Below are 53520 nucleotides of genomic sequence, written 5' to 3' on the forward strand. Positions count from 1 at the left end.
TACATTTTCGTTGTATTTAAATTAATCTCAAAAAAATCATATTAAGTTTAAGCAATGAGTATTATACGTATAACATTAGCCTTGCATAGTTTTGTGCCTAAATTCGGCTTCCTATTACAACAGGTAGTACTTACTCTGCGATCGCAACGCCAACATTCGCGGCTTTGAGTCTGCCATTGGCTTGATTCAGTTGTCGCTCAAAATTCATTTGGACTAGCTGATTGTGAAACGAACTAACCACAATAGTTTGAACGGATTAACTCGTAAAAATCACATGATGACGTAAATGTAAGGCTTTGCAGCCAAACTTAAGGTGTGCTTAATTCTTATTCATTTGAGTAAATATCTAGTTGCTAGATGAGCGGTAGAGCGTAGAAACGCTCATCTAAGCGGATGCCAGGAGGCGGATTTGAACCGCCGACACGAGGATTTTCAGTCCTCTGCTCTACCAACTGAGCTATCCCGGCAGGCGTGTTTTTTGCGCTTAACTAATGTAGCAAATTGATATTGGCTTTGCAAGTAGATTTTTGAATTAAGCAGCTTTGAATTTTAACTTTGTCCAACCAAAGACAGCGACAAACACTAAAAATTGGATAAGAACGATGCTCGGACCTGAGGCAAAATTCAAAATACCCGACACAAGCATGCCCACAATGCTGCTACTAGCACCAATTAGCACAGACATTACTAAAAAACGAATAAAGCGATCGCTTGCAAGTTTAGCCGTAGCCGCAGGAATGACAAGAAAAGCATTGACTAGTAAAACGCCAACTGCTTTAATCGCGATCGCCACCGCAAAAGACAGCAGCACAACAAAGGCATAGCGATAAAATTGCACTGGGATACCCTGTACTTGGGCAACAGCAGGGTTAAGAGTCAACAAAATTTGTTGTCGTAGTGTCAGTAAAAGAAAAATGCTACTACCAACGAGTACTAGCAGTGTCAAAACCAAGTCAATCGCGTTAATTGCCAGAATATCTCCAAATAAAACTGACATTAAGTTACCTCGGTAGCCTTGGATTAAGCTGCTAAGAATGACACCAATTGCCAAAGCACCAGATAAAACAATACTCAAAATGCTATCGCTTGCTAAGTCGGTTTGGTCGATTAAGTACAGGACAACCAAGCCAAACACTAACGTAAAAGGCAGTAACATCCAAGTAGGGTTTAGCTGTAGCAACACGCCTAGAGTCACACCAACTAACGCTGCATGACCTACTGCATGACTAAAAAAAGATAGCTGTCGCAAAGTGACAAAGCTACCAAGTAAACCACCAAGGATTCCCATTAACATCGCACCCGCGATCGCGCGCTGCATAAACGGAAATTGTAGTAAATTCCATAAATCATTACTTGCAATAACCGCTAATTGTTCTACGGTGTTCATCTTGTCAGAAAACGAATTTATTTTGTTTGCGCACTCCTCAAACTAGGATCGCATAGACCGAGCGGTTTCCAGACAAATCAATGGTAGGAAGTTTCTCCCATACAGATTGCAAAGTTGACAACCCGCCAAAAATAGAGGCTATAAAATAGCGATAGCCAATCTAGCATAGGATGATATCAGCTAAAAAAGTTCAGCGAGTAGCTCAAGTTATACTTGGAGTGTCTAGGTAAAATACTTAATAGATTGTCAAATGTCATCAATCAATACTGCCGATTCAGTATTAACGAATTCTACCCAGGATGAAAGGCTTAAGTGTCATCCACCACATCCTGTTGATGTCGATAGCGTAAACTGTCTGCAACATCGAGTTCTCAATACTGAAAAAGCGCAGCGCATGGCAGAGTTTTTTAGCTTGCTAGGCGATCCTAACAGGTTGCGAATTTTGTCACTTTTAGCCGCACAAGAACTTTGCGTATGCGACTTGGCAGCGGCTTTAGACATGAGCGAATCAGCGGTTTCGCATCAATTACGTACGCTTAGAACAATGCGCTTAGTTAGCTACCGCAAGCAAGGGCGCAATGTTTTTTATAATCTTCAAGATAGCCATGTGCTGAATCTCTATCAATCCGTTACTGAACATCTCGATGAGATAGCAGACTAGTCTTTTTGCTGCTTCAACCCTCTACGAAAAACTAACTGCATTAATCCAGGAAATAGCCCGTAAGCAGCTTTGGAAACATTCGCCGAACCGACGAATATTTCTTCACGCTGATGTTTCACTGCTTCCCACACAGCTTCGGCAACATCTTCTGGTTTTTCAATGATGGGAGTACTTAGAACTTGGTTAAGCTGGTCAAGGCGTCTTTGTGCGTCTTTTTGATCTTTACCACGAAGGATTGCACGTTCTAAAAAGTTGCTTTTGATAATGCTTGGATAAATTCCACCTACATGAATTCCTTTTGGCTTGAGTTCTGAGTGCAACGCTTCTGTTAAACCCGTAACTGCATATTTACTTGTTGTGTATGGCACAAGGTAGGGAATAGGAACTTTACCACCAATCGAACTTATATTAATGATTGTGCCAGTTCCTTGCGCGAGAAAGTGCGGTAGCAATGCATGAATCGTATGAATATATCCCCACAAGTTGGTATCAAGCGTTTGATGCCAATCTTCTAATGAGAACTCTTCTACAGGACCAGAAATGTAAATTCCTGCGTTATTAACAAGTACGTTAATTGTACCGTAATGATCTAGGGCTTTACTCACTAGGGCTTTGACTTGTTCTGGATCGCGGACATCGGTGGGAATTGCGATCGCCTGGCGACCAAGACTTTGAATTTCTGCCGCTACGGCTTGTAATGGTTCTAGTTGTCTGGCTGCTATGACTAAATCGTAACCTTTGCGAGCAAACAATAGCGCTGTTGCCTTGCCAATACCTTGCGAAGCACCCGTAATTAAAACTGTAGTCGCCATGATTGTGCCATCTTGATGCTGTACTCACAAGATCTATTAGCTGGCTCTGGTTTTCACTGTACCTCTCTCTGTTGGCAGAAATATCTATCTTTCGCTACGCCAAAGATAAAGTGTTTTTTAGGAAAACAGAGGGCTAAAAATCATCATAAGTAAACTTAGGACTTCAAACCCTCTTGGTAAAAAGAGAAGTTAGTTTCTAGAACATAAAAGCTTTCTATCTGCTACCCTCTAGCTTTGTTCAGGAGTTGAAATGACGGCGATCGCCTACTTAATTATCTTCTTTTAAATACTTATAAAATCTATAAGAATTAATCATAGGACTACCATACTGTCAGTAATTAACCTGAGTCTCTTACCACATTGATATCTATACACTGGTATAGAAAGGCTTGACAAATACATTGATTTGGTATAAAAAGAAACATTTCTATAGCTTAAACACTAAAAGAGGTTAGCTCTTTTTTATGACTAAAGAAAGACTGCGAGGCTGTGTTTGATGCTATGATAAGAAATGTAAAGTTAAGTAAAAAAGGAAGCTTTCAGGATAGATAAGTCGAAGTAGTGTAATTCTTGATTCTAAGGAAAGTAGGCGATAAAGCTTCTGATTTTTGCTGTAAAACATATTGCTTGTCAGAATAAGTACCTCGTAGTAAAAGCTATGTGTAACACAACTTTTAGCTTAAAATTTAGGCTGTAAAGTTTTATTCTTTGATATCTTGAGTGATTGGTAATTGACTAAAAAAGTCGGCAAAAAGTATCAAAATGTTCAAAATCTTTGCGATGCTCTTTGTAGTCATAAGAATTGACAAAATTGAGCACGTACTACTTTCTTGAAATTCAGCAGGCTGCCATCAAAATTTAAAACTAGCGTAGTCAATACAAGAGTTACTAGCAGCAAATAAACGGGAGTCTTTTGTCCTGAGTATACTTTGCTGCCTAATAACACGATGGACAAACAAAAAAAGTATTAGTCTTGATAATATGAGTCAATTTATAGCTACATTACAAAAGAACTCACAACAGAAAAGTACAAGCGTAAATACATATCAATGTTTATTAATGGCTATCTTAGTTATTTTCTGTTGGGCAGTAAGTTTAGCTTATCTCCTTTCTATAGATATTTCAAATACGCCCAGCGTCAATTTTCTACCTGCTATACTTTTGCAAACATTCTTGTATACAGGTTTGTTTATTACGGCACATGATGCTATGCATGGAGTCGTTTTTCCAAAGAATGCTAGAGTTAATAACTTCATTGGTTCAGTAGCAGTAGGACTATACGCACTTTTCTCATATAAAAAACTCCTAAAAACGCACTGGCAGCATCATCAAAACCCCGCTACTGATTTAGACCCAGACTTTCATAATGGTAAGCAAGTAAACTTTTTCAGCTGGTATTTCCACTTTATGAAAAAGTACTGGAGTTGGTGGAGGTTAGCAGGGTTAATTGCTATGTTTTATTTGGGAAGTTATGTATTACATTTACCTGAAAAGAATTTGACTTTATTTTGGATTGTTCCTTCTATTTTAAGTTCAGTACAGCTATTTTATTTTGGGACTTTCTTACCGCATCGAGAGCCAGTAGGTGGATATACAAATGTTCATAAAGCACAGAGTAATCCGTTGCCTATTTTTTGGTCATTCATTACTTGTTATCATTTCGGTTATCATCGAGAACATCATGAATATCCCAATGTTCCTTGGTGGAAACTACCAGAAATATACAAAAAAAGCCAAAGCTTATAAGTGCAATAGTTATTATCCCGCTTCAATTGCTATTTATAATTAATTTGCTAGGACGTAACTCAATTTACAATTGTGACAAAACCGAAGATCCGTGTTGCTTTGACAATTGCTGGTTCCGATAGTGGTGGTGGCGCAGGAATTCAAGCAGATTTACGCACGTTTGCTTTTCATTGTGTTCATGGTACGAGTGCGATTACTTGCGTAACGGCACAAAACACACTAGGAGTGACGCGTGTTGACGCGCTACCAGCAGCGGCTGTGATTGCACAAATACAAGCCGTTGTTGAAGATATTGGAATTCAAGCTGCGAAAACAGGGATGTTGTTAAATCAAGAGATTATCACAGCCGTTGCCCAGCAAGTAAGGAAATTAGAAATTCAGAATTTGGTTGTCGATCCGGTGATGGTATCGCGTACAGGCGCGCAGTTAATTGACGATGCAGCAGTTGTCAGTTTGCGAGAAAGTTTAATTCCGTTAGCAACTGTTGTCACGCCAAACAAGTACGAAGCACAGTTGTTGAGTGGTTTAGAAATTCATAACATCGATGATATGCGGGCGGCGGCGGGGCAAATTTATCAACTCGGTGCTAAAGCAGTTCTGGTTAAAGGCGGCGGAATGGCAGGTAATCTGCGCGGTGTGGATGTGTGGTTTGATGGACAACACTGGGAAACTTTAACGACGATGCAGGTAGATACCGATAATACGCATGGTACGGGTTGCACTTTAGCAGCAGCGATCGCGGCTCATTTAGCGCTGGGAGATAATACTTTGACTGCTGTCCGCCGTGCGAAAGAGTATGTGACTACTGCGCTGCAATATGCTTTAGATATTGGTAATGGACAAGGACCTGTAGGACACTTTTTCCCGTTGTTAGCCGTAGATGGCTATAGTAGAGGTCAGAATTAAAAGCTAGTTGAATTTAGCGGTTCTGATCTTCCATCATGTTCTAACTCTATTGACCATTGCTATAAAAGACGATAAAGCTTATTTTTTACTTTTTTCTAAGTAGCTACAAAAGTAAGGCAAGATCGACTATTCTTGTGCATAACCTTACAGAATGGCTGAGTCTGATCGCTAACTAATACAGACCAGGCTAGCCTGATGAAGTTCTGTTCTTTATGCCAAGGCATCGATGCGATCGAGTACAACCCCTCCCCCTAATTCCACCTCTGGAAGACAATACTCACCCTCGGTACCGCTTTCGGTATACAAGGAACTTGTTGCACAACTGCAAGCGACAGAAGCCAAAATCAACTTGCTGAGTGCGGAAAACTATGCATTAGCCAAACAAAATCAGCAACTTCGACAGGAAATCGAAACAGCGGTCCAGTCGGTTATCCGGCTGCAACAAATCGTTGATGGTACGCCACCTTATAGCCCTAATTATCATGTTACTCGACCTGCTTCGTCTTCGCGGTCAACGCAGCGCCGCAAAAAAACAGTCAAGCCGATGACTGTACCACCAAAGCAAACAAGTACGGTTGGGCGCTTACAGACAGAACAAGAAGATGGGAAATATCGCCGTCGCATGTCTCCAACCGCTTCAGAAGTCAATGGTTGGGGTTTGGCGATCGCAATCTTAGTCATTATCGTCTCGGCGTTTGGTGCAGGCTATCTTATTGTGGGACCACTGCGGTCTAATCGTTGAATAAGGAAATCTTTTACTAAAAAGCCACGTGCTACTCGTTTAATGTATTATTTGTTACTAAATACTGAGATCATTGAATGGTATTTAAAAGTTCATGTTTTACTCACCAGTACAAACACTGCACCCTGTCATACTTTTTATGGAAAATAACGAATTGACTGAATGTAACATCATCCTATAATTGACTTTGTTTTAGAACTGATGTGGTGATAGCGTTTATTTGAATGCTAAGCGAACTTAAATAAGGAGTGAAGAAAATTGAAAAAAGTTGAAGCAATTATCCGTCCTTTCAAACTCGATGAAGTCAAAATCGCGCTAGTTAACGCTGGTATCGTTGGGATGACAGTTTCTGAAGTTCGCGGCTTTGGACGGCAAAAAGGACAAACAGAACGTTATCGTGGCTCGGAATACACGGTAGAATTCTTGCAAAAACTTAAAGTTGAAATCGTTGTTGAGGATAGTCAAGTTGATATGGTGGTAGACAAAGTAATTGCTGCCGCCCGTACAGGGGAAATTGGAGATGGTAAAATCTTTATTTCACCTGTAGAGCAAGTGATTCGGATTCGTACCGGAGAAAAGAATCTAGAAGCAGTGTAATAAAAAACTAAAAGTGAGGGGTAAGGAGCGAGTGGCTAGTTATGAGTTTTGAGTGATGCGTTTTGAGTTGAATATAAAACACTATTCTTCCTCTGCTCACGCCAGTTTGCTCAACGGGGCGAACTCCCGCACGCAACTGGCTCCCCCTGCACCCTTTGCTTTCTATACCGCTCGCTCAACGCGAAGTTGTGTGAGTTGGGGAAGTAGTGCTTTAAAGGCTTGACCGCGATGGCTGACTTGCTGTTTGACTTCAGGAGGCATTTCAGCAAAAGTCATGTTGTGGCTTGGTACATAGAAAATTGGATCGTAGCCGAAGCCGCCGCTACCGCGAGGGGTAAAGAGGATTTCACCGCGACAAATTCCTTGCGTTTGCAGCGCAATTTCACCATTAGGACGCGCGATCGCGATCGCACAAACAAACTTTGCTTGGCGATTTGCTGCTTTTGCTAGTTCGTTTAAGACGCGTTGAATGCGGTCAGCGTCAGTTTGACCATACCGCGCAGAATACACGCCAGGAGCGCCATTAAGAGCATCGACGGCTAAACCCGAATCATCGGCGATCGCCCACTGACCAGTTGCTTTTGCTACCGTAGATGCTTTGAGACAAGCATTCTCAACAAAAGTACTCCCTGTCTCCTCAACTTCCAACGATTCTGGCTTGAGAATCAGTTCCCACCCCAAATCTTCAAGATAAGCTTGCATCTCGCGTAGCTTACCTGGATTACCTGTAGCAACTACGAGTAAGTTTGGCTGTTGACTAACAGATAACGCATTCATCAGTAGAGCCTCACAATCAAAGCTAGAACCCTAATATTAAAGTTGGAACTTGGGGTTCCATGGAAGCAGTGGACAGTACAAATCATTCTGCCCACTGCTTTGCCCAAGCCAAAGTCCGATGGACTTGTTGCATTGTGGGGGCTTCGCAGTATAGGCGTAAAACGGGTTCAGTACCACTAAAACGAATCATTAGCCAACTGTTATCGGCTAACCGGAATTTGTAGCCATCGATGCTGAGACAGTCTTGAACGCGTTCGCCCGCGATTTCGCTTAGAGATTGATTTTGGAGTTGCGCTAATAGCCGCGATCGCACTTCCATGCTAGCAAGTGGCAAATCAATGCGATCGTAGGCAGAAGTAAAATCAGTTTTTGCTTGCAGTTGACGATATAAATCGCTTAAATCTGTTTGCGATGTTGCAATCGCTTCGAGGACGTATAGTGCAGATAGTAAAGCATCGCGTTCGGGAATATGCGTTCCATAACCGATTCCGCCCGATTCCTCACCGCCTAGTAACACCTGAGTTTCTAACATCCGATCGGCAATGTATTTATAACCAATCGGTGTTTCATAAACGGATAGCTGGTGTAACGCAGCAACTTTGGGAATTAAATCAGAACCACTCACCGTTTTCACGATTTCGCCAGTCAAACCGCGCTCAACCGCTAAATGTTCGATGAGTATCGGAATTAAAACTTGCGAACTCAAAAAATTGCCTTGTCCATCGACCGCAGCAATGCGATCGGCATCGCCATCAAAGACTAATCCTACCGCTAAAGCTTCTACCGCGTTTCTTTGGTGCGATCGCATCAGGCGAAATAGGCGCGATAAGTAGCGCGGTAACGGTTCTGGCGCACCGCCACCAAAGAGAGGATCGCGATCACTATTAATTTCCTCTATGGGTACTCCCAAGATCTGCGACAACCCGCCAGAAGCAGCACCGTGCATTGCATCTGCAAATACACTCAGCTTTCCTTGCGTAATACAAGCGCGAATTTTTTCGATGTCTACTTTCGCGCGTAATGTTTCGCAGTAGTTTTGCCAAGGGTTAAAGTGCGATATTTTACCAGTTGTCTGGGTTGGTAATGGTTCACTCAGCAATGCTTCAATTTCTCGCGTAACTTCCGGCGGAACCGATCCACCAAAAGCACCTTTAACTTTTAATCCTAGATAGCTACCAGGATTGTGACTCGCTGTAATGACTAATGCGCCTAATGCATTATGCTGCTTTGCTGCTAAGCTAAACGCTGGGGTAGGAGCGTAAGTTTCTGATAGCAAGACATCAAAACCAGCTTCGGTGACGGCTTTTGCGGCTTTTTGCGCAAACACTTCTGCCATAAAGCGACGGTCATAACCAACAATAACCGTATTGCTACCTGTATCGCCATACGTTTGCGATAAGACTTTTGCAGCGATCGGCGCAACTAGCGAGAGATTATCAAAGGTAAACTCCTCACCAATAATTCCTCGCCAACCGTCTGTACCAAACTTGATTGCATTCCCAGCAACTGGCATCGAGTGTATCCTATTGTATTTGCACTATTTACTTGAATCGAATCTAACATTGAAAGTTTAGCATTAATGAAAATCACACCTTACTTTTGTTAGGTAATCTACTAGAGGTCACACGTCAGAGTAGGTAACTAGCTTGGCGACTAAAGTCGCAGCTTAAAAACTAAGCCCACCTGCGTCGTGGGCTAATGAAAAGTATGTTGTATAGAAATCTGTGAAGACAGGTTTTGTTTATGTAGCTGCGGTTTTAACCGTTCAGCTATTTATAATTGCGATTGAAAGAATAATACAACTCTGCCTACGATGCGCTGCCAAGTAGGACGCCTGTGCCACTGAGTTTGGTTAATCTGTTCGCTTCTTGCAAATCCTTTAAGAAAGAATTGCTCGATATTTTGCACGAGTTGCTCATCAGCAGAAGATATCTCAAGTTCGTCGTTGTGGAAGAAACTGCGCGGATCGAAATTTGCGCTTCCGCTACTCACCCAGTAATTATCTAAAAGTAAGGCTTTGGCGTGCATCATACTCGGTTGGTATTCGTAAATTTTCACGCCTGCTTTGAGTAAACTGCCGTAAAGTTGGCACGAGGCGTAGTAAACAAATTTTTTGTCACACTGACTACCATTTGTCAGAATGCGGACATCGATTCCATTATTTTTTGCACTGACAAGTTCTGTTTGCAAGTTTTCGTCGGGTATGAAGTAGGGGCTAGCAATCCACATTCGTTGTTTTGCAGCCGAGATACTCACTTGAAATAATGCTCTCACCGATGAGGCGCGATACGAAGGATCGTCACCAGCGGTGACTAAGACAATTGCATCATCGTTTGGTAGCGGATTAAAAATTTGAGGATCTAAATCAGCAGTACCGCGTACATAAGTCCAGTGCTGCATAAATATTCCTTCGAGGGCTGCGACGACTTCACCTTCCCAGCGCATCTCAAAATCGTACCAAGGACCTGTATCTTGAATATTATCGAGTCCATCCCAATAGTCAGAAATTCCTGCGCCGCCAATTAAGCCTACTTTACCGTCAATGAGGAGTAGTTTGCGGTGCGTACGCGCAAAGTAATCTACCGGAGCTTTCCAGTTAAAATCGTTGTAGAAATGAATATTAATTCCGGCGGCGCGTAATCGTTGCCAATAGCGTTGTGACAGTTTTTTTGCACCGTATTGATCGACAACAATTTCAACTTCAACACCCGCTTGCGCGCGTTCAATCAGTGCATCAGCTAAGTCATTGACGCGTCGCCCTGGAGTCATGAAAAAGGTTTCAAAATGAATCGCGTGCTGGGCGCTACGAATAGCCGCAAGTCTCGCTGCATTGATCGCTTCAGATTCTACCCAAAAACCTGTTAAGCGTCCGCTGGTTGTCACAGAGTTTGATAGGCTAGCAAGTGCTAAAGGAAAACGCGGATCGCGCGGCGCGGGAACGTTTTTGATTTTGTACTCGATGCGATCGCGAAACGTTCCTCGAAAGTACAAAATAAAAACAACGACACCTGCTATTACTGACGCTGCTACGCCTAACCAACGTAACGCTGTATAAAATTGGCTCATCTCTACATTTGTATTCCTCGCTAGCAGCGTTTGCAATTCACTAGAAGGAAAAATTCCTCAATGCTGCTACTAGTTACTGGTACAAATTAATACTATACCGTAGCAACACTGAGGAATATAAATATATAATGCAAGTTGTCAGATGCACTAACACTAGAACATGAACGCTAGTGTCATGGCGATCGCCTAAACGATTTGTGTTAAAAAGTTCAACTTCTGTTCGGTATCGAGCGATCGCAGTGAACTTAACAACTCAGACACTTGCGCCGAAGGGCTATAATCACTTGGTATTCCGACAACACCATGACCAAGCTTTTGGGCTAGCTGATACCAAAATGCTAACTTCGACTCGGTTTTCAGCGAACCATACTCGCTTGTTGGAACAGTATTTCCCCCAGAAACGAGTTCGGTTAATGCCTTGCTAGGATTAGGATCGAGCGTTGTTTCATTTTGATCATTGCGGCTTGCAGGTAAGAGATCGCGCAGCGCATCAACTTGTCTTTCTGGCGACAGTTCCTGAATTTTTGCAACTAACCCAGATACTTCTGATGCATTTCCTACTTCAGCGGGAACTGCGCTAGCCACATCTTGATATATTAAAGCCATCGCAGCTAGGCGATCGTCGATATCTAATTGTTTGAAAGCTTTTACAGATTGATTGATAACATCCATGTTCGCAGAAGTCATAGCACCCTCTTCAATTTCGATTATTGTCTTAGCTGACTTTCGAGAACAGGAAAAACAGATGACAACGCAGTTAGATAATGACCCAATTCCGATTGCAGGTATGAGATTGAGAATACGTTTACACTTGTGAAGTTAGAAAGCGAAAATACTCAACTTTCTAACTACTTCGCTATAACGTTTCTATTGCATTTCCGAGTTATCTAGAAATACTAGAATGACAAATTCAACTTCTCACTCAAAAAAAGCAAATTGCATCTATACTTCTGCTCCACCTGCGGGTTCTGCACCCATCGGTGAGACATAATCGCGTAAGGTTGTAATTTGTTGCTCGAATTCCAGTCCTTTTATTTGTTCTAGAACTTGTTTTGCTTCAGAAGAAAGCTCGTAGTTAGGAGGCATGGGGATAATTGTACCGCTATCCATTCCTTGCGCTAAGCGATACCAAACTAATAATTTAGTCGTATCGCTCATAGAGCCGTACATCCGCGTATATTCAGTATCAGCTTTGTTAATCAAATCGCGCTGAAACTGTAATTGTTCTTCTTGCGATTTTTCTTTAATTTGATTGAAAAGTCCTTCCGCAATATCAGGAGAAACAGTACTCGCTTGAGGTGCAGCAGGTGTAATCGAATCACCCATTTCTTTATAAATAAACCAGAACAAAGCCAGTTGTTCGTCTACACCTAAGCTTTGAAAAGCTTTGACGACTTGCGTAATCGTCTCATCGTTAGTTGTTGGCATAAATACCTCGACTCAAATTGCTCAAATAAACTACAGCTAGATTCTTTCGCTATAACATTAGTCAGTATGGTAAGAACATTGAAAGATACTCAGAATCATGACTCCGACTGTGGGTAATACACTGCATTGCCTCTCTGACCTCTGCTAGCAATCTAGAAAACTAACCTAAACGAACGGTATCAAAAGACGCGATTTCAATGAACCCCACTGAAGACAGATGTATATCAACTTTATGCTCAGCAAATTGAAGTATTAGATTAGGAGGAATTGAATGTGAACCGATGCTTAGAAGACAAGGTTGCGATCGTGACTGGAGCAGGTACGGGAATTGGTGAAGCGATCGCCCACAAATTTGCGAAAGAAGGTGCAAAAGTTGTTGTCAACGGCTTACCCGACGATCCGATCCAAGATGTTGTAGACGCAATTAAAAAATATGGTGGTGATGCAGTTCCCTACGCAGGTGATGTTTCGCAAGAATTTCATGCGCAAAACTGTGTCCAGACCGCAATCACTGCATACGGACAACTGGATATTCTGATTAATAACGCCGGAGTTTTTCTCGCAACGGCGGAAACGCAAGATTATCCAGTTGAAGTTTTTGATGACACGATGCGGATGAATATCCGTTCCGCATTTTTAATGACTAAGTATGCCCTACCACACTTGCAAAAGTCGCGTGGTAACATCGTCTCAGCTGGCTCAGAAGCAGGGTTTAATGGGATTGCGCAAAACACGCCGTATGGGGGTACAAAAGGCTGGATGCACTCTTTTATGAAGGGTGTTGCGGTTGAGCAAGCAAAGTACTGTATCCGCGCTAACTGCGTTTGTCCTGGGGCGATTGATACCGCGTGGACGCGCAAAGAAAAAGGTCCAATGGATAGCAAAATGGAGAAAATGCTAATTCAGGGTACGCCGATGGCGCGACGCGGTACACCGGAAGAAGTTGCGAATGTGTATGCCTTTATTGCTTCTTCGGAAGCTAGCTATGTTACGGGTGCGTTGTGGTTAGTTGACGGCGGCGTTACTGTAGCTAAAGGCGCTGTTGGTTCTGATACTCCAATGTGGTTTCGTTCGGAACCGCAAGGTGAATTACGCTTGGAACACGCACAAGAAGGATTAGATAATAAAGATACGCAAACAATTAAATAGCAATTCGCTTATCGGGTAGAGCATAATTTCTACCCGACTAAAATTCACTCCGCGTGTTCTTCATAGTCCTCGGAGGATTGCGGATCTAATTCCCAACGGCGATCGTCACGAATGTTCAACACTTCGGTGGTATGGACGTACTCTTCTTCTGCCATATCTATACCTACAGCAGCACCGATTTCATCGACAACGTTCTGATCGGGAGTTGCCGCGGTTCCGCCTACGGCTTCTTCGCCCGCAACATCAGCTTGATCCCACGCCGCATCTAAGTCACCGCCTGACAATTCTGGACTGACATCAGTGTAGTCACTCATACGCCGCCCTGCTGCTGTACCTGAATCAACTCCAGGTGGTGTATGTACTCCGGTACCGTACGATGGATTTGTGTCTTCTAAGTCTTCATCATTAATAAAATCTTTGTCTGGAGTTGCTTTATTTGCTTTTTCAGCCATAGCCTTATATCCTCATAAACTGCAAGAAAATTTGATAAAACTTGTTGCTAATCGTCTATATTTCCACCATAACCTTTTTGATTGCAAGGCAAGCTATTTCTTAGGGGATATCCCTTATGAGAGAAGAAATATATCCCTTTGGAGTGACGAGAAGCTAAGGGCAGGCTACATAACCTAGAAAAAGGAATTGATGTAAAGCTGCGTTGTTACAAATACAGCAATCTCAAACACACTAGCGTCAACCTACTTGCGATCGCCAATACTGTATGAGAAATGGCAGGTATATTGTTAAAGCATTTTCTCAATGCATCATTCAAATCAAGCAACAGTAGTCTTCCTTATCTGCGCACAAGTGTGTTTACAACGACGACAAGTTATCTACAGCAAAACAAATTGCACCAATTTATCAGTAACTTAGCAATCTCATTTGAATATTGAATCAACACACCACAATTTAGGAGGTAAAATGACAATTTCTAGCAATTCTCGAAATCGCAAAAAGGTCGCTATTCTCATTGAAAATGGCGTTGAAGATGTCGAATTTCAAATTCCATACAACGCTTTGAAGCAAGCAGGATTTGATGTCACAATTCTTGGCTCGCGGACGAATGAAACGTACAAAGGTAAGCAAGGAAAGCTCGCTAAAGAAGCCGACGGAACTACCACAGAAGCGATGGCTTCTGAATTTGATGCGGTAATTGTTCCTGGGGGTATGGCTCCGGATAGAATGCGCCGCAACCCAAATACTGTACGCTTTGTGCAAGAAGCAATGGAACAAGGCAAAATCGTTGCTGCGGTTTGTCATGGACCACAGGTTTTGATTGAAGGTGACTTACTCAAAGGTAAGACCGCAACCGGCTTTGTTGCAGTGCGTAAAGACATGATCAACGCGGGTGCAAATTATGTCGATGAGCCGTTAGTCGTTGATGGTAATTTAATTACTTCGCGTCAACCTGGAGATTTGCCAATTTTTACAACCGCGATTTTGAGCCGTTTAGGCTATGGCGGGAAAGAAGCTGCGCTTCCTGACGAATCTGATAGAAATGCAGAATGGTGGAAACTCGCTGATGCGTGGGGTGGTTCAACCAAAGGCGAAATTGTCCAAGCTTTAAATACAGCGTTGGCGGGTGAGCGTTATGCGCAAGAGGCGCTAGAGCAATATGCACAAAAAGAATCGGATAGCGAAGTGCGATCGCTCTTTCAACAAATGATGCAAAGTAAGTTGCAGCACATCCAAAAACTAGAAGCCCGTTTAGCCGCTTTGGGCGAAAAACCATCATTAACCGCAAATATTGCCGATAAATACGCTAAAGTCAAAGCTGCGCTTCGCGGTAGTGACGATATCTATCAAATGCGCTGTGCCTTGGGTGATTTGCAAACAGGTATCAACGATATTTCTACGTTGATGGTCAGTACAAGCGACCCTGTAACGACTGACCTATTACGCGATATTGCTCAAGATATGATGCAGCAAGAGCAACAGCTAGTCAAACTTTATCGCGCGCGCGTAGGTAGTGCAGTGAAACCAGGTAAACCGACAACTGGTCCTGCGATCGCTGCTCAGTAGTCTCAGTAGTAAGTAAGGAGAAAGGTTTTACTTTCTCCTTTTCTCAAATTTTTAATCTGAAAGTTTGTACATACAAGTCTCAATCTATTTAGTTGTTATGGAATTAACACCACAAGATAAATCAAGCGAACAATCGCCAGAATCTATCGAAGCAGGTGAAAAAGAACGCTGGGCGTCGTTGATTGGTGGCGGGGCGATGGTATTAATGGGCTTAAGACAGCGATCGCTACGCGGCGTGTTGATGGCAGTTGCAGGCGGTGGCTTACTATACCAAGGAGCAAAAAAACAAAGTACGCTCAAGCAAGCTCAAGAAGCGATCGGCTTGAATCAACCGATTAAAGTTGAAAAAACGGTAACGATTAATAAACCAGCAGTGGAACTGTATAACTATTGGCGCGATTTTGAAAGACTACCGACATTCATGAAGCATCTTGAATCGGTGACAGTACTCGACGAGAAGCGATCGCACTGGGTAGCCAAAGCTCCCCTTGATACTAAAGTCGAATGGGATGCCGAAATTATCCAAGAGCAAGAAAACGAATTAATCGCATGGGCTTCGACCGAAGACGCAGATATTGAAAATTCTGGTTTTGTTCGTTTCAAACCCGCCCCAGGGAATCGCGGTACGGAAGTTAAAGTCGTGATGGAATACAACCCACCAGGAGGGGCGATCGCATCAGCGCTTGCTAAACTTTTTGGCGAAGAACCCGATCAGCAAATTGGTGACGATTTGCGTCGCTTCAAGCAACTTATGGAAGCGGGAGAAATCGCGACAACCGAGGGTCAGCCTTCGGGTAGGGATTAAGAAGGAAGGGGTAAGGAGCGAGGGAAGCAGGAAATCGTGCATCTCGCTGCAAAAATTTAAAATCTAAAATCTTCAATTGAGATGAAAGCTGTCTGCTGGCAAAGTGCTAACAATGTGCGGGTGGATAATGTTCCAGATCCGAAAATACTCAACCCGCGCGATGCGATTGTAAAGATCACATCTACCGCAATTTGCGGTTCTGATCTCCATATATATGGTGGTTATATCCCCACAGTGCAAAAAGGTGACATTATCGGTCACGAGTTCATGGGGGAAGTGGTCGAAGTTGGTAAGGGTGTTCGCAATTTACAAGTAGGCGATCGCGTTGTTGTTCCTTCAACAATCGGTTGCGGTCGTTGCTACTACTGCGAACGCGATATGTGGTCGCTGTGCGATAACTCTAACCCCAACGGCTGGATGGAAGAAAAGCTATTCGGTAATATCACTTCAGCAATTTATGGTTACTCGCACCTCTTAGGCGGTTATGCTGGGGCGCAAGCTGAATACATCCGCGTACCGTTTGCAGATGTTGGCGTTTTGAAAGTTCCCAAAGAATTACCCGACGAAAAGCTACTCTTTATTTCTGATGCGATTCCTACAGGGTATATGGGTGCAGAGTTATGCGATATCCAACCTGGTGATACCGTAGCAGTTTGGGGTTGCGGTGCTGTCGGACAATTTGCGATGATCAGTGCCTATATGATGGGTGCAGAACGCGTAATTGCGATTGACCGCTTTCCGGAACGCTTGGAAATGGCAAGAAAATACGCCAAAGCCGAAACGATTAATTACGAAGAAATCGATCCAGGCGAAGCCCTTAAAGAAATGACCGGCGGACGCGGACCAGATTGTTGTATCGATGCGGTTGGGTTAGAAGCCCACGGTGTAGGTATCGAAGACTTCTACGACCAAACCAAGCAAAAACTCAAGTTAGAAACTGACCGCCCACACGTCTTACGCCAAATGATGGTAGCGTGTCGTAAAGGTGGTACGCTCTCGATTATGGGTGTCTATGGTGGATTTGTAGACAAAATGCCCTTTGGTGCAGCGTTCAACAAAGGCTTGACGTTTAGGATGGGACAAATGCATGGACAGAAATATATGCGTTTGTTGTTGCAACTCATATTAGATGGCAAACTCGATCCGTCGTTTATCGTCACGCATGAGTTACCCCTAGACCAAGCACCTCACGCATACGAGATTTTCCAGCAAAAGCAAGATAATTGCATCAAAGTTGTGCTCAAACCGTAAAACGGAGAGAAATTAAGGGTAATAAACCAAAAACTTACCTATTACCGATTACCTATTCCCAATTACCAAATCAAAATCAAGATGAAAGCTGTTTGCTGGTATGGCGCTAACGATGTGCGGGTCGAGACAGTGCCAGATCCCAAAATTCTCAATCCCCGCGATGCGATTATTAAAATTACATCAACCGCAATTTGTGGGTCAGATTTACATATCTACGATGGCTACATTCCCACGATGCAAAAAGGTGACATCCTCGGTCACGAATTTATGGGAGAAGTTGTCGATATTGGTAGCGCGGTCAAAAATGTAAAAATCGGTGATCGCGTCGTTGTTCCTTTCACAATTTCCTGTGGTAACTGCTTTTTCTGTCAGCGCGATTTGTGGTCTTTGTGCGACAACTCTAACCCCAACGCTTGGATGACCGAAGTGCAAATGGGCTATTCGCCAGCAGGTTTATTTGGCTATTCGCACTTGTTTGGCGGCTACGCTGGCGGTCAAGCCGAATACGCGCGCGTTCCTTTTGCTGATGTGGGTTTGTTGAAAGTTCCTGATGGTCTAACTGACGATCAAGTATTATTCCTAACTGATATTTTCCCCACAGGTTACATGGCGGCGGAGAATTGTCATATTAAACCTGGCGATATCGTCGCCGTTTGGGGCTGTGGACCTGTCGGACAGTTTGCGATTAAAAGTGCTTATATGTTAGGTGCAGAACGTGTCATCGCGATTGATCGCATTCCTGAACGCCTACAAATGGCAAAAGAAATCTGTAAAGCCGAAGTCATTAACTACGAAGAAATCGACCCAGGTGAAGCCCTCAAAGAAATGACTGGTGGTCGCGGTCCTGATGCTTGTCTCGATGCTGTAGGTATGGAAGCGCACGGAACCGGACCAATGGCGCTTTACGACCAGGTTAAGCAAGCGGTACGTTTAGAAACTGATCGCCCAACCGCACTACGGCAAGTAATATTATCGTGTAGCAAAGGCGGTCACGTCTCACTCGCTGGTGTTTATGGTGGTTTCCTCGATAAAATCCCAATGGGTGCAGCGATGAACAAAGGTTTGACTTTCAAGATGGGACAAACCCACGTCCACCGTTATTTGAAACCTTTGTTAGAACGAATTCAAAACGGTGAAATTGACCCTTCGTTTGTGATCACGCATCGACTGAAATTAGAAGATGCACCCCACGGATACGAGATTTTCAAGCACAAAAAAGACAATTGCATCAAAGTTGTACTCAAGCCATAACACGGGAGAAAAGCTAACATGAGTGATACTACAGTTATCAAAGTTAGTTCAAGTCACTCGCCCCACGGCGAAATGGGTCAAAAATATCTTGCTTCGGGTAAAACCGTTTCCATGCGGCTTTGGGAAAACGAGCAACCAGGCGAACCAAAACCAGAAGCAGCGCGTGAGTATGAAACTGTTGGTTATGTCATTCAAGGACGGGCTGAATTACACCTTGAAGGTCAAAAACTGTTGCTGGAACCAGGCGATTCTTGGGTTGTCCCTAAAGGTGCTTCTCACACATACAATATCCTTGAATCTTTTACCGCCGTTGAAGCCACTAGTCCACCTGCCCAAGTACATGGGCGCGATGAATCTTAAAGCTGTAACAATATTTGAAGGATTTGTTGAGCCGTTGCTACAAAAGTAGCGGCTTTTTTTATAAGTACTTAAATGAAAGTCATATCGTGTTGGTTAGACAATTTAGCTTTACATAGCAATCCTATTTGAGTTGTAAGATTTTTTTGAAACGTAGACGCGCAGCGGCTTACCGAAGGCTACCTCTCCAGACGCAGAGAGCGCAGAGGAAAGAGATAAGGAGAGGTTTTCACAAATGATTTAGGACTGCTATATTTATTGATTTAACTTTCTCATAATATTTATTAACTAATTCTTAATTTTTTGGCTACCTATACTTTAATAGTTATTAATAAAAGATTCTGAAAGTCTCTTGAACTGGAAATTAATGGATAAAAGCTGAAAATTTTATATACCTTTTTCAGATTTAACAAGAGTCTAGTTGCTCAAATACTCAGCAATTAGCGAAATATATTTTCATTCAGTATTCTAGGTTACTTCACTATTTAAAAACTGTAGTTATACCTATATAAATTGGATATTATTTGTCTTTCCAATGGCTGATGTAATAAAGCTTTTTAAATAGATACTTAAAGATAGTACAAAGATATCAATTGTCTAGATTAGATGCCGCACCTAGAGGCATCTTTATTGATGTCTTATGTGGCTACCAAAAATTTTATTAGGGAGAATTAGATGTTTCTTCATCAAAAGCGGTTACAATACTTCACTCCACCAGATAAGCCAGACCCCTTATTTGCAAAAAAGATGCAAGAACTCGTGGGCGGTGCTTTTGGCGAAATGACAGTGATGATGCAGTACTTGTTTCAAGGCTGGAACTGCCGAGGACCTGCGAAGTACCGCGATATGCTACTCGATATTGGAACTGAGGAAATCGGTCATGTCGAGATGGTAGCGACAATGATCGCATATCTCCTAGATAAAGCACCACTGAAAGTTCAAGAAGAAGGCGCTAAAGACGGCATTGTGGGTGCGGTGATGGGCGGCAATAATGTCCGAGACGAAATTATGGCAGCCGCGATGAACCCCCAGCATGGAATTGTATCCGGCTTAGGTGCAATGCCAGCAGATAGCGTTGGTTTTCCTTGGAATGGTCGGTTTATTATTGCGAGTGGTAACTTACTCGCAGACTTCCGCTCTAACCTCCACGCTGGACGTTGCTGAATAAGTAATGATTTAAGCAGCAAGAGGAATAGTTTTGAATTTCAAGTAGTGCAGTAGCAGACGAACAGAGAGTTCGAGCATTTGGACGGATTTGGAGTAGCACAATGTCTTACGATGTAATCGAGCTAGATAATTTCGCAGTCGGCCGTTTTCATTTTCAACCCGCGTCATGTACGTCTGACTAACTAAATGAGCAGCTGAATTGATGAAACTGCGATAGACCTTATATCCATCGGTGACATACCAAAAACTCTCCCACTTCTGCACCTGCTGCCACAATACCTCAAAGGTTTCGGCACTTCGGTCTCCAATTACCCAAGCTAATATACCTGGTTGCCAATGATTGACTGCACTCCATAGTCAGTATTTGTTCTGTTTACTGCCGACGAAAGTTTGCAATTCGTCTAATTCCGTAATTTCAGGAATTTCCTCTACCTGTGGGGCATTAGGTAAGATGGTAGCAGTTTCTCGAATCCAATGCATTACTGTAGTGTGGTGAATTTCCGTTACCCGTTCGATCTGTCTTAACCCCATCCCATTCAAGTACATTTTTAAGCACAGTTGCTTCACCGCATCTGGATATTTCCAACCCCTGTAAGATTCCAAAAACTGGCGACCACAGGTCTTACACCGATAACACTGCGAACCTCGACGATGACCGTTTTTCTGTACAGATCTGCTGTTGCAATTTGGACAATTCATACTTCCATTTTACAATATTTATCATTCGATATTCAGCAACGTCCCACGCTGAGTCTCAAGGTTTGATGCAGGCTGTACGGTTGTATGAGATGACCGACGACCCAGGCGTGAAAGATACTCTCAGCTTCATGATCGCCCGCGACACGATGCACCAAAACCAATGGTTAGCAGCGATCGAAGATCTACAAAGTGAAGGACTAGAGGGACCAATCGCTCCCAGTGTCGCGTATGAATATGGCAAAAATGAGTATGCCTATCAGTTCTGGAATCACTCAGAAGGTACGCAAAGCGCTGAAGGACGTTGGGCTAAAGGTCCTGCACCCGATGGAAAAGGTGAATTTGAGTACGTCGCAAATCCGCAACCAATGGGACCCGAACCAGAACCACCACAACCCGATCCCCGTCTACACGGCACAAGTAAAACTAGCCAAGTTCCTGGTACAGCGGGTCAAGCCTAATTAATACTTGCTGCACAGAAGTGCCATAACTATTGCAATCACAGAAGGGAGGTGAGGAAAAACGCTCTTGTCTCCCTTTTTCTAATTGATAGCAGTGTACTAGTTGAATAAACTAGACAATTGCTATAGGTTCATTGCTGGGCAATTTTACGAATTTGATATGACTCTTCCCAGAGTTTTTCCACACCTTCCGTCGCGATTCCTTTGACGTAGTTGATTTTTATTTCTTCTAAAAGATCGATGACGAGCGATTGAAGTTCTTGAACATTTTGTTGTTTTTGCAGTTCTACTTGCAAAGCTTGAATAAAGTTTTCTACTAATTGATTTGATAGTTGCAACACAACGGGATCTTGCAAAAAAGTACTCATTGTGCTGTATGCACTGTGAGAGATATCTGTAGCGAGTTTTTCAGTTAATTGATCAGGTAAGCGCCGCATTCCTGGCACATTTTGAATTTGACGATATAAAGGAGATTGATTGAGACTATTGACAACCATGTGCTGTACTAAAGCTTCAATGTCAGGCTGCATTTTGGGTAGCACTTGATGAATGCTCAAATCGAGCAAACGCGTTGCGATCGCCTGTACTTCATTCGTATTATTAATATTGATATAAGGACGGCGTGAATTAGGATTTAATACCCAATTTGCGACATCTCCTCGCTTTAAAGCGTCTTGGGCTTGATCGATGATCCGAATTCCTACAATTTCGGTGATTTCTTCAGCAAAATTTATGACAACATCATGATTAATCTGCTCGCGCAGTGGTTCTAAATCAACGAGTTCAGACTGATACAAACGAACGGTTAAAGGAATAATTCTTAGCCACCGCCAAAACGGTAGTAGAAGTAGAAGATCGAACCAACGTCGGAGCATCGCTTGTAACCAGTTTAAATCTGGATATTTGCGACTAATCGCCAAAGTTCGGACAATAAATTCACAACTAAACAAAATAACAAACGGTAAATCGATTAGCCAAAATTTATCGACAAATTTTCCATTGGTGCTAATATCACGATAATAGTTAGTTTCCATTAATGGTCGTAGTTGGGTATTAAAAAAGCTCATCTCCTGCTGTAGATTTTCCTGGGATAAATGTTGTGTACTCCAAAACAAATCAAAAGCTCGATGCGCAGATTCTTGATTCATTCGAGCGCGAATTTGATTTTTAATCTTAGCTAGAGATCCCGACTTATTTGCCTCAGCAAAGGGATTGTCTTCAATCATCTCATTGCTCAAAAACCGCAATTCTTGCAGTAAGCTTTCGGTTTCCTGTGATTGCAAGCCAGTTTGCTCCGCTTTTTGTTTTAGTGCATTTACCTGCGCAAGATAACGTTCAGTTTCTCGATGTGGTTCGATACCTTTAAAAAAATCGTATCGTTGGGTAAAGCTAGGAACTGTGTGAAAGTAAAAATCTCGCCAGGGTATATAGCTATAGTCAAAGAGGACTAAACAAAAGTTAACTACCGCCACGATCGCAAAAAATCTTTCGATTCCTCGACGGCGACGGTTTGGCTTGTTTGGAGAAGTTGTTTGTTGCGCAAAGGACATAGTTATTTAAACTAAGGTATACAATTAAAGTGAGATAAAGCATTGCCAGACTTGGAAATTAACATAGTAGGGTAAGTCATGCTCATCTAGCTTAAGCTTGATAGTACTGGGTACTTTACTGCCTTAAGGAATTGTTGGAGCTATTCGATCAGCAATGGTGACAGTTGTTGTATGCATTAATCTAGGACTGACGCTAGTTCTTTTGCTTGTTGCTTGGTTGATATGGCGACTCCGGCTCAAATTGGCGCAGGTAGCAGATGTTTTGATTGTGTACGAACGGGTAACGCATGCAGCTTTGCAGCAAACACCAGAAGCGATCGCTGTAGGTAGAATGGCGATACGTCAAACGCGGCGGGGAGATATTCCAGCAGAGTTAAAACTGCTACGAATTCAGCAAGTCTTAAATCTCTTGGCGGTTGGGTTACAAATTGCACAGCAAACTGTATTGCTGCGTCAGACAAGATTTTTCCGAAAAGCTTTGGCAAAATACACTTATAAGTAAGCCTTAAGTCAAACGTTAACGTCTAATATGGGTTAACCTGGGTTCTTGGAGCACGATACAGCAATAGTCGCGCAAGCCGAGCAAACTTACATAAAATGAGTGTAAGGAGATAAATCAGGATATGTCTAACAACCGTTCTGGGTTTTTTATTGGCGGTATGTTGTTGGGGGCTGCTATTGGCACGCTTACAGGCTTGCTAATGGCACCGCGCACGGGACGAGAAACACGCACGTTGCTGAAAAAATCTGCTGATGCTCTACCAGAATTAGCAGAAGATTTATCAACAAGTGTCCAAATCCAAGCAGATCGCTTATCAGAAACAGCACTCCGTAATTGGGATGATACGCTGGAGCGATTGCGAGAAGCTTTGGCAGCAGGAATTGAAGCAAGCCAACAAGAACGCCAAATCTCTGCTCGTCAGACTAAACTCGAAACTTCCTCGGATCAACCGCCACTTTTAGACCGCTTATAATCCCCAAGTGACTCGTGATTGACCCTTTATTCTGGCTTGGACTGTCGATTTTATTAGTAGCGGTGAGTTTAACCGCAGTGTTGGTGGCAGCCTTGCCAGCATTACAAGAGTTAGCGCGGGCGGCGCGCAGTGCCGAAAAGTTGTTTGATACCCTACGCCGCGATTTACCACCCACACTCGAAGCGATTCGCTTAACAGGGCTAGAAATTAGCGATCTAACCGATGGTGTCAGCCAGGGTGTGCAAAGCGCGACGAATGTTGCAAAACAAGTCGATCAAAGTCTTGATAACGTGGTAAAACAAGCCCAGAAAGTGGAAGTAGGTACGCGCAGCGTGTTTACTGGGGTGAAAGTGGCTTGGAGGACTTTTACGCGTGGTTCGCGTCGCAGCGGCGATCGCCTCTCAGGAGGACAGCGATCGCGACAAATCCGTAGCACCACTAACCTACCTTACTCAGAAGAACTATTAGAAGAAAACGCTGCATTACTTGAACAATATCGCAATTACACAACAAATTTAGAATCAAATCAAGTACGCTACGATGCATCAGATTGGCAGGATGACAGCGATGATGTCGAAACGGTAGATTGAAGGGGTCACAGAGCAAAGGTCAGCCAGTATATAAGGTTTCACATTTCTTAAACGGCACTGTGTGAAATTAACACATTTTCTATTGTCGATCCCTGACCCCTCCTAGATCGCTGGAGAAATCATCAAAATGCTCAAAAAAGACCAGCCATTAACAACTTACCCAAAACAAAATTACAACGGCGTGTTCACGCTGATTATTATCAATTTAGTTGTGTTTGTTGCTGATCGCGTTTTAGGTATTCCTTTTATCCAAAATCTCTACCTCAATCACGCCTCTCCAGCTTGGTATCAGTTTTTCACTTCGATGTTCTGTCATGCCAACTGGGCACACATATCAGGAAATCTGTTTTTTCTTTACATTTTCGGCAGGATTGTGGAAGAAGAAGAAGGCATTGTTGGAGTCGTCAGTTCCTACATTATTTGTGGATTAGGCGGCAGTCTTATGAGTTATTTCTTCCACGGTGGTGCGGTTTACTCGCTAGGTGCTTCAGGAGCCGTTTTTGGTTTATTTGCCGTCAGTGTTCTCATCAAACTTTCCTGGCATTGGCGAAAAATCCTAGAAGTTCTCATCCTCGGTCAATTTGTCATTGAGCGCGTAGTCTTTGAATTACGGCAAACCGGCATTCAAGATGGCGTTGACCATATTGCACATCTTGGCGGCGCTTTAGTCGGTGTAGCACTTATTTTATTCTTAATGCGACTGCAACCAGGTGAAGGGGTGAGGGGTGAGGAGTGAGGGGTGAGGGGTGAGGAGCTAGTGAAAGAGAAGTTTATATCATAATACCCTTCCCCTGCTCCCCTTCTGGGCAAAACCTGAGATTCTCCTGACGGGGGATTGAGTTTATTCACAGTCGTCGGCTAAATTAGAGTAAAGTTACAAAATGTAAAGAAGTATCATCTTTTTTTGACTCTTTACAATAAAACCATTTGGTTTGTGTCCAAATTTGAGATTTATATAGAATTGTCCATGCAGTATTCTATTTGGCGACGATTACTGGTAAGTGTATTTGCATTCTTTTTAGCTGGCGCGGTTTGGTTGGTACCTTCTTCTGTAGCACTCGCGTATAACAATCCTGAATTGCTTCCCGATCAGCCGACACCAATTATAGACTTAGCAAAATCGCTCACGAGTGTTCAAGAAGAGCGGCTAGCGCAAGACCTTGAAGAATTTGAAGCAGAGACTGGGTGGAAACTCCGTGTTTTAACACAGTACGATCGCACACCAGGCGCAGCGGTCAAAGATTTTTGGAATTTAGATGAAAAAAGTATTTTAGTTGTTGCCGATTCGCGTGGGGGAAACATTCTCAACTTTAATGTTGGTGATGCAGTTTACCAGCTACTACCTCGGACGTTTTGGGTAGAATTGCAAACGCGCTTTGGTAATTTGTACTTTGTCCGCGAAGAAGGAGAAGATCAAGCAATTATTCAATCGATCGAGTCTGTGGAAACGTGTTTACGCCAAGGTGGTTGTCGTGTGGTTCCTGGATTACCGCGCGAACAGTGGATTTTGACACTGATTACCTCGGTGATTGGTGGAGTAGTTTGTGGCTTTGCAGCGCAACCTCGACGCCCTGGACAGATATTTGCTTGGCAATGGGCTTTAATTTTTTCACCGCTATGGGGAATTCTGTTTATTGCCTTTGGTATTGGTCCAGTCGTCACGCGGACTTCCGAGTGGCTACCTTTGGTACGTAATATTGCTGGTTTTTTGATTGGTGCTTTGGTAGCTTATTTGTCTCCGGTACTCAACCGTTCTTCGGCTTCAGAAACTTAAGTGGTTTGAGTTTACCATTCCTCGACATCTTGCGGGTAGGAAGCGCGGGGTCTACGGCGCGGGGCAAAACGCGATCGCGGTTCCCGACTGTCGCGCAAACGGCGACTCATATCGATAAAGACATTCTTTTGTAAGTACGGATAGTCACTTACCCAAAGATTACGACTCGGAATGTAAATATCTGTAACTTTAGCGATGCTACTCAAATCTGGTCGATTAGAAAGCACGACCATTTCCGCGATTTGATTCGGGACAATATCTTGGTGGCTGCGGCGAAGGGGAACTTGGATTTGAGTTGTAAATCCGGTTTCGTCGCCGACTTCTACATTAATGCGCCGTTCGCGGTTTTCGACGATTACCAAGTCGCCCTTATTATTAACCGTTTCCTCGGTACCAATCAATTCCTCCGTGATGTAGACATCTAATACGCGTCCGCGCAGAAAACCACTGTAAGGATATTTACGGTATTCGGTATTACGCAAACTTGCCCATAAGACAGGTCCCCATAGCCAATAAAGTCCGGCGATCGCACCTACCGGAAACAGAATTATGCCAAATCTTTCACCGATGATGAGTCGCACAATCCAAATCGCAACAACGCTGACGACTGAAATCAGCAGTCGCTTCAAGAAATCAGGAAACTTGCCCCAAGCATATTTGTACTGATCGCTAGTTGCAATGCGAGGAATCAATTGTTCAAATTTTTGGCGTGTGAGGGGAACTAACATGAGGGGTCAGGGGTCAGGGGTCAGGGGTCAGGGGTCAGGGACTTAAGTCCATTGTTCTCCCATAATTACAATAGCTTTTCTAAGCCATACACTAGGGATTTGAGTTGCGTGACTTTACGAATGGCAAGAAGGACTCCAGGCATATAACAAGCGCGATCGCTCGTATCGTGGCGTAAAGTATAAATTTGTCCTGGTGCGCCAAAAATCACTTCTTGGTGGGCGATAAGTCCTGGAAGACGTACACTATGAATTCTAATTCCTTCATCAGCGACACTGCCTCTTGCTCCTGGTAGCTTTTCGGTTTCTTCTACGCTTGGCGGGTTGTAGGTTTTGCCCATTTCTGCGAGCATCTGCGCGGTTTGAATCGCGGTTCCACTAGGGGCATCTGCTTTTTGGTTGTGATGTAGTTCGATAATTTCTACATGGTCAAAGTATTGCGATGCTCTGACTGCGGCTTCTTGCAGTAATACCATGCCAATCGAGAAATTCGGAATCAGTAAACAGCCGGTACTTGCTTTATCTGCGAATTCGGCTAAGTCTTGAATTTGTTCGATACTCAGCCCTGTTGTTCCCACAACCGGACGAATACCATAAGCGATCGCCGCGCGAATATTGTCATACACGCTACTCGGATGCGTAAAATCTACCATCACCCCCAATTGCCTTTCTTGCGTTGCCAGGGCTAGCGTCGGCTCTAATTGGTCGGTAATCGGTACTTCTAGTGGTTCGCTTAATCCCGCAACTTCTCCTGCATCTTTGCCATTGTATTCAGGGTTGCGGTCTACTGCACCCAGTAACGTCATGTCGCTTGCTTGCGAGACGGCTTTAACGACTTCACGACCCATTTTGCCAGCAGCACCATTCACGACTACTGGAATCGGAGCTTGATTTACCATGCGCTCAATTTGGACTCATCAACCGCATTTTAGATCAATCAAGGCAATGCAAGCCGTTTTTAAGTTGTGAACTTTCAGCATTATCAATAAAAAGCTGACTTTCCTATTTAAGTTAATGTAAATCTATTTGTATAACCGCTATGATTAGTAATGTATTTATAGATTTTTCTGTAGCTTGTAAAATTCACTTCTTTTAACAAACTTTAACAAATACAGGGGGCACAAAGGGAAGAAAAAAGGGATTTTTGCTAATAATTTAAACTTGCTACAGTAATACTAAAATACCAATGAAGTTCTCTTCTTACCTCTTTTTTGTGTTTCCTGTGTCTTTGTGGTAGCTTACGGCAAGCCTCGACGTGTCTAAGTTTTAAAAAAGACAAATGAACTCTAACTTGCACGTTTTTAAACAGTGCGAATTATGTGATAGAGCCGTAGAGCATTTAACCGTGCATCACTTAATTCCTCGACAGAAAAAAGGTCATCATGAACCAAAAATTAATATATGTACCGCGTGTCACAAACAGATTCATACTTTATTTGATAACACGCGTTTAGCACAAGAGTTAAATTCGCTAGAAAAGCTAAAAATGAACCACAAATGAGCAGGTTTTTGGCTTGGGTACGCAAGCAAGATCCCAATAGACGTGTTAAGAGTGCGCGCACGCGGAAATAGACGCACAATCAAACTACCATCCCCAGGTTCCAGGACTGCCTTTGAATGGTCCTACAATATCCTTGGTAATCCAACCTCCATAGAAGTTTCCTGGTTGGGGTTGTACTTGTTCGCCGTTAACGTAACAAGCATCCATTAAGTGTGGATAGAAAGCTACATAGTCTTTAATTTCAGCAAAAGTAGGAGTAGGGTCGGAATAAAACCACGCTGCGTTTGGAACTTGCTTGTCTCCTACCGCAACAGTGTAATATCCTGCAATTCCTTTCCACTCACAAAAGCTAGATTGTGGAGTACGGATGAGGTACTCCATTTTGATATCACTTGGCGGAATGTAATAAACCGGTGGATGACTTGTTTCTAGTACTCGTTTGGCGTGATGGGTATCGGCGATCGCAATTTCATTAAAAATTACTTGAATATGCTTGTCGGTATCCTCTAAACGCGGCGGTCGGGGATAATCCCATACTGATTCTTGTCCAGGTCCTGGCTGAATGCGATCGCGATTAACCATGTTTAGCTCTTGAGCATTTAGCAATTAGCTCTACTTTAGCAGCTAAAACCTGCTAGGATTAAGTCTTCCAGAATTACTTGGTTGTGATCGTGTATTACTGCGGGCGGGAACGCCACCGCTGAGGCGAGAAGCATTACCTCCATCAGCGCGATCAAGGAAAGGTCTTAAGTCGATGCTGCGCGTACGTCGATTGTTACCACCAACAACTGAACGTCCTAAGTTAAATAGTCGATCGAGTTCGTTTCCACGATTAGTATAAGTGTAGACGCCTGTTGTCTGTTGACCGCTATCGGCGATCGTCAAGTTTTCAAAGACGCGATCACGCGTTAAGATGGGGTCTTGTCCAGGAGGTACGGTAAAGACAATGCGACACGAGGGAACTCGTTGCGTAACAACGCAGACTGTATTGTAATTATTTTCTACGCCTGTTGTCAGTTCTAATAAACCATCAGGACGATAAGACTCTAAGCGACGGCTAATTTCTTCACAACGCCGTTGTTCGCTCCAACCGCCACCTAATGCTGTGGGAGTAGCCCAGGGGAAGAAGCGGTTCGGTTGACTTTCCGGCTGATACATGACGGTATACTGACCATTATTCAATTGACACGTAAACCGCGTAGCTGTTGTTACACTAGGAACTGTTGAACCATTCGGCGGTGTGGTTCCTGGAACGGGTGGTAGTGGCTCAGTATCAACAACAACAGGTGGTACTGTAGGATTCACCTGCGCTATCCAGTTATGATGCGGCGCAGCCATAACGCTATTACCCAGTAATGCGGTTGCTACCCCGACAGACAAACCAATACCTCGCCAAGCAAATTGCAATTGTGGTGACATAAGCGACTCCTCGATGTATAGCAGGGATCAGAGGTCAGGGATGAAACAGGGACAATGGCTGTGAGAGATTTTAGAGTGTGACCACTGCATAAAAAAAGGTGTTAGTAACTCGCCTTCTCCGACCTCCGACCCCTATTTACTTATCGTTGATGCTTTTTCCGTTCAGATTGTTTCGCTTGTAGCAATTTTTCTACCCTTTGTTTGATTTGGTTGTGGCGGGTGACTCCTTCATAAGCGTAGCGGTTGTAACCATAACGTTGAATGATTGATTCAAGATAGCGAATGCGATCGCTTGTGGCTGGGTGCGAAGATAGCCAGGTAAAGGGCGTCCCTGTTTCTTCTTTTTGAAGTGTCACCATCAAGTTACGTAAGCCATCCGCAGCGTAGCCTGTTGACGCTAAAAGTCGCGTACCTAAAACATCAGCTTGCTGTTCCATTTCACGGCTGTAATTGAGGGACACTAAATTCGCAACAGTACCGCCATAGGGGAAAAATTGCGTGACATTCGCAACAAGATTCCCTTCAGCGACTAACTGAAAACCATGCGACAAAACAGTATGGGCTAATTCATGCGCTAGTAAACCTGCTAATTCTGCCTCGGATTGAGCACTGGTAATCGCTCCAGCATTGATAAATACTTTACCGCCTGGCAACGCGAAAGCGTTTAAATCTTTATCTAAAACTACATAAAATTCGTATTTAAAATCATTACGTCCAGCCACTTGCGCGAGTCTTTGTCCAATTTCATTCACATAATCAACAACTGCTTTATCGGTGACTATTTCTAGCTGTTCTCGCGCTTGATTCGCGACAGATTCCCCAACCGCTGATTCGCCGCGTAGTAGCATTGCAGTAGTTTGTACTGCCGAGAAAGGGCCTAAAAGATTACCTGTAAGCGCGTAGCCTAAAGCACCAGTCAGAATATTAGCTATTGTATTGCCGGTTAACTCTCTCCGCAAGTGCTTTTGATATCGTTCTAGGTGAGAATCCGCGATTTCGATAAATTCGTTTGCGTGTTCTGCGTTTGAACTTCTAAGTAAAGCAAATTGGCGCGCAGCTAGCGATGCTTCCATCCATTGTTTGGATTGGGCAAGTGCGGTAACTTTGGCTTTGACTAAATCGGGTTGATCGGGATATAGCGTGACGGCGCGTTCTAAGACAGCGATCGCTTCTTTATTATGGTCAAATTTTTGTAATGCTTCAGCCAATCGCAGATGACCAGGAATAAACTCCGGATATTGCTCGACTAATAACCGCAGCGGTACCATCATTCGGGAAGCAACTTTGTGTTGAAAAGCAGCTTCAGCTTCGCGCCAATAAACTTTACCTGCGGGAGGAAGTTGCGCAGGATCAACAATGGCGGGTGGACGTTGCACAACATCGGTTGAAGCTGTCGTAAATGGCGTTTTGACTTCGCGATAGAGTTTTTCGGCTGCGGCGAATTGTCCTCCTAAATACAATCGATCAGCTTCACTAATTTTTTGCTGACGCGCAATTTCTTCTGGACTCAGTTTTGCTGCGGCATTAAGTTTATCTACAATTTCTTGTGTAGATGCTGGTGGTTTGCTCTGGCTTGTTGCATTAACTTCGGGGTGAATCGATTCTCCCACAACAGGTACAACGATCGCACTAGGACTAGCGTCTTTTACAGGTTCAGCTAAAACAATTGACGTTCCAGTAGAAAATAGAACCGCGTTCAAGCTGAGCAACAGTGACTTCCAGATCGGTTTCATAAGCGGAAAGCTCAATTGCTGGTTGAGTTTATTCTCAGTTTAGGCACTTATCTCGCGATAAAACACAAAGTTTAGCAAATAAAATCACGATTATCGACTCTGCTTGCCGGCGAGTTGTGAGTTGCCAGTCATTACCTTCATTCTCACTCACTAACTCGTTTTGCTTTAATTATTAGTATCAATTTAATCAACTACTCAATTGTGTTAAACAATAACTTAAAGATTGATGTTTATTGCGTCTTTTCTTAATCAATGTATATCGATGATTTAGCGCTATAAAGCATAGGTTCATCTCGAAGGTTTTGTAAAGTATTTAATATACATTTTTGTAGAAAAATGTGAAATAATATAAGTTATTGGCTAAATATTTCTGTAAATTTCAAGTAATAACTAGATGACTTTTTTGAAGATATTATCTACAAACTTTGCTTAGCCTAATCGGCGCGAATATATTTCAAAAACTTATGAAAAATAAAAGTTTTTCTAATATCAAAAAAGAAGAAATCTTTAAGATATAATACCGAGGTCTAGTGATTTGATCTTATTGAAGTACTTTTCTGCTTTTTCGAGTTTATTGAATTTGTCTTTTTTACCACAGTAAAGTTCTGCATCTTTGCGTTGCAGAATATGTATAAAAAGTTTCTTGGCATTGAGGAAATTTCTGATCTATATGTGCAAAAAATTGAATCAGCATGACAATAGGCTGTTTGCGGCTTTGCCAAGTGAAGACTATCAGCGTCTTGCGCCCCATCTAGAAGTTGTTTCACTGCCTTTTCAAAGGGTGTTGCACAATGCAGGGGAGGTGATTTTGGATGTCTACTTTCCCACAACCGCGATGATTTCCGCCGTCTCGATTATGCAAGACGGTTCAATTATCGAAGTGGGGATAGTTGCTAAAGAAGGTATGGTGGGTATTCCTGTTTGCTGGGGCGATGATACCGCAGTTCACCAAACCGTGGTGCAGATTCCTGGTGATGCGTTGAAAATGAAAGCAGAAATCTTGAAGGAGGAGTTTTACCGAGGTGGTGCATTACAAAAACTCCTGCTGCGTTATACGCAAGCCCTGTACACGCAAGCGGGACAATCTGCGGCTTGCAATCGGTTGCATACATTGGAGGAAAGGCTTTCGCGCTGGTTACTCACAGTCAGCGATCGCGTCGAATCAGAAGAATTAGCATTAACGCAAGAATTTATAGCTCAAATGCTCGGAACGCGCCGTAGTGGTGTTACGGTAGCTGCAAGTACGCTGAGTCGAGCGGGAATGATTCGCTACAGTCGTGGCAAAATCAATATTACCGACCGCAAAGCGCTCGAATTAACCGCATGTGAGTGTTATCAGGTAATCAAGGGAGAATATCAGCGACTGCTTGGTTCTAAGAATGGCTAGCTTGCTCAAGCTATTTTATACGAGTTTTCTTATATGTTCGGAACCGTACAGATAAACTCTGACTCCTTTGCGTATCCTGATTAAGATACAAATTTTAGTTAAGTTAGTCGTTGTACGCAAAGTGTACCTCAATCAACATAGGTTTTGCAGTTCGTCTTCTGGACAAGAAGAGATTGGCATGAATGACTCCACAAACAACAACGATGATGCTCACCAAAAGGCTATTGAACAACTTTGGGGAGATAGTTTGAGAAAACTAACACCAAAACAGCGTCAATTAGTCATCGAGATTCTCAAGAACATGAAAAAAAAGAGACCATCACGCTGTCTTCTCAAGGTAAATATTTCAATATAAATAAAAGTTTAACAATTTATTGTATCAAATTTTGCAGATCGAGGTTCGAGCAATTGTTTTCTCAAAGGCAATGAGGAGAGAATTTAGTTAAGTGTAAACGCTTCTAAATTAAGTAATTGTGATAAAATAACTGTAAAATCAATACACTATCTAAGTGATTTATTCTAAGTGCAAGCTATTCTTGCAAAATTGCGTTCAATAGCAGTTCTGTGCTAAAGCGGACAACATCGGTGCAAGGGAGATTTGTATCAGTTTGAACTTGCGCGATCGCAGACTCGGCAGCAGATTGATCTAAATGTGCGGTATTGAGTGCGATTCCCGCAACTTTCACGGGTGCAAACGCACCAGCAGCAGTAGCAACGCTTTCGTAGAGTTTGACAACTTCGGATAAGGGTGGAATCGGTACGTGGGGATGGTTGCGGATGTGCGCTTGTTCGGCACGATGCACTAAAATTAAGTGTGTTGGTTGCGTGCCACGAAGGAGGGGTAACGTTGCCGTTGAACCAGGATGCAATAGCGAACCTTGTCCTTCGATAAAGAGAATGTCGTTATCTGCACCGTAGCGTAAAACGAGTTGTTCGACAGCACCCGCCGCAAAATCGACGCGTACTGCATCTAAGGGAATACCATCACCAGAAATCATAATGCCTGCTTGTCCTGTGGCAAGGAACTGAGAACGCAATCCTTGTTTTTTCGCAGCGGCGTTGAGTTCCAAACTTGCAGACATTTTGCCGACAGCCATATCTGTTCCCACGGTTAACACACGGCGACACGAGAGCGATCGCGCTTTACCACTACCGATGGTTAAATTGGGGGGTTCTTGACGCACATCCCAGATTGTTTGTCCTTTTTGCAGATGTGATCGCAACTCTGGAATTGTGGCAAGTGGAGTGTGCAATCCGTTGACTATGGATAATCCGGCGGTGACGGCGCATTTGATTTCCTGCAACCATGCTTGCGGTAAGACGCCGCCAGAGGGTGCAATACCAATTGCCAGGACATTTGGGGTATAATTTAATGCATCAGCTACTGATGCAACGATCGGGATATCAATTGCGATACCGGTTAATTTAGATAAGGATTCTCCGGCACAATCTTTGTCGATGACAGCAACGATAGGAGATTGACTGTAGCGCAGAAGTGCTAACCCTGTTTTTCCGTTACCATTTCCGCGAATTCCTTCATGTAGCAGAATTGCGATTCGTTGATTCTCTTCAAGCTGCACTGCGTTCTACTCCTAATCCTGGTTTATGATTGGGGATAACCCGCCCTTTATTGAGTATTGCACCGCTAAACGGATCGTCGATTAAATTCATATGGCTATCTAAATCTAAATAATCTGCTAGAGGTGCAAGTTGCGCGGCTGCGGTATTGGCTAGCGCACTATCAGAATAGCAACCAAACATGACTTGTAATCCATAAGCGCGCGCGGTATGTACCATGCGAATTGCTTCGGTTAAGCCTCCAGCTTTCATCAGTTTGATGTTTATGCCATCAACGCAACGTGCAAGTTGCGGAATATCAGCGCTAGTATGACAGCTTTCATCTACAAAAATAGGCAACGGCGATCGCTTTTTTAGTTCTGCTAGTTGTTCTTCTGCACCTTGTGCTAAAGGTTGTTCGATATACTTAACACCCGCATCGGCTAACCAATTGCACATTTCTACTGCATCTTCGAGATTCCACCCACCATTTGCGTCTACAAAGATATCTTGTGTCGTTGCGGCTTCTTTTACTGCTAAGAACATAGCGCGATCAGCGGTGATACCTATGGGATTACCTAGTTTAATTTTAATAACGCGCACGTCGGCAAACTGTAGCCAATCGCGCACTCGCGTTTGTGCGCCTGCGGGGGAATTAATTCCAATTGTGACAGAGGTAGGAACAATGCGCGAGCAATTTAATCCCCAAATTTGCCACAAGGGTAAGCCTACGCACTTACCAAACCAGTCGTGTAACGCCATATCTACTGCTGCTTTTGCTGCTGACGGGAGTTGAGTGTTATGCAGTAGAGTTTCAATTTGCTGGCGCTGCCACGGGGTATAGGCTTCTAATTGGGGAATGATTTGCTGTAATGCTTGTTGGAGAGTTTCTGTGGATTGTCGAGAGTTTGCTAGTGAAAATGGCGATGCTTCTCCCCAGCCAACGATGCGATCATGTTCTAGCTTAATCCACAAGTTTGTTGTTTGGGCTGTTGTTCCTCGACTAATGGTTAAGGGAAAGCGTTTGTTTACGGTGAAGGTTTCAAGTTCGATTCGCATGGAGTAGAGATTGTTTTTTTTATAAACTACATAGGCGTAGCCTTCCCATAGGGTAGGACACAAAGAACACAAAGGTAAGAATTGGAAAGCATTTAGTCTTAGTGTATATGTTACAGTTCTGATTGTTATTTTAAATTTTGGTATTTTATGGATTTAAAAGAATGGAAAATTTTGAGTTCTAGGATGGTTATTGATAATCAATGGTGTAAAGTCCGTCAAGATGAAATTGAGTTACCGAATGGAAAGATTATTGATGACTATTTTATTAATATTCGACTTGATGTCGCTTTGATTTTACCCATCACTAGCAATCAAGAAATTATATTTGTGCGTCAATATCGACATGGTGCAGGTGAAATCTTACTAGAACTTCCTGCAGGAACATTTGATACTCAGCTAGAAGATCCTCAAGTTGCAGCCTTACGCGAATTAAAAGAAGAAACTGGATATATAGCCAAAACAACAATACCACTCGGAATTCTCTACGACAATCCGGTAAAAGACTCGAACAAAATTTATTTATTTCTAGCACAAGATGCTACAAAAGCTGGTCAACAAGAATTAGATCCTACAGAAGAAATAGAAGTCATCCTCATTCCAGTCTCAAAAGTTATGGAAAAAATAGCAATTGGAGAAATCAATGTAGCTGGAACTGTATCTGCTATCTTTATGGGCTTAAACTATCTAAATAACTTACACCTAACCCACAAAATTTGAATGTTTCTCCTCTGCTTCCCCTACCGCTGCCACTGCTGCAAAATATAACCATAAAAACTCGACTTATCAACTTTATCCATTGCCCAAACTTTGCGCCCGCCAGGTGTGATTTTTGTTCGTCCCTGACTTATACCACTTGTCACAATTTCGGTTTCCCATTCGCGTAATTCATAAAACTCTGGATGCGCGAGATAGGCAGTTGCTAAGACATCCCAAAAATAATAATCTTGAGGAATCACCAAGGCGTAACATTGCCCTACTAAATCAGATAGCGGATAGTGACGTTGTTTGCCCATTTGATAGACAATTTCTGATGTCACGGGAACCGTATTCGTTAAATCTAACGGACACATGATAATTTCAATTTGAGTTTGCCAGACTCGCGCTGCTGAAATTGGGTCCCAATATACATTCCACTCCGCCGAACCATCTTGTCCAGCTTCTAAGCTTTTTTCCACATTGCCAGCAACATTCAACGCCCCTCCCATCCAGACAATTTTGGCAATTTTCGCCTCGATTTCTGGCGCGGTATCTAAGGCAACAGCAACTGTTGTGAGTGGACCTGTTACCATCAGTGTTACAGGTTCAGGTGCATCTAGTAACACGCGTACCATAAATTCTTGTCCGGTTTCAGCAACTAAAGGTGTTTTAATTTCGCTTTGATTAAGAATCGGGAGATGATCGACAATGAATGAATCGCGGCGATAAAGTCTGGGGAAAGGATTGATACCGCGTACAGTACTTTCAGCTACTACAATGTCTTCACGCCCCATCAAATCTAGAATCTTGCGCGTCGCGCTAACAGCCGGTTGTGCGTAACAATCCGCCGGAGTCACGACAACGCCTAAAGGTTGTATCCGATCCATCGTCATCAGCAGCATTGTTGCGAGATAATCATCAACACCACCATCGTGATCCATGAGTACGAGTTGTTTGGACATAGTTAGGGAGATTTTATGGATGAATTTATGACGGCGGCGATCGCCGAAGCAAAACAAGGACAAGATGAAGGTGGTATTCCCATCGGTTCGGTACTAGTCAAAGACGGAAAAGTTCTCGGTAAAGGACATAATAAACGCGTTCAAGACGGCGATCCAGTGACTCATGCAGAAATCGATTGTCTACGCAATGCTGGCAGAATTGGTAGTTATCGAGGTACAACGCTGTATTCTACTTTAATGCCTTGCTATCTTTGTGCGGGTGCGGTTGTTCAATTTGGAATCAAGCGAGTTATTGTCGGCGAATCTGAAACTTTTTCTGGGGCTAGAGAATTTATGGAATCTCACGGAGTTGAAGTGATTGACTTAAATTTAGATGAATGCAAAAATATGATGCAAAGATTCATTCACATTAATCCTCAATTATGGAATGAGGATATTGGAAAATAGCAATCAGGACAAGGACTAATTGATCAAGTATTCAAGAAATATTCCTTATTCTCCGTAGGAACCACCCGTAACTTTGCCGCGAAAGACTACATATTGATATAAGTTATAAAATAACATGACAGGAATGAGAAAACCAATGAATATAATCATAATTACGAGTGAACTTGGGTCAGCCGCTGCCTCGTAAATTGTAATTTTAGTAGGAATAATATAAGGAAATACTACTAAAGCTAGCCCAATAAATGTGAGTACAAAAAGTAAAATTGTCCATCCAAAGGGAGCGCGCTCTTCTTTACGATTTAGGCTTTGTAATAATTGCCAAATTAACCACACTCCTAATAAAGGAATTATAGCAAAAACATAAACTAACGGTTGCTGAAACAGACGACTTCTCGCGCTTACGTAAAATATTGGTGTAGTAATTGTAATGAGAATTGCACCAATCAATGTTGTCCAAGCGGCAATCTTTGCAGTTTTGTAGTGGGTTTCTTGTAGTTCTCCTTCAGTTTTCCAAACAAGATACGTCGAACCAATTAAGACGTATCCTTGAATGAGTGTTAACGCGACTAATACCGATTGCCAGCTGAACCAATCCCAGGTACTACCAATAAAGTGTCCTGACTCATCAACTTGAATGCCTTTTAATACACTACCAAGTGCAAAACCTTGACTAAGTGCGGCGACAAAACTACCCGCACCAAAGGCAATATTCCAAAAAAACTTACGCGTTGCTAACTCGCGAAATTCAAACGCTACGGCGCGAAAAATAAATCCAAACACCATCGTGATAATTGGAATATAAAGCGCGTTGAGAATTGTTCCGTAAGCAAGAGGAAATGCACCAAATAAGCCGCCACCCATTAGTACTAACCAAGTTTCATTAGCATCCCAAATATTACTTAAACTAGTCATTAATAGCCCTCGGCGTTCCTCATCTGAAGAGGTAAGCGATAGAATACCAACTCCCAAATCAAATCCGTCTAGCATGACATAGAGGAAGAGAAATAAAGCTAAAATTGCAAACCACACCTGAGGTAAAAAATACTCTAGTGTTTCCATAAGATTAAGTTTAGGTAAGTGTTGATATTTTCTTGTAAAGAATAATAATGGGCAATCGGTAGTATGAAGCAATTACCAATTACCTCTTATCGTTTACCAATCAATTATTGTTCGGCTTCGACAGGACGTTCGTCGGGAACGAATCTACCAGGCTTTGTATCGACCGCTGGTTTGGTAATTTCTAACTCAGGTAATGGTAATTCTAAGTTTGGTCCTCTGCGGATAATCCGACTACCGAAGTACAAAGCAGCAATAAATAACATTGTGTAGACAGTGGCAAAGCTGATCAGTGAGACTAAGACATTGCTCGCCGGAAGATGAGACGCAGCATCGACAGTACGGATTTGGTTATACAATGTCCACGGTTGGCGACCTACACAGCGCACGATCCAACCAGATTCTACCGCAATGTATCCCAATGGTGCCGCGAAAATCCAACCGAGCATCAACCACCGTTGTTGGCTAATGTTTTCTGGTGATAGCTTACCGCGTAGCCACTGCACAGTGCTGAGTAGCATCAAGCCAGCAAAGAAAAACCCGATCGCAATCATCGTCCGGAAGGCATAGTAGATTAAACCAACTAAATGCGGACGATCTTCGGGTTTCCACTCGCTTAAGCCGCGTACAGGTTCAGAAAGATTTTTCTTGAATTCGAGAATGTAGCCTAATGCATTGGGAACCGTAATTTCCCAGTCGTTTCTTTCGGCTTTGTCGTTGGGAAGTGCAATTAAACTCCAATCGGCGGGTTGTCCTGCGGGTGTGGTTTGCCACTGGGCTTCCATCGCAGCGAGTTTTGAGGGTTGGTAGTGGTAAACTTGTTCGCCACTTAAATGTCCAATATAAATTTGTAATGGAGCAACAGCGATCGCAGCTGCTAAAACAATTTTCAATGACTTGGAAAAGAATGCGCTTTGACGATTTTTGAGAATGTACCACGCACTAATTCCCCCAATGACAAATAAGGAAGTCTCTAGCGTGGCAAAAAACATATGCAACACGCTGTTTACCATAAACGGATTGAGGATCGCTTGAAAGTAATCGTGGACAATGAATTTACCATCGACCATTTCTCCACCTGCGGGCGTTTGCATCCAAGAATTTGCTGTCAAAATCCATAGCGTCGATAAGTTTGCACCAACAGCAACAAGAATTGTCGACAGCAGGTGAACAATAGGATTGACGCGCTCCCAGCCGAAGAGCATAATACCTAAAAATGCCGCCTCTAGCATAAATGCCCAGGAAGCTTCAAATCCAATAACGCTCCCGAAAAAATTACCAACGGCTTCAGAAAAAGGTGCCCAGTTCGTGCCAAACTGAAATTCCATCGGAATGCCAGTGGCTACCCCAATGCCAAAATTGAGTACGTAAAACTTTGACCAAAAGCGTGCGTGATAATAGTAGTCAGCATTGCGCGTTTTAAGCCATAAGCCCTCGACAATCACTAGATATATTCCCATACCTGTTGTGAGTACAGGCCACAGCATATGGAATATTGCAGTAAGGGCAAATTGCATTCGTGACAGCGCTACAGTATTAGATAACAACTCCATATGCATTCCCTGATTTTCAATTAATTGGGTTTAGAATGATTATTGTTAACCTAGCTTGAAATAGCTTCTAGACATAATATATTAAGACTATTAGTCAAGAACGCAATTCACTTAAAATTTTGAAATAATTCTCAATATCGCTGGGGCAAAGGGTAGAGAATAGTTACAATTTAAGCCTGGGCATTTCAGACTGGAGAATTTGAAGTATTGATCTTCAATTAAGGCATAGTGAAGGTCTTAGCCATTGTTTATCGCTGTTTTAAGTGCGTTTTAAAACTCAAGTAAACTCACAATTTCTTTCAAAGGAAGCGTATGAGTCAAAGTGAAGATAGAATCATCGTCCAAACCGTAAATTTAACAGCATATGATAAAGAATTTCTTCATCTTTCTGGCGCGATTCAGCCGCATGGTATACTTTTTGCACTCAAAGAACCTCAGTTAGAAATTATTCAGGTTAGTAATAATACATTTGAATTGCTTGGTTTTCATCCTCAAGCATTACTCAATCAAAGCTTAAAAGACTTATTAACTCCTACAGAATTGCTTTTTATCGAAGGATGCTTAGTCAAAGATTTTGAAAGCGTTAATCCAATCAAGCTTTCAATCGACATGAGTAATAATATTAAAAATTTTGATGGTATCCTGCATCGCTGCAATGGCGTACTTATTCTAGAATTAGAACCTAAGCTAACACAAGAGGATAGAAATTTCATTAGGTTTTATCATTTGGTAAAGGGTGCGATCGCTAAGCTGCAAAATGCGCCAACGATGTCGGGAATGTGTCAAGATATCACGCAAGAGGTACAAAATCTAACAGGCTTTGACCGCGTGATGATTTATCAGTTTGATGGTAAACAAGCGGGCAAAGTTATTGCTGAAGAAAAACGCGAAGATTTAAATTCTTATTTAGGTTTACACTATCCTGCTTCAGATATTCCTGACCAAGCCAAAAAACTTTATACACGCAATCGGCTGCGGTTGATTCCTGATATAAATTCGCAGCCAAAAGAATTAGTTCCCGCGCAGAATCCAATCACAAATGAACCACTTGATTTAAGCTACGCGGTGTTAAGAAGTGTTTCTCCATGCCATTTAGAATACCTCAGAAACATGGGCGTTACCGCTTCGATGTCAATTTCATTAAATAAAGATAAAAAATTATGGGGATTGATTGCTTGTCATCACTATTCTCCTAAGTATGTCTCGTATGAAGTTCGGACGGCGTGTGAGTTTTTAGGACAAGTCATGTCTTTAGAATTAGCAGCTAAAGAAGAAAATGAAAATCTAGACTACAAAATCAAATTAAAATCAATTCAAGCCCAATTTATTGAAGCAATGCCCTTAACAGAAAACTTCATGGATGGTTTAGTTAAGGATAAAGATAATTTACTTCAATTAGTTGCTGCACAAGGCGTCGCAATTTGTGCGAATGGCGATTTATCGATTGCAGGGGAAACGCCTAGTAAAAGTGATATTTATAATTTGATTGAATGGGTTGAAGCGAAGATTGATAATGACATTTTTTACACAGATTGTTTACCTAGGCTTTATCCGACAGCCGAGAAATTCAAAGACGTTGCGAGTGGTTTGATTGTCTTATCAATTTCGCAGACTCAGAAAAATTACGTTTTGTGGTTTCGCCCTGAAGTCATTCAAACAGTTAACTGGGGTGGCGACCCATATAGTAGTGTTGAGTTATCACCACGTAAATCGTTTGAACTTTGGCAAGAAACCGTGCGATCGCAGTCGTTACCGTGGAAACAATGCGAGATTGATGCCATCATAGAATTGCGGAGTGCGATCGTCGGAATTGTTTTACGTAAAGCGGATGAACTCGCACGAATTAATATCGAATTAGCACGCAGTAACAGCGAACTCGATGCATTTGCTTATATTGCTTCGCACGATCTAAAAGAACCACTGCGGGGAATTCATAACTACTCAAACTTTTTGATTGAAGATTACGCGGATGTTCTTCAAGCCGAAGGAGTCTCGAAACTTCAAACCCTCGTGCGTTTAACGCAGCGCATGGAAGACTTAATAAATTCACTCCTTCATTTTTCGCGCTTAGGGCGCGTGGAATTGACGCTACAAAAGACAGATTTAAATGAATTAGTCAACAGTGTTATTGATATTCTTAATATTAGCTTAAAAGAAACTGAGGTTGATATCCGCCTTCCTCGACCTTTGCCATCAGTTTACTGCGATCCAGTTCAGATAAGTGAAGTGTTTAGTAATTTAATTAGTAATGCTATCAAATATAATAACAAGCCTAACAAATTAGTAGAAGTTGGCTTTTTAGATACTGCGTTGAACAAGCCAGAATATATAGTTTTTTACGTAAAAGATAACGGAATTGGAATTAAAGAGAAACATTTCGATGCAATTTTTCGGATTTTTAAACGCTTACATCCACTGAATAAATACGGAGGTGGTACAGGTGCAGGGTTAACGATCGCCAAAAAGATTGTCGAACGTCATAACGGCGAAATTTGGGTAAAATCAGCCTACGGAGAAGGAAGTACTTTTTATTTTACATTGCCAAGTGTGAGGGTGAGTCAATGACAGGATCAACTCAACCACTACTCTTAATTGAAGATAGTGATGAAGATTTTGCAGCGTTTGAACGAATTCTCCGCAAAGCATCAATTACAAACACTATCTATCGGTGTGTTGATGGAGATGAGGCTTTAGATTTCCTCCATCATAAAGGGCAATATAGTAACTCAAAAGCACCACGCCCAGGAATTATTCTTCTTGATCTTAACTTGCCAGGAACCGATGGTAGAGAAGTTTTAGAACAAATTAAGCAAGATAACGAACTCAAGATGATTCCGGTTGTAGTGTTTACCACTTCTTCTAATCCAAAAGATATCGAAGTCTGTTATCGCTATGGAGTTAACGGTTATATCATTAAACCAATTGATGTCAAAAAATTGATGCGAACTATCCAAGTTTTAATCGATTACTGGTTTGAAGCAGTCATTCTTCCTAACTCAGTAAGAGGATAATTATGGTACAAAGACGGACAATTGTAATTATTGATGATTGTCAAGAAGATCGAGATACCTATCGCCGTTATTTACTCAAAGATGAGACGTACAAATATGATATTTTTGGCGAAGAGTATGGCGAAGATGGCTTAGAATTGTGCAACTCAGTTCAACCAGATGTCATTTTATTAGATTTCTTGCTACCAGATATTAATGGGTTGGAATTCTTGAGTCAGCTGCAGTTGCAAACAGGTAAAACCAACCTACCTGTGATTATGCTCACAGGTCAAGGCAATGAAGTGATCGCCGTCCAAGCAATGAAAAGCGGTGCGTCTGACTACTTAGTTAAAGGAGAAACAACCGCAGAAAGCCTGCGAATCGCAATTCATAACGCGATTAAACGCACCCATCTGCAAAACTTACTTGCCCAAAGCGAACAGCGATTTCAGACTTCTGTCGAAACAATGCTCGATTGTTTTGGAATTTGCAATAGCATTCGCAACGATAATGGTGAAATTATAGACTTTACAATCGAATATGTCAATGCTGCCGCTTGCGCGTTTAATTCAATGAGCGCCGCCGAACAAATTGGCGCTTCATTACTGAGATTACCGCTATTTTCCCAAGCTGGGCTATTTGACGAGATGTGCCAAGTCGTGGAAACCGGCAAACCGCTGGCAAAAGAAGTTCTCGTGTATGCAGATGACGATCGACCGCAGATTCATAAAGCCTTAGATATCCGCGTGACGCAATTAGGTGACGGTTTTGCGATCGCCTGGCGCGATATTACAGATCGCAAATGCTTAGAAGAAGAACGCGCGCAATTACTACTGCAAGAACAACTCGCACGTAGTGCAGCTGAAGCCGCCAACCACTCAAAAGATGTCTTTCTCGCCATGGTTTCACACGAGTTGCGTAACCCCTTAACTGCTATCTTGATGTATGCGCAGCTACTGCAAGCGCAAAAGTTAAAAGCAGATCAAATTTCTCGCGCTTACGAAACAATTGAACGCAACGTCAGGTTACAAAAACAACTGATCGATGATCTACTCGATGTATCGCGCATTGTCTCTGGTAAGCTGCACTTAACTATGCAATGCGTTGATTTGGTTGTTATACTGCAAGCTGCAATCGATGCTGTGCATCCGCTAGCCGCAGCAAAAGCGATTCAGCTAGAACTTGCCATTGCACCACATCAAAATCAACACGATGTCACAACTCCCTCAGTACTGTTCTACGGTGACGCGACGCGCTTACAGCAAGTATTCTGGAACTTACTATCAAATGCAATTAAGTTTACACCAAATCAAGGGCGCGTTCAAACCAAGTTAGAGTATGGTGATCGCGCGATTCAAATTACCGTCAGCGATACTGGGCAAGGAATTAGCCCTGATTTTTTACCACACGTCTTTGAGCGATTTCGTCAAGCTGATACAACACGCCAAGGTGGATTAGGTTTAGGACTAGCGATCGTCGATCATATTGTGCAACTTCATGGTGGCTTCGTCAAGGTCGAGAGTCCAGGCGTTGATCAAGGCGCAACCTTTACAATCGAATTCCCAAAAACAAACACTCCTCAAACTCAAACCACATCAGATTGTCTATCCGTAATTTAAGAGCGATTAGCAATTAACACTCATTTTTAATTACCACTTTTCTAAACCAACGCTGGAGATTTCTGCGTCCGCACTTGTTTCACAACCATGCGCAAATTTCCCGAAGGCGCAACCGTCAACCCTCGACGAGTCGGCTTAATTGGTGTTTTCGTTGCGAGTTGCAAATCGTATTGCGTCAAAATTGTTGCCAAGACTAATTTCATCTCAAACTGTGCAAACGCGAGTCCAATACAACGACGATTTCCACCACCAAACGGTAAATATTCATAGGGTGAAAACTGTCTTTCAAGAAAACGTTCGGGTTTGAAACGCTTCGGGTCGGGATAGAGATCTTCGCGGTGATGCGTTAAATAAACTGAGGGAAGTAACAGCGTACCAGGTTCAAAGTGATAGCCCATAATTTCGATTGGCGATCGCACAACGCGCGGAAATGTATTAATCGCAATCGGATAAATTCGCAAAGTTTCGCAGCAAACCGCATTTAAATACAGTAGCCGTACAACTGCGCTAGGATGGGCATTCGGTGGAAGTGTATCGAGTTCTTGCAATAACTTCTCTCGGACTTCGGGTAAGTTGTCAATCCAGTACAACGCCCACGATAAAGCTGAAGCCGTCGTTTCATGTCCAGCAAAAAGTAATGTCACCAGTTCATCACGCAGTTCGCGATCAGTCATTGGTTGACCATTTTCGTCGCGTGCTTGTAAGAGTAAACTAAGGATGTCATCGCTGTGAACATCCGCTGCTCGACGGGCAGTAATTTCAGCATAAATTAATTGGTCGATTTGCGATCGCAAGTTCAAAAAACGTCCCCAGGGACTCCATACCCCCCAATCTTTCTGTAGCGAGGGAAAAAATAGCAGCATCGAACTCATCGGAGAACTTACCGCGTCTAATAGCCGCGTCAAAAGTTTTCTCAGTTCCTCAAAGCGATCACCTTGATGTAAGCCAAACACAGCACTCAAAATCACGCGCAAGGAAATTTCTTGCATTGATGCACGGACGTTGAAGGGTTTCCCAACTTCCCAACGGCTAATGACTTGTTGCGTTATATCGCGAATAATCTCGCCATACGCTTTTAAGCGATCGCCGTGAAAGGGTGGCATTAATAGCTTGCGCTGGCGTTGATGCGCAACTCCATCGAGTAAAATTAATGAGTGATCTCCTAGCAGTGGTAATAATATACGGTTTGCACCACTACTATCAAACGTTCCCGCAGGCGCGCTAAAAATTTGCTGGAGGGCTTCAGGGTTGCTGATGTAAACGACGAGTGGTGTTACGTTCTTGGCAACTACGTAAACGTCACCGTACTGCTGATAGCGTTTTTCAAGTATTGCTAGCGGATTAAAAATCCACCGCAGCATATTGATTCTACGCTGTATGAATGATGGGCTGGGACCATCGAGAATCTGGTTATCCATAACTTAGAGCAGAAAAAGAGAAAATAGAGAATGTATTCAAGGTTTCTATTTTGTGGCTGGTGGATTGCCTACTCTACCGTTGAGTTCGCGAATTTCGGCGTTGAGTTCGCGTTGGCGTTGAATTAAAGCTTCAAAATCAGCGCGTGTTGCTAGGTTTTCGCGGTTAGGCAGCAGTTGATTTACGCGGTCTAGGCAAGCGTTTAATCCCGCTGCAAATTCGTAGCGCGTCACCGGGCGATCACCTCGGAACGTTCCATCCGGATACCCTGAAAGGCAACCAGGTTGCGCGTTATTACTTGGGACTTGGGTGTTTGGCGTTTGTGCTAACGCGCTTGATGTATAAAGGCTTGCTGCAATCAAAGGTGTCGTGATCGCACTTTGTATTAGGGTTTTTAAGAGCTTGGACATTTTAATATTCCGATTTCGATATGTTGGGTAATGGTTTCGAGCCTTTTTACCCGTTATCTACCTATCTCTTATTTTGCAACGTCCTCTACTACCACTATTTATCTCAACGTTGAAATGCTTAAGAATGTTTCCGTTGTGATTAGGAAGTATTACTTATTTGAGTTGAAGAGTATTCCTGCTATGATGTTTATCATAGTAACAATTTATAGTAAAAAATACTTTATACCTAAACTTTGGGTTTGGCAAGCACTTTTTACTACTTTTATCGTAATCCTTTTGCTTTGCCATAAGTGATAGGTGATTTAATAAAGTCATCTTCTTGAAAACGACTGAAGCGAAAGAGATTTAACTTATCAATTCTAGAGCGATCGCCGAGAATAAATTGACTCATCAATTCACCAATAATCGGGCTGAGTTTGTAACCGTGACCGCTAAAACCGACCGCACAGTATAAGCCTGGAATGCAAGCGAGGTGGTCGATAATCGGTTGATAATCGGGTGTAACGCCCCAGATTCCCGAGTACTTCGCAACAACTTTGCCTTTTTCAAGAATTGGATAGCGTTGAATCAGTTTGTGGTGTAATTCTTCAGTAATTTGCGGATAAATTTGTCCGTGAAAATCATCAGCATCTTGTAACATAAATTGTGGATGATGTTTAGGGTCAGAATTGCCAATTCGCGTATAAGGTTGCTGCGGATCTGAGCGTGAATAGGAAAGATTGACCAAATCAGACACAACAGGATGATTTTGCAAAAATTCTACTGGTCTTTGAACAACAACAACGTGTTCCACAACCGGATGAACAGGAAATTCTAACCCCAAATTTTGCGTGAATTTTCTTGCCCACGGACCAACACAATCAATAACGGTACGCGTAGCGATCGCCCCTTGAACAGTCACAACACTTTGAACTTTGCCTGCTGCATCCAACTCGATATCTTTAACAGGCGTATGCGTGAGAACTTCTACCCCCAAATCTGCGGCGCGTTGAGCAAACGCCAAAGTTGTTTGTGGTGGACTACCATAACCCGAATGTGGTTCATACGCTACAGCAGCGACATCGTTAAGGTTGAGGTGAGGAATTTGTGCTTGCACTTGCTGTAAATCCATCAAATCAACCTTGATATTCATTGATTGATGCATTTGCACAACAGTGTTAAGCGTGGCGACATCCGATTCTCCGACTAACACGAAGTAACCGCAAGGATTAAACCCACTGTCGTAACCACCATAGAGTTCTTTAAAATTGTGAAAGCGTTGTTGAGACAGATAGGCTAGTTCGGCTAAAACAGGGTGTGTATAGTGCGTACGAACAATCCCGATACCCTTACCCGATGCACCATTCGCGAGTTCTTTTTGTTCTAGCAGTACTACCTTACCCGCGTGATTTTGTGCCAAGTACAACGCAACTGATGCACCAATACACCCTCCACCAACTACAACAATATCTGCTGTCTCAGCCATTCAGAATTCTCCTAATGAAAGTCTAGAGGTGATGGGTGATGAATACCTGACATTAATTCAAGGAGCTTATTATAACAAGTATACTGGAATTGATCTAGAGCCATAGCAAAAGCGATACATGACACAATTAAAGAAAGGCTCTCAAATATTTTCAATGACATCGATAGTAGCAGTTAATTCCAACCTTCCCTTGCATTTAGCAATTTCAGAAAAGCTACGCGACCAAATTTTGAGTGATGAATACGCACCAGGAGAGCAACTACCGAGCGAACATCAGTTGATGTTGCAATTTAATGTGAGTCGAATTACTGTGCGCCGCGCGATCGCCAATTTAGCCAATCAAGGGTTAGTGATTTCGCATCGCGGCAAAGGAGTTTTCGTTAAAGATCGCAAGAAGGTGACGCGATCGCTATCAAATCCGTTGATCTTCTTTGATGAAGACATGGCGCGTCAAGGTTCTACCGCTAGCATTCACAGCCTCAGTTTTGATACCGTTGTGCCTTCGCCCAAGGTGTGTAAGCAGTTACAGCTAGAGGAGGGTACGCCACAAGTTTACTGCCAGAAAAAGGTCATCCTCACTGATCAAAATCCTGTTGCAGTAGACATTACCTACATTCCGTTTGAGTTGGGAAAGACATTTGCAACCGAACTACAATCAAGCTTAATTTACCCGACACTTGATAGCAATGGTGTAGCGATCGAACGCGTGGCAACAATCATTGAATGCACCCATGCGACGCACGAAGTCAGCGAATACTTAGACATACCTCTAGGTGCGCCGTTGCTTGTCAATCGCTACGTGGCTTATACAACAGGAGACAAACCAGTTATTTGCGGCGAGACGCTTTCACGCGCTGATACTTTGTGCTACTCGGTGACGTTGACAAAGCAGGATACTACTGTTCAGCGTGCTTAGGAAACTCCAGAGAATTGGTAATTTTAGAAACAGATTGACTTATCTATTCTTGTTATAACAAGATAAAATTTACCTAGCTATAGCAATCGTAGTTTGAGATGTTGGTCTTTTAGAAATAAATCACATAGGCGTAGCCTTCCCGTAGGGTAGGACACAAAGCACACAAAGGAAAGACAAGGGAAGAGTTAGAGACGATTTTTTCTAAATTATTTCAGGTTGCTATATTTCAGCTTTATGCTTCGGGAGGGATAGATTGTGTGTGGTATAGCAGGAATTATTTATCGTCAACCTGAAATATACAAGAATTTAGGTAACGATCTCCTAAGATTAATTCAACCACTAGAAACACGAGGACCTGATTCTTGTGGAGTAGGAGTTTATGGCTCAGCAACGCAGCAATTAAAAATTCTGTTATTTGCTGCGCAAGACGTCTCTTGGGAAGAAGTAAAACACTGGTGGGAAAAGCAAACTAAAGTTATTGAATTTGATGCGATCGCGAACGGTAGGCGGATCATTCTAGACACAACAGATAAGCCATTAAACTTAGCACAGATTAAGCCACACTTAGCAATTTCTTTTCCGCAACTACATTTGATGAGTACAGGGCAGCTATTAGAAATATACAAAGAAGTTGGCACAGCAGAAAACTTATTTCAGAAGTACCAATTAAACAACTATACCGGAAGTCATGGAATCGGACACACGCGCATGGCAACCGAATCAATCGTCGACACGTTCCACTCGCATCCCTTCACCTCAGCACCCGATTTATGCATTGTGCATAACGGACAAATTTCTAACTACTACAAACTGCGATTTTCTTTAGAAAAAAAAGGCATCGTGTTTGAAACTGACAACGATTCCGAAGCGATCGCACACTACATCCGCTACCAGCTTTTGCAAGGCTTCTCGCTCGAACAATCCCTACAAAATCTCCTCAACGACATCGACGGTACATACACATTTCTCGTCGCCACCGCCGATAAAATTGGACTCGTCCGCGATAAATTTGCTGCCAAACCAGCAGTCATTTACGAAACACCAGAAATGGTTGCGATCGCCTCCGAATACCGCTGCTTCCTCAACCTTCCCCACTACAATCCCAACGCCAAAATTTCCGAACCCGACGCCGGAGAAATCAAAACATGGTCAACCACCAATAAACCAACCCCACATCTAGAACTCGTATAAACTTCTCCTCCATTAATCTTCCTCTGTGCCCTCTGCGCCTAGTAAGGTTCGTTTCCTAACCCGCTATGCACCAAACAATCCCTCAACAAACCCTCATCGACTGCACCAACCTCACCACCCGCGAAATCAATCAAAAACTCAAAGCCCTAGCATCCGAAAGTATCCCCACCGTCAAACTCCTCAACCCCGCCGGAAGACACAACCTTGCCGTCGGCATTACCCAGAACATTGCCATCTCAATCGAAGGCCCCGTAGGATACTACTGTGGCGGACTAAGCGAGAATATCAACATCGAAGTTTTTGGTGACTGTGGTTGGTCAGTCGGCGAAAATTTCATGAGTGGTAACATTACAATTCACGGCAACGCTTCCGCCAACGCCGCCGCATCTGCCCAAGGAGGTAAAATATGCGTTCTTGGTCATGCAGGAGCGCGTGCGGGAATTTCGCTCAAAGGTGCAACAATCATTGTGACTGGTAATGTCGGCTACGGTTCGGCATTTATGATGCAGCAAGGATGCATGATTGTGTGTGGCAATGCAGGAGCAAATTTAGCCGATTCCATCTACGATGGTGTCATTTTTGTCGGCGGAGAAATCAACTCATTAGGTGCAGACGCCAAACTTGAACCGATGAACAATGCTGATTGGCAACTTTTAGAACAAGAACTATCAATACTCAATATTAGTGCCAAAAATTACAACTTTAAAAAAGTTATTTGTGCTAAACAACTGTATCACTTCAAAGCGAAAGATTGGGCGAATTATTAGGGGCGAGGAGCGTGAGAGAGAAGAGATTAGTGATGAAAAGAGGGTAGGGGAATGGAGAGAGAACAAGTATTAAAGACAAGTAGTACATATACACCCGAAGTGATCGCCGCAATTCAAGAACGCGCAGAACTAGGTCGCTATATGATTCGTGGTTATGGGGCGTTTCGTAATGTTCCGCGATTTGACGATCTCGTTTTTCTCACGACTTCCCTGACACGACTTCCTCTCGAAGGCTACCGCGAGAAATGCACAACGAAAACTCTAATTGGTACGCGCTACGCCCAACGCCCGATGGAGTTAGATATCCCAATTACAATTGCCGGAATGAGTTTCGGGGCGCTGTCTTACAATGCTAAAGTTGCTCTAGGACGGGCTGCAACATTACTCGGAACCTCAACAACGACGGGTGATGGGGGAATGTTACCTGCTGAACGCGAAGCATCCTCCAAGTTAGTTTATCAGTGTCTCCCTTCACGTTATGGTTTTAACCCGACAGATTTGAAAAAAGCTGATGCAATTGAAATTGTTGTCGGACAAGGTGCAAAACCTGGTGGTGGTGGTTTACTCTTAGGGCAAAAAGTAAACAAAGTCGTCGCTGGAATGCGGACATTACCCGAAGGCGTCGATCAGCGATCGCCGTGTCGTCACCCTGATTGGATTGGTCCTGACGATCTCAGAATAAAAATAGAAGAATTGCGCGAAGCAACTGACTGGGAAATTCCGATTTACGTCAAAATGGGTGCTACCCGCGTTAAAGATGATGTCAAACTTGCGGTCAAAGCGGGTGCAGATGCGATCGTTCTCGATGGGATGGAAGGCGGAACCGCCGCGACGCAAAGCATTTTTCAAGAACACACCGGAATTCCCACACTTCCCGCACTTGTACAAGCCGTAGAAGCTTTACAAGAAATCGGCGTTTACGGCGAAGTACAGCTAATCATTTCCGGTGGTATTCGTTCAGGACCTGATGTTGCTAAAGCTTTAGCTCTAGGTGCAGATGCTGTCAGTTTGGGAACTGCAACTTTAATCGCGATGGGTTGTAATAAACCTGTATATATAGAAGATTACCACAAATTAGGCACTGAACCTTACCACTGTCACCATTGCCATACCGGAATGTGTCCAGTAGGTATTACAACACAAGATGCAGAGTTAATGCAACGGCTACCCGTTGACGAAGCCACAACTTATGTTGCAAACTACTTGCAATCCTTAGTTATGGAAATCCAAAGTTTAGCCCGTGCTTGCGGTAAATCGAACGTCCATAACCTCGAACGCGAAGACTTAGTTGCACTCACCCTTGAAGCTTCTGCAATGGCAAAACTACCGCTTGCCGGTACAGATTTTATCATGGGGCAGTCGTAGAAAGAGCAAAAGCAAAATAACTACTAACCACTATGACAACAAAATCTTGGGGTCCAGAAGCATTTTGGGGACTAGACTATAACTTCGCTCCGCAGTGGGTATTGACACCAGCCCAACAAAAACTACAAGCAAAAATGATTGACTTGTGTGCAACAACACTACGCCCAAACGCAGTGGAATCTGACGAAAATCTCGCTTATCCACGTAAGAACTTTGAGGCTTTAGCTTCCTTAGGATTGCTCGGTTTATTAGTGCCTAAAAAGTGGGGTGGTTTAGGCGAGAATCATACTTGTGCGGCGATGGTGGTAGAAGCGATCGCGCGTTATGGTTGTCCGAGTACCGCAATGTGCTACACAATGCATTTATGCGCGACAGCCGCAGCGTTATTTCGTGCGGAACATAATCTTGAATTACAAAAAGTCTTACAACGCTTAGATCGTGACGTATTCATTAGTACGCTATCTTATTCCGATCCTGAAACTGGTTCGCACTTTTGGTATCCTGCCTGTTTCTTCCAAAGCCGAAAAAGTAGCCATAGGTTGGCAAGTCACAAAAAAAGCTTCATGGACAACTTCAGCCGGATTTGCCGATTGGTACATTGTGCAAACTACCAGTCCCGAATTTAACGGCAACTACTCTGACTTATCTTGTTTTTTTAATTTATGCTAATAATGCTTTAGGTTTACGCGGCAATCAATCTGGTACTCTGCTTGTCGATAATGTTACTATACCTCCCGAACGAATGGTAGGTTTCAAAGGTGACGGCGTGGCTTCTAATGACGAAACCGTCGATCCGTTTTTCTTATTGTGCTCCTCCGCCTGCTGGAATGGAATTGCATTGGGTGCGATCGATATTGCTAAACGCCACACGACACAGAAAAAACACATAGACGTAGGAATGCGCGTTGCAGATTATCCCACAATTTAAGATTATTTTGGCGAAGCAATTATGGAAACAAATGCTTCCCGCAACTTCGTGTTTTCTATTGCCAAGCTGATGGACGATATCACAAATCAATGTGATTGGTCAATTCACCAAGATGTTACAGCAATGCCACGTTCTGCGGGAGCATGTCACCGTTGCACTAAGTAGAAATGCTTGAAAAGTTAGGCTATATCG

54 protein-coding genes, 1 tRNA gene and 2 pseudogenes are annotated in these 53520 nt (G+C 43.0%); 33 read left to right on the forward strand and 24 right to left on the reverse strand.

From position 1 onward, the window contains the following. Positions 1 to 394: 394 nt before the first annotated feature. Together NIES1031_RS16215 and NIES1031_RS16220 are read right to left on the reverse strand one after the other, a co-directional pair. Positions 395 to 467 (reverse strand) — tRNA-Phe (locus tag NIES1031_RS16215). 65 nt (positions 468 to 532) lie between these two features. Next, on the reverse strand, positions 533 to 1387 hold the full coding sequence (locus NIES1031_RS16220) for a metal ABC transporter permease (protein ID WP_073550554.1): 855 nt from the start codon (positions 1385 to 1387) through the stop codon (positions 533 to 535). A gap of 250 nt (positions 1388 to 1637) precedes the next feature. On the opposite strand from NIES1031_RS16220, the gene NIES1031_RS16225 reads away from it, so the two are divergent. Beyond that, the gene (locus NIES1031_RS16225) at positions 1638 to 2048 is read left to right on the forward strand and encodes an ArsR/SmtB family transcription factor (protein ID WP_073550555.1); all 411 of its coding nucleotides are present in this window, start codon (positions 1638 to 1640) and stop codon (positions 2046 to 2048) included. On the opposite strand, the gene NIES1031_RS16230 is transcribed toward NIES1031_RS16225, so the two are convergent. Beyond that, the gene (locus NIES1031_RS16230; RefSeq protein WP_073550556.1) at positions 2045 to 2860 is read right to left on the reverse strand and encodes an SDR family NAD(P)-dependent oxidoreductase; all 816 of its coding nucleotides are present in this window, start codon (positions 2858 to 2860) and stop codon (positions 2045 to 2047) included. The genes NIES1031_RS16225 and NIES1031_RS16230 overlap by 4 nt on opposite strands. A 981-nt stretch (positions 2861 to 3841) precedes the next feature. Here NIES1031_RS16230 and crtW point away from each other — a divergent pair. The 4 genes from crtW (at position 3842) to NIES1031_RS16250 (ending at position 6851) form a co-directional block, all read left to right on the forward strand. Beyond that, positions 3842 to 4606: a beta-carotene ketolase CrtW gene (gene crtW, locus NIES1031_RS16235; protein ID WP_073550557.1), complete on the forward strand. Its 765-nt coding sequence runs from the start codon at positions 3842 to 3844 to the stop codon at positions 4604 to 4606. A gap of 72 nt (positions 4607 to 4678) precedes the next feature. Further along, complete coding sequence (gene thiD / locus NIES1031_RS16240; RefSeq protein WP_073550558.1) at positions 4679 to 5512, forward strand: bifunctional hydroxymethylpyrimidine kinase/phosphomethylpyrimidine kinase; 834 nt, start codon at positions 4679 to 4681, stop codon at positions 5510 to 5512. 226 nt (positions 5513 to 5738) lie between these two features. Continuing rightward, positions 5739 to 6254, forward strand: coding sequence for a bZIP transcription factor (locus NIES1031_RS16245; RefSeq protein ID WP_073550559.1), 516 nt, complete (start codon positions 5739 to 5741; stop codon positions 6252 to 6254). A 258-nt stretch (positions 6255 to 6512) separates the two neighbouring features. Next, the gene (locus NIES1031_RS16250; RefSeq protein WP_009632395.1) at positions 6513 to 6851 is read left to right on the forward strand and encodes a P-II family nitrogen regulator; all 339 of its coding nucleotides are present in this window, start codon (positions 6513 to 6515) and stop codon (positions 6849 to 6851) included. 162 nt (positions 6852 to 7013) lie between these two features. On the opposite strand, the gene rdgB is transcribed toward NIES1031_RS16250, so the two are convergent. The 5 genes from rdgB to NIES1031_RS16275 all read right to left on the reverse strand — a co-directional run bounded on the left by rdgB (position 7014) and on the right by NIES1031_RS16275 (position 12122). After that, positions 7014 to 7628 carry an RdgB/HAM1 family non-canonical purine NTP pyrophosphatase gene (rdgB, locus tag NIES1031_RS16255; protein WP_073550560.1) on the reverse strand — a complete coding sequence of 205 codons (615 nt, stop codon included), beginning with the start codon at positions 7626 to 7628 and terminating at the stop codon, positions 7014 to 7016. 82 nt (positions 7629 to 7710) lie between these two features. After that, positions 7711 to 9141, reverse strand: coding sequence for a phosphoglucomutase/phosphomannomutase family protein (locus NIES1031_RS16260; protein WP_073550561.1), 1431 nt, complete (start codon positions 9139 to 9141; stop codon positions 7711 to 7713). A gap of 260 nt (positions 9142 to 9401) precedes the next feature. Next, positions 9402 to 10694, reverse strand: a complete 1293-nt coding sequence (locus NIES1031_RS16265; RefSeq protein WP_073550562.1) for a phospholipase D-like domain-containing protein — start codon at positions 10692 to 10694, stop codon at positions 9402 to 9404. Positions 10695 to 10880: 186 nt separating this feature from the next. Then, the gene (locus tag NIES1031_RS16270; protein ID WP_073550563.1) at positions 10881 to 11381 is read right to left on the reverse strand and encodes an orange carotenoid protein N-terminal domain-containing protein; all 501 of its coding nucleotides are present in this window, start codon (positions 11379 to 11381) and stop codon (positions 10881 to 10883) included. Positions 11382 to 11636: 255 nt separating this feature from the next. Further along, positions 11637 to 12122 (reverse strand): orange carotenoid protein N-terminal domain-containing protein, encoded by a 486-nt coding sequence (locus NIES1031_RS16275; RefSeq protein WP_073550564.1) that lies wholly within the window; start codon positions 12120 to 12122, stop codon positions 11637 to 11639. Positions 12123 to 12395: 273 nt separating this feature from the next. Between NIES1031_RS16275 and NIES1031_RS16280 the strand changes: the two genes are divergently transcribed. After that, positions 12396 to 13271: an SDR family NAD(P)-dependent oxidoreductase gene (locus NIES1031_RS16280; protein WP_073550565.1), complete on the forward strand. Its 876-nt coding sequence runs from the start codon at positions 12396 to 12398 to the stop codon at positions 13269 to 13271. 44 nt (positions 13272 to 13315) lie between these two features. Here the strand turns inward: NIES1031_RS16280 and NIES1031_RS16285 are convergent, their stop codons facing one another. Then, on the reverse strand, positions 13316 to 13723 hold the full coding sequence (locus NIES1031_RS16285) for a DUF6335 family protein (protein ID WP_073550566.1): 408 nt from the start codon (positions 13721 to 13723) through the stop codon (positions 13316 to 13318). A 466-nt stretch (positions 13724 to 14189) separates the two neighbouring features. On the opposite strand from NIES1031_RS16285, the gene NIES1031_RS16290 reads away from it, so the two are divergent. The 6 genes from NIES1031_RS16290 to NIES1031_RS16315 all read left to right on the forward strand — a co-directional run bounded on the left by NIES1031_RS16290 (position 14190) and on the right by NIES1031_RS16315 (position 20118). After that, positions 14190 to 15290, forward strand: coding sequence for a DJ-1/PfpI/YhbO family deglycase/protease (locus tag NIES1031_RS16290; protein ID WP_178378160.1), 1101 nt, complete (start codon positions 14190 to 14192; stop codon positions 15288 to 15290). Between the two features lie 97 nt (positions 15291 to 15387). Beyond that, entirely contained in the window at positions 15388 to 16095 is a 708-nt protein-coding gene (locus NIES1031_RS16295) for an SRPBCC family protein (protein ID WP_073550567.1), read from the forward strand. A gap of 81 nt (positions 16096 to 16176) precedes the next feature. Then, positions 16177 to 17346, forward strand: coding sequence for a zinc-dependent alcohol dehydrogenase (locus tag NIES1031_RS16300; protein ID WP_073550568.1), 1170 nt, complete (start codon positions 16177 to 16179; stop codon positions 17344 to 17346). Positions 17347 to 17427: 81 nt separating this feature from the next. Then, on the forward strand, positions 17428 to 18597 hold the full coding sequence (locus NIES1031_RS16305; protein ID WP_073550569.1) for a zinc-dependent alcohol dehydrogenase: 1170 nt from the start codon (positions 17428 to 17430) through the stop codon (positions 18595 to 18597). Positions 18598 to 18615: 18 nt separating this feature from the next. Then, positions 18616 to 18957 carry a cupin domain-containing protein gene (locus NIES1031_RS16310; protein ID WP_073550570.1) on the forward strand — a complete coding sequence of 114 codons (342 nt, stop codon included), beginning with the start codon at positions 18616 to 18618 and terminating at the stop codon, positions 18955 to 18957. A 672-nt stretch (positions 18958 to 19629) separates the two neighbouring features. Continuing rightward, positions 19630 to 20118 (forward strand): manganese catalase family protein, encoded by a 489-nt coding sequence (locus NIES1031_RS16315; protein ID WP_236738868.1) that lies wholly within the window; start codon positions 19630 to 19632, stop codon positions 20116 to 20118. A 12-nt stretch (positions 20119 to 20130) separates the two neighbouring features. On the opposite strand, the pseudogene NIES1031_RS16320 reads toward NIES1031_RS16315, so the two are convergent. Then, positions 20131 to 20820: pseudogene (locus tag NIES1031_RS16320) on the reverse strand (IS1 family transposase). Between the two features lie 65 nt (positions 20821 to 20885). Here NIES1031_RS16320 and NIES1031_RS16325 point away from each other — a divergent pair. Further along, positions 20886 to 21278: a manganese catalase family protein gene (locus NIES1031_RS16325; RefSeq protein WP_236738869.1), complete on the forward strand. Its 393-nt coding sequence runs from the start codon at positions 20886 to 20888 to the stop codon at positions 21276 to 21278. 131 nt (positions 21279 to 21409) lie between these two features. Here the strand turns inward: NIES1031_RS16325 and NIES1031_RS16330 are convergent, their stop codons facing one another. Further along, positions 21410 to 22828 carry a hypothetical protein gene (locus NIES1031_RS16330; protein ID WP_073550571.1) on the reverse strand — a complete coding sequence of 473 codons (1419 nt, stop codon included), beginning with the start codon at positions 22826 to 22828 and terminating at the stop codon, positions 21410 to 21412. 154 nt (positions 22829 to 22982) lie between these two features. Here NIES1031_RS16330 and NIES1031_RS16335 point away from each other — a divergent pair, with 154 nt between their 5' ends. The 5 genes and pseudogenes from NIES1031_RS16335 (at position 22983) to NIES1031_RS16355 (ending at position 26166) form a co-directional block, all read left to right on the forward strand. Further along, positions 22983 to 23330 carry a hypothetical protein gene (locus tag NIES1031_RS16335; protein WP_073550572.1) on the forward strand — a complete coding sequence of 116 codons (348 nt, stop codon included), beginning with the start codon at positions 22983 to 22985 and terminating at the stop codon, positions 23328 to 23330. Between the two features lie 121 nt (positions 23331 to 23451). Continuing rightward, positions 23452 to 23802 carry a YtxH domain-containing protein gene (locus NIES1031_RS16340; RefSeq protein ID WP_073550573.1) on the forward strand — a complete coding sequence of 117 codons (351 nt, stop codon included), beginning with the start codon at positions 23452 to 23454 and terminating at the stop codon, positions 23800 to 23802. 14 nt (positions 23803 to 23816) lie between these two features. After that, positions 23817 to 24179, forward strand: a pseudogene (locus NIES1031_RS26080) (DUF948 domain-containing protein); the annotation flags it as partial. A gap of 340 nt (positions 24180 to 24519) precedes the next feature. Next, positions 24520 to 25128, forward strand: a complete 609-nt coding sequence (locus NIES1031_RS16350; RefSeq protein ID WP_073550575.1) for a rhomboid family intramembrane serine protease — start codon at positions 24520 to 24522, stop codon at positions 25126 to 25128. A gap of 231 nt (positions 25129 to 25359) precedes the next feature. Next, positions 25360 to 26166 carry a TPM domain-containing protein gene (locus NIES1031_RS16355; RefSeq protein ID WP_073550576.1) on the forward strand — a complete coding sequence of 269 codons (807 nt, stop codon included), beginning with the start codon at positions 25360 to 25362 and terminating at the stop codon, positions 26164 to 26166. Between the two features lie 11 nt (positions 26167 to 26177). On the opposite strand, the gene NIES1031_RS16360 is transcribed toward NIES1031_RS16355, so the two are convergent. Both NIES1031_RS16360 and dapB read right to left on the reverse strand, forming a co-directional pair. Continuing rightward, complete coding sequence (locus NIES1031_RS16360; protein WP_073550577.1) at positions 26178 to 26894, reverse strand: phosphate ABC transporter permease; 717 nt, start codon at positions 26892 to 26894, stop codon at positions 26178 to 26180. Between the two features lie 65 nt (positions 26895 to 26959). After that, positions 26960 to 27790 (reverse strand): 4-hydroxy-tetrahydrodipicolinate reductase, encoded by an 831-nt coding sequence (gene dapB / locus NIES1031_RS16365; RefSeq protein ID WP_073550578.1) that lies wholly within the window; start codon positions 27788 to 27790, stop codon positions 26960 to 26962. Between the two features lie 380 nt (positions 27791 to 28170). Here dapB and NIES1031_RS16370 point away from each other — a divergent pair, with 380 nt between their 5' ends. Beyond that, on the forward strand, positions 28171 to 28392 hold the full coding sequence (locus NIES1031_RS16370) for an HNH endonuclease (RefSeq protein ID WP_236738870.1): 222 nt from the start codon (positions 28171 to 28173) through the stop codon (positions 28390 to 28392). Positions 28393 to 28476: 84 nt separating this feature from the next. On the opposite strand, the gene NIES1031_RS16375 is transcribed toward NIES1031_RS16370, so the two are convergent. The 3 genes from NIES1031_RS16375 to NIES1031_RS16385 form a co-directional block, all read right to left on the reverse strand. Then, positions 28477 to 28974: a DUF427 domain-containing protein gene (locus tag NIES1031_RS16375; RefSeq protein ID WP_073550579.1), complete on the reverse strand. Its 498-nt coding sequence runs from the start codon at positions 28972 to 28974 to the stop codon at positions 28477 to 28479. A gap of 42 nt (positions 28975 to 29016) precedes the next feature. Then, positions 29017 to 29811, reverse strand: a complete 795-nt coding sequence (locus NIES1031_RS16380; protein WP_073550580.1) for a COP23 domain-containing protein — start codon at positions 29809 to 29811, stop codon at positions 29017 to 29019. Between the two features lie 140 nt (positions 29812 to 29951). Beyond that, positions 29952 to 31544, reverse strand: coding sequence for a M48 family metallopeptidase (locus tag NIES1031_RS16385; protein ID WP_073550581.1), 1593 nt, complete (start codon positions 31542 to 31544; stop codon positions 29952 to 29954). Positions 31545 to 32214: 670 nt separating this feature from the next. On the opposite strand from NIES1031_RS16385, the gene NIES1031_RS16390 reads away from it, so the two are divergent. Together NIES1031_RS16390 and NIES1031_RS24445 are read left to right on the forward strand one after the other, a co-directional pair. After that, on the forward strand, positions 32215 to 32931 hold the full coding sequence (locus NIES1031_RS16390; RefSeq protein ID WP_073550582.1) for a Crp/Fnr family transcriptional regulator: 717 nt from the start codon (positions 32215 to 32217) through the stop codon (positions 32929 to 32931). 178 nt (positions 32932 to 33109) lie between these two features. Continuing rightward, on the forward strand, positions 33110 to 33286 hold the full coding sequence (locus tag NIES1031_RS24445; RefSeq protein ID WP_178378161.1) for a hypothetical protein: 177 nt from the start codon (positions 33110 to 33112) through the stop codon (positions 33284 to 33286). Positions 33287 to 33461: 175 nt separating this feature from the next. On the opposite strand, the gene NIES1031_RS16395 is transcribed toward NIES1031_RS24445, so the two are convergent. After that, positions 33462 to 34511: an N-acetyltransferase DgcN family protein gene (locus NIES1031_RS16395; RefSeq protein ID WP_073550583.1), complete on the reverse strand. Its 1050-nt coding sequence runs from the start codon at positions 34509 to 34511 to the stop codon at positions 33462 to 33464. Beyond that, the gene (locus tag NIES1031_RS16400; RefSeq protein ID WP_073550584.1) at positions 34501 to 35547 is read right to left on the reverse strand and encodes a dipeptide epimerase; all 1047 of its coding nucleotides are present in this window, start codon (positions 35545 to 35547) and stop codon (positions 34501 to 34503) included. Before NIES1031_RS16400 ends, NIES1031_RS16395 begins: the two co-directional genes overlap by 11 nt. Positions 35548 to 35694: 147 nt before the next feature. Here NIES1031_RS16400 and NIES1031_RS16405 point away from each other — a divergent pair, with 147 nt between their 5' ends. Next, positions 35695 to 36264: an NUDIX hydrolase gene (locus NIES1031_RS16405; protein WP_073550585.1), complete on the forward strand. Its 570-nt coding sequence runs from the start codon at positions 35695 to 35697 to the stop codon at positions 36262 to 36264. Positions 36265 to 36284: 20 nt separating this feature from the next. Here NIES1031_RS16405 and NIES1031_RS16410 read toward each other — a convergent pair whose 3' ends face one another. After that, the gene (locus tag NIES1031_RS16410) at positions 36285 to 37205 is read right to left on the reverse strand and encodes a nucleoside hydrolase (RefSeq protein WP_073550586.1); all 921 of its coding nucleotides are present in this window, start codon (positions 37203 to 37205) and stop codon (positions 36285 to 36287) included. Positions 37206 to 37220: 15 nt separating this feature from the next. Between NIES1031_RS16410 and NIES1031_RS16415 the strand changes: the two genes are divergently transcribed. Continuing rightward, a complete protein-coding gene (locus NIES1031_RS16415; RefSeq protein ID WP_073550587.1) occupies positions 37221 to 37652 on the forward strand; it encodes a nucleoside deaminase in 432 nt (143 codons plus the stop codon). A 45-nt stretch (positions 37653 to 37697) separates the two neighbouring features. On the opposite strand, the gene NIES1031_RS16420 is transcribed toward NIES1031_RS16415, so the two are convergent. Together NIES1031_RS16420 and NIES1031_RS16425 are read right to left on the reverse strand one after the other, a co-directional pair. Further along, complete coding sequence (locus NIES1031_RS16420) at positions 37698 to 38711, reverse strand: cytochrome d ubiquinol oxidase subunit II (protein ID WP_073550588.1); 1014 nt, start codon at positions 38709 to 38711, stop codon at positions 37698 to 37700. 104 nt (positions 38712 to 38815) lie between these two features. Further along, on the reverse strand, positions 38816 to 40261 hold the full coding sequence (locus NIES1031_RS16425) for a cytochrome ubiquinol oxidase subunit I (protein ID WP_073550589.1): 1446 nt from the start codon (positions 40259 to 40261) through the stop codon (positions 38816 to 38818). A gap of 312 nt (positions 40262 to 40573) precedes the next feature. Here NIES1031_RS16425 and NIES1031_RS16430 point away from each other — a divergent pair, with 312 nt between their 5' ends. The 3 genes from NIES1031_RS16430 to NIES1031_RS16440 are packed head-to-tail and all read left to right on the forward strand — an operon-like array spanning position 40574 to position 44870. Then, positions 40574 to 42826, forward strand: a complete 2253-nt coding sequence (locus tag NIES1031_RS16430; protein ID WP_073550590.1) for an ATP-binding protein — start codon at positions 40574 to 40576, stop codon at positions 42824 to 42826. After that, positions 42823 to 43272 carry a response regulator gene (locus NIES1031_RS16435; protein ID WP_073550591.1) on the forward strand — a complete coding sequence of 150 codons (450 nt, stop codon included), beginning with the start codon at positions 42823 to 42825 and terminating at the stop codon, positions 43270 to 43272. The genes NIES1031_RS16430 and NIES1031_RS16435 overlap by 4 nt, the downstream gene beginning before the upstream one ends. 2 nt (positions 43273 to 43274) lie before the next feature. Next, positions 43275 to 44870 carry a hybrid sensor histidine kinase/response regulator gene (locus tag NIES1031_RS16440; RefSeq protein WP_073550592.1) on the forward strand — a complete coding sequence of 532 codons (1596 nt, stop codon included), beginning with the start codon at positions 43275 to 43277 and terminating at the stop codon, positions 44868 to 44870. Between the two features lie 41 nt (positions 44871 to 44911). Here the strand turns inward: NIES1031_RS16440 and NIES1031_RS16445 are convergent, their stop codons facing one another. The 3 genes from NIES1031_RS16445 to NIES1031_RS16455 all read right to left on the reverse strand — a co-directional run bounded on the left by NIES1031_RS16445 (position 44912) and on the right by NIES1031_RS16455 (position 48161). After that, positions 44912 to 46288, reverse strand: a complete 1377-nt coding sequence (locus NIES1031_RS16445) for a cytochrome P450 (RefSeq protein WP_073550593.1) — start codon at positions 46286 to 46288, stop codon at positions 44912 to 44914. A 45-nt stretch (positions 46289 to 46333) separates the two neighbouring features. Further along, positions 46334 to 46696, reverse strand: coding sequence for an S-layer homology domain-containing protein (locus tag NIES1031_RS16450; protein WP_073550594.1), 363 nt, complete (start codon positions 46694 to 46696; stop codon positions 46334 to 46336). A gap of 262 nt (positions 46697 to 46958) precedes the next feature. Beyond that, complete coding sequence (locus tag NIES1031_RS16455; protein WP_073550595.1) at positions 46959 to 48161, reverse strand: NAD(P)/FAD-dependent oxidoreductase; 1203 nt, start codon at positions 48159 to 48161, stop codon at positions 46959 to 46961. A 154-nt stretch (positions 48162 to 48315) separates the two neighbouring features. Between NIES1031_RS16455 and NIES1031_RS16460 the strand changes: the two genes are divergently transcribed. The 7 genes from NIES1031_RS16460 (at position 48316) to NIES1031_RS25045 (ending at position 53493) form a co-directional block, all read left to right on the forward strand. Continuing rightward, positions 48316 to 49077 carry a GntR family transcriptional regulator gene (locus NIES1031_RS16460; protein WP_073550596.1) on the forward strand — a complete coding sequence of 254 codons (762 nt, stop codon included), beginning with the start codon at positions 48316 to 48318 and terminating at the stop codon, positions 49075 to 49077. Between the two features lie 255 nt (positions 49078 to 49332). Next, a complete protein-coding gene (locus NIES1031_RS16465; RefSeq protein ID WP_073550597.1) occupies positions 49333 to 50268 on the forward strand; it encodes a class II glutamine amidotransferase domain-containing protein in 936 nt (311 codons plus the stop codon). Positions 50269 to 50333: 65 nt separating this feature from the next. After that, a complete protein-coding gene (locus NIES1031_RS16470; RefSeq protein ID WP_073550598.1) occupies positions 50334 to 51035 on the forward strand; it encodes a GltB/FmdC/FwdC-like GXGXG domain-containing protein in 702 nt (233 codons plus the stop codon). Between the two features lie 51 nt (positions 51036 to 51086). Further along, complete coding sequence (locus NIES1031_RS16475; protein ID WP_073550599.1) at positions 51087 to 52400, forward strand: FMN-binding glutamate synthase family protein; 1314 nt, start codon at positions 51087 to 51089, stop codon at positions 52398 to 52400. A 32-nt stretch (positions 52401 to 52432) separates the two neighbouring features. Then, the gene (locus NIES1031_RS25035) at positions 52433 to 53026 is read left to right on the forward strand and encodes an acyl-CoA dehydrogenase family protein (RefSeq protein WP_218596832.1); all 594 of its coding nucleotides are present in this window, start codon (positions 52433 to 52435) and stop codon (positions 53024 to 53026) included. After that, the gene (locus tag NIES1031_RS25040) at positions 52999 to 53328 is read left to right on the forward strand and encodes a hypothetical protein (RefSeq protein ID WP_218596833.1); all 330 of its coding nucleotides are present in this window, start codon (positions 52999 to 53001) and stop codon (positions 53326 to 53328) included. The genes NIES1031_RS25035 and NIES1031_RS25040 overlap by 28 nt, the downstream gene beginning before the upstream one ends. Positions 53329 to 53349: 21 nt before the next feature. Further along, on the forward strand, positions 53350 to 53493 hold the full coding sequence (locus NIES1031_RS25045) for a hypothetical protein (RefSeq protein WP_218596834.1): 144 nt from the start codon (positions 53350 to 53352) through the stop codon (positions 53491 to 53493). Positions 53494 to 53520: the final 27 nt, after the last annotated feature.

Origin of the sequence: Chroogloeocystis siderophila 5.2 s.c.1, assembly GCF_001904655.1 — a bacterium.
Classification (GTDB): domain Bacteria; phylum Cyanobacteriota; class Cyanobacteriia; order Cyanobacteriales; family Chroococcidiopsidaceae; genus Chroogloeocystis; species Chroogloeocystis siderophila.

Coding starts and splice junctions, on each gene's coding strand:
- NIES1031_RS16220 (WP_073550554.1), bottom strand. CDS start 1,387: ATGAACACCGTAGAACAATTAGCGGTTATTGCAAGTAATGATTTATGG.
- NIES1031_RS16225 (WP_073550555.1), top strand. CDS start 1,638: ATGTCATCAATCAATACTGCCGATTCAGTATTAACGAATTCTACCCAG.
- NIES1031_RS16230 (WP_073550556.1), bottom strand. CDS start 2,860: ATGGCGACTACAGTTTTAATTACGGGTGCTTCGCAAGGTATTGGCAAG.
- crtW (WP_073550557.1), top strand. CDS start 3,842: ATGAGTCAATTTATAGCTACATTACAAAAGAACTCACAACAGAAAAGT.
- NIES1031_RS16245 (WP_073550559.1), top strand. CDS start 5,739: ATGCGATCGAGTACAACCCCTCCCCCTAATTCCACCTCTGGAAGACAA.
- rdgB (WP_073550560.1), bottom strand. CDS start 7,628: ATGAATGCGTTATCTGTTAGTCAACAGCCAAACTTACTCGTAGTTGCT.
- NIES1031_RS16260 (WP_073550561.1), bottom strand. CDS start 9,141: ATGCCAGTTGCTGGGAATGCAATCAAGTTTGGTACAGACGGTTGGCGA.
- NIES1031_RS16265 (WP_073550562.1), bottom strand. CDS start 10,694: ATGAGCCAATTTTATACAGCGTTACGTTGGTTAGGCGTAGCAGCGTCA.
- NIES1031_RS16270 (WP_073550563.1), bottom strand. CDS start 11,381: ATGACTTCTGCGAACATGGATGTTATCAATCAATCTGTAAAAGCTTTC.
- NIES1031_RS16275 (WP_073550564.1), bottom strand. CDS start 12,122: ATGCCAACAACTAACGATGAGACGATTACGCAAGTCGTCAAAGCTTTT.
- NIES1031_RS16285 (WP_073550566.1), bottom strand. CDS start 13,723: ATGGCTGAAAAAGCAAATAAAGCAACTCCAGACAAAGATTTTATTAAT.
- NIES1031_RS16290 (WP_178378160.1), top strand. CDS start 14,190: ATGACAATTTCTAGCAATTCTCGAAATCGCAAAAAGGTCGCTATTCTC.
- NIES1031_RS16295 (WP_073550567.1), top strand. CDS start 15,388: ATGGAATTAACACCACAAGATAAATCAAGCGAACAATCGCCAGAATCT.
- NIES1031_RS16300 (WP_073550568.1), top strand. CDS start 16,177: ATGAAAGCTGTCTGCTGGCAAAGTGCTAACAATGTGCGGGTGGATAAT.
- NIES1031_RS16305 (WP_073550569.1), top strand. CDS start 17,428: ATGAAAGCTGTTTGCTGGTATGGCGCTAACGATGTGCGGGTCGAGACA.
- NIES1031_RS16310 (WP_073550570.1), top strand. CDS start 18,616: ATGAGTGATACTACAGTTATCAAAGTTAGTTCAAGTCACTCGCCCCAC.
- NIES1031_RS16315 (WP_236738868.1), top strand. CDS start 19,630: ATGTTTCTTCATCAAAAGCGGTTACAATACTTCACTCCACCAGATAAG.
- NIES1031_RS16325 (WP_236738869.1), top strand. CDS start 20,886: ATGCAGGCTGTACGGTTGTATGAGATGACCGACGACCCAGGCGTGAAA.
- NIES1031_RS16330 (WP_073550571.1), bottom strand. CDS start 22,828: ATGTCCTTTGCGCAACAAACAACTTCTCCAAACAAGCCAAACCGTCGC.
- NIES1031_RS16335 (WP_073550572.1), top strand. CDS start 22,983: ATGGTGACAGTTGTTGTATGCATTAATCTAGGACTGACGCTAGTTCTT.
- NIES1031_RS16340 (WP_073550573.1), top strand. CDS start 23,452: ATGTCTAACAACCGTTCTGGGTTTTTTATTGGCGGTATGTTGTTGGGG.
- NIES1031_RS16350 (WP_073550575.1), top strand. CDS start 24,520: ATGCTCAAAAAAGACCAGCCATTAACAACTTACCCAAAACAAAATTAC.
- NIES1031_RS16355 (WP_073550576.1), top strand. CDS start 25,360: ATGCAGTATTCTATTTGGCGACGATTACTGGTAAGTGTATTTGCATTC.
- NIES1031_RS16360 (WP_073550577.1), bottom strand. CDS start 26,894: ATGTTAGTTCCCCTCACACGCCAAAAATTTGAACAATTGATTCCTCGC.
- dapB (WP_073550578.1), bottom strand. CDS start 27,790: ATGGTAAATCAAGCTCCGATTCCAGTAGTCGTGAATGGTGCTGCTGGC.
- NIES1031_RS16370 (WP_236738870.1), top strand. CDS start 28,171: ATGAACTCTAACTTGCACGTTTTTAAACAGTGCGAATTATGTGATAGA.
- NIES1031_RS16375 (WP_073550579.1), bottom strand. CDS start 28,974: ATGGTTAATCGCGATCGCATTCAGCCAGGACCTGGACAAGAATCAGTA.
- NIES1031_RS16380 (WP_073550580.1), bottom strand. CDS start 29,811: ATGTCACCACAATTGCAATTTGCTTGGCGAGGTATTGGTTTGTCTGTC.
- NIES1031_RS16385 (WP_073550581.1), bottom strand. CDS start 31,544: ATGAAACCGATCTGGAAGTCACTGTTGCTCAGCTTGAACGCGGTTCTA.
- NIES1031_RS16390 (WP_073550582.1), top strand. CDS start 32,215: ATGTGCAAAAAATTGAATCAGCATGACAATAGGCTGTTTGCGGCTTTG.
- NIES1031_RS24445 (WP_178378161.1), top strand. CDS start 33,110: ATGAATGACTCCACAAACAACAACGATGATGCTCACCAAAAGGCTATT.
- NIES1031_RS16400 (WP_073550584.1), bottom strand. CDS start 35,547: ATGCGAATCGAACTTGAAACCTTCACCGTAAACAAACGCTTTCCCTTA.
- NIES1031_RS16405 (WP_073550585.1), top strand. CDS start 35,695: ATGGATTTAAAAGAATGGAAAATTTTGAGTTCTAGGATGGTTATTGAT.
- NIES1031_RS16410 (WP_073550586.1), bottom strand. CDS start 37,205: ATGTCCAAACAACTCGTACTCATGGATCACGATGGTGGTGTTGATGAT.
- NIES1031_RS16415 (WP_073550587.1), top strand. CDS start 37,221: ATGGATGAATTTATGACGGCGGCGATCGCCGAAGCAAAACAAGGACAA.
- NIES1031_RS16420 (WP_073550588.1), bottom strand. CDS start 38,711: ATGGAAACACTAGAGTATTTTTTACCTCAGGTGTGGTTTGCAATTTTA.
- NIES1031_RS16425 (WP_073550589.1), bottom strand. CDS start 40,261: ATGGAGTTGTTATCTAATACTGTAGCGCTGTCACGAATGCAATTTGCC.
- NIES1031_RS16430 (WP_073550590.1), top strand. CDS start 40,574: ATGAGTCAAAGTGAAGATAGAATCATCGTCCAAACCGTAAATTTAACA.
- NIES1031_RS16435 (WP_073550591.1), top strand. CDS start 42,823: ATGACAGGATCAACTCAACCACTACTCTTAATTGAAGATAGTGATGAA.
- NIES1031_RS16440 (WP_073550592.1), top strand. CDS start 43,275: ATGGTACAAAGACGGACAATTGTAATTATTGATGATTGTCAAGAAGAT.
- NIES1031_RS16445 (WP_073550593.1), bottom strand. CDS start 46,288: ATGGATAACCAGATTCTCGATGGTCCCAGCCCATCATTCATACAGCGT.
- NIES1031_RS16450 (WP_073550594.1), bottom strand. CDS start 46,696: ATGTCCAAGCTCTTAAAAACCCTAATACAAAGTGCGATCACGACACCT.
- NIES1031_RS16455 (WP_073550595.1), bottom strand. CDS start 48,161: ATGGCTGAGACAGCAGATATTGTTGTAGTTGGTGGAGGGTGTATTGGT.
- NIES1031_RS16460 (WP_073550596.1), top strand. CDS start 48,316: ATGACATCGATAGTAGCAGTTAATTCCAACCTTCCCTTGCATTTAGCA.
- NIES1031_RS16470 (WP_073550598.1), top strand. CDS start 50,334: ATGCACCAAACAATCCCTCAACAAACCCTCATCGACTGCACCAACCTC.
- NIES1031_RS16475 (WP_073550599.1), top strand. CDS start 51,087: ATGGAGAGAGAACAAGTATTAAAGACAAGTAGTACATATACACCCGAA.
- NIES1031_RS25035 (WP_218596832.1), top strand. CDS start 52,433: ATGACAACAAAATCTTGGGGTCCAGAAGCATTTTGGGGACTAGACTAT.
- NIES1031_RS25045 (WP_218596834.1), top strand. CDS start 53,350: ATGGAAACAAATGCTTCCCGCAACTTCGTGTTTTCTATTGCCAAGCTG.